Genomic DNA, 57,423 nt, shown 5'->3' on the forward strand with positions numbered 1-57,423 from the left:
TGCTGATATCGGCGACCGAAACCGATGCGACTGTTTCGAGCAAGGATCATGTCCAAACCACTATCGAGGGGAGCGAGAGCTCGCTCGGGACGTCTGGAGCCTGGGCGATTCTGGCCAACGGCGGCTCGGGCTTCCAGTTTGGGCAGGCTCGCTTGGGAACGTCGACGAGGCTCGGAAGCTCCACCGGCGCATCGGCGGATGCAACGGAAGAGAGCGATGGTGCGTCTGCCGCGTCGGCTCACGGATCATCCATCGAGCTTGCTCATGGCGCGACGGCCCCGGCAGCCGCAAATGTCACATCGAACAGTGGTCCGGCCAATACGGGCAACGGCGTTTCGTCGACTGCACCGAACGAGATCGGCCAACCCAATATCGTAATCGCCGACAATGCGGGGCACGGCAACTCGCAGCACGCTTCGGACCCATCGATTGAAGCTGGCTCCAAACCGGGCAACGGCGTCGGCAATGGCGCCGAGCATCACGATAAGGCCCCGGAGGCTCCGGGAGGGTCAGCGAAGAAGGCAGACCCAGACGGCGCGGAACACGGCAAAGCCGGGCACTCAAACGCTGCAAAAGCACCGGACGCAGCTGATACCGATCCCGACGTCGCAACGGCCGCCAACGCGGGTCACGGCAACTCAAAGCACGCTTCGGAGCCGGGGTCAGCAAAGGCGGCAGCCGACGAATCGACTGAAGCTGGCTCCAAACCGGCCAAGGGCGTCGGCAATGGCGCCGCGCATCACGATAAGGCCTCTGAGGCTCCGGGAGGGTCAGCGAAGAAGGCAGAACCAGCGGGCGAGGATCATGGTAAATCCGGGCACTCAACCGCACCGGACGCAGCCGAGATCGATCCAGGCGCCGCAACGGCTGCCGGCGCAGTCCACGGCAACTCGCAGCACGCTTCGAAACCAGAGTCTGCAAAGGCGGCAGCCGGCGAACCGACTGAAGCCGGCTCCAAACCGGGCAACGGCGGCGAGCACCACGCTTCGGCTTCTGATGCGGCGCACGGACCAGCGAAGACGGCAGAACCAGGGGCTGCGGAACACGGCAAATCCGGCCAATCAGCCGCTGCAAACGCATCGGACGCAACTGAGGCCGATCCGGCTGCCGCAACGGCCGCCAACGCGGGCCACGGCAACGCGCAACACGTTTCGGAGCCAGGGTCTGCAAAGGCGGCAAGCACGGAATCGACTGAAGCTGGAGGCAAACCGGCCAACGGCACGGGCGACGGCGAGCATCACGCTTCGGCTTCGCACGCTGCGGGGACAGTGAAGACGGCAGAACCAGCCACGGTGGACCGCGGCAACCCGAACAACGAGTTACACTCGACCTCATCAAACACATCGCAAGCAGCCGACATCACAGAGCCGAGCGTCGCAGCCGCCGGTAACGCCGGACGCGGCAACTCGCAGCACCCTGCGCAATCTGCTGCAATCGCATCGGAAGACGCGCACCCCGCCAAAGCTGCGTTGGGGATCGGCGGCCTGGACCAAGGACCGGTGTTCCGCTTCGATAGCGGCGCAACTCCTTCGACTCTCGTTGCGGTCGTTGAGCTGAAACAGCTTAATAATCCACTCGATCCGCACGTTCCGCATGGTCAAGCGGAGGACCTCGCCAAAATCGTCCCTCATGCACTGAACGGACACACGGACGATCACGGCAACAACGGCCCGCATCAAGCGATTGTACCTGCGCATCATGATTTGCTGATCTGAACTGCGATCGCGACGGCGGCGATGATCTCGCTCGCCCCGCCATATGCCTCGGCACCTATCATCGCTCGACTGCTCGATGGAACCAGCCGTCAAACGCGCGTTGGCAGACGTGGAGTCGCTAGGAACGATCGAAGGAAAGCCGGATTGGGCCCTAAACTTTTTGGAAAGGGCCTCTCATGCGTGCAATCGCGTTCAGCTCCTGCGTAGCAATTGTGCTATCCATTTCGTCCGCGGTTCATGCGCAATCCGCAACAGAGGATATCAAGTCCAAGGCCCAGCGGCTTGTCGCGCCTCTTGTCGAAAGTCGCGACAGCCGGCTGCAATCGGTCGCAACGTTTGAGCATCAGGTGACCGGCGTTACGGTCGCTCCGGACGGCCGCATCTTCGTGAACTTCCCGCGCTGGAGGGAGGATACGCCGGTTTCGGTGGCCGAACTCATGCCGGACGGATCGACCAAGCCATATCCCAGCGAGGAATGGAACGGCTGGCGCAACGCGCGAATGTCCGAGGTATCGCCCAAGGATCACTTCGTTTGCGTTCAAAGTGTTGTTGCGGACCGGCGCGGATCGCTTTGGGTCGTCGATCCCGCGGCTCCCAATGCCGAGAAGACCGTGAAGGGTGGACCAAAGATCGTCGAAGTCGATCTGAAGTCGAATACTGTGAAGCGGACCTTTCCGATCGGGCCCGACGTCGCTGGTCCGGCCAGCTATCTCAACGACATCCGTATCGCCCCCGACGGAAAATTCGCCTATCTGACCGATTCCGGTTCGCCCGGCGGCCTGGTTGTCCTCAACATCGAGTCCGGGCAGGCTTGGCGTGTGCTGAGCGATGATCCTTCGACCCAATTCGATCCGAGCGTCACCGTGATGACAGATGGCCAGCCCTTGCGGCGCCCGGACGGACGGCAGCCCTTGTTCAATGCCGATAGTCTGGCGCTCTCGAAGGACGGCAACACTCTCTATTGGCAGGCCCTGACCGGAAAGACTCTGTACCGGATCGCCACGTCCAGTATCCAGAGTGCGGACGCGGCGGCTCACGCTCGCCCGGAAACAGTAGCAACGACGGAGCCCGTCGATGGGCTCTGGACCGGCGAACATGACGAAATCTATCTGAGCTCGATCGCTAACAATGCCGTCAAGGTCCTCAACCCCAGCGATGGGACCGTGCGACAGCTGTTGACGGATTCGCGCCTGCGCTGGCCGGACACCTTCTCGCAAGGTCCTGATGGCGCAATCTATATCACCGCGTCTCATATCCAGGATTCACCCTGGTTCCACATGGCCTGGACGGACAAGAACTTCACGCTGTTCAAGTTCATGCCCGGCGACGCGAACACCGTCGGGTCAAGTCGCGAGCCGAGCCGGCAGTAAGCACACGGCTCGGGAGGCGGCTCAGGACGAGGAGGACAGATGGCCCATTGGGTTGAGCCTATAGCCGGCACGCTGCTGATGGCCCTGGTCCTTGCCGACGTATTCCTCACGGTTCTCTACGCACGCGCCGGCACCGGAATCACCAGCGACCGCCTGGCTAGACTGGTCTGGCTTGCACTGCGCCGGCTTTCGTCGGCCGGCAATGGCAATCATTTGCTTTCATTCTGCGGCCCGTTGATCGTGGTCGCCTTGCTGCTGACCTGGTCTAGTCTGCTCGCGATCGGGGCTGCACTGATCGTGCACCCACAGCTCGGGACCAGCATTACCAACAGCAATCAGGAAACCCCAACCGACTTCGTGACCGCGCTTTACGTCGCCGGAAGCAGCCTCTCGATCGTAGGCGGCAGCAATTTTGGTCCGCAAAGCGCCGGAGCGAAACTGCTGTTTCTTCTGAATTCGGTGATCGGGACCTCAGTCATATCGCTTACTATCACTTACCTGATGCAGATCTACGGCGCGCTCAGGAGCAGGAACACGCTTTGCCTCAAGATTCAAGCGCTTTGCGGTGAGACCGGCGATGCCGCGGACCTGCTCGCGCATCTGTTCGCAAATAACCAGCTGAGTGCGGGTTACAACAATTTGTCCGAGTTGGCCGCAGAGGTTACAGACACCAAAGAAGCGCACCACTTCTATCCCGTTCTGTTCTACTTCCGCTTCCCTGAACCGTTCTACTCCGTCTCCCGGTCGTCACTCATCGTCCTCGATGCCGTCTCGCTGATCAGAAGTGCGTTGCCGAAGGACGCCGATTGGCTCAAGCAATCCGGCGCAGTCACCCAATTATGGTCCTCCGCGCTGCTACTCCTTTCGACCCTTAATAATGTTTTCCTGCACGAGAAAGCGTCGGCTGAAGCCCACGATGGAGATCGGCAAGTCTGGCGGGTCCGGTTCGACAATGCACGACGGCGGCTCCGGCAAGCTGGCATCAGTGTCACCGACGATCTTCCGCATTCCTGCGAATCCTACATGGAACAGCGAAGAAGGTGGGACTCTCTGGTTTGCGTGCTTGGCAATTCCATGGCTTACCGGCCTTCGGACATCGATCCGGCGATACAAAGGGCGTAAACCCCTGGCCGATTCTCGCCGAGCGCGCCTGGTCTCGCGTCTCAGAAACGCGACGCCTTCGGCGGATCAGCCTCGTTGGGCAGAACTGTTTCAAGGCTGCAGCCGTGAGAGCAGACGTTGCCGATCCTGATCGCGACGTCGCTGCTCCATGCGCATCCGTTCGAGCTCGCCTTCCGCTTTGGCTGTGTCCTCGTTCTGGCGCTTCATTTCAATGATCAGCGCCTCCTGCTCCGCGAGCCGGCGTTCTCCTTCGACCACGTCGCGCTCGATCTGCCTCAGCTCATCATATATCGCCGTCGTGTACATCGCGATCCTCGCGCGGCCGTGCTGCAGAAGGCACGCCGGAGAGCAGTTTTCGCCTCTTCCAGGAGCTTGATCGGGCCGCTTGGTGCGGCCTTGACCGAAGCGCAAGGCGCATGACTTTCAACTCAATCAGCTTCTCGAACGTTCCGGCTGTTTCCGTTTTTTCCCGAGCTTGGATCGGTCGAACGAGCGGCCGTGTTGTAATCATTTTGGCGGAAGCGGCTCACCTAACACGCGACTGCCTGGAACGGACCTCCTCGCGGCGACAATGCACTCGGCTCAGGGCTGCGCCTCAGTCAAGTTGCAAACAAGCGGTCGGCACAATATCGTCGATCGTCCGCCCGCATGTCTGACGTCCGATCTTTCAGGAGCCAACACTATGAATGTGGTCTCAGTGCCCGGCGGGATCCATCGCCCTCCAGGGAAGGTCGATATCCCGTCTGCCTGGCGGGGCGCTGAGATGAAAGCCAATCCCGATCGATGGTTGATATCGCTTGCGGCCGGCGAGATCGCGGAACTTGAGGGCGCGGCTGAAACGTATCTGGGCAAAAACAAAAGAATTGCCGAGATCACGAAGGAAAGCTTTCCGCTTCCCCGCTTCGGCGCGCATCTGGAAGAGCTTAAGACAACGCTCCTGGCTGGCCTTGGCTTCGAAGTGATCCGCGGCCTGCCGGTGGCAAAATATAACCAGGAGCTCGCCGCGACGATATTTTGTGGGGTGGGCGCGCATCTTGGATCGGCGCGGTCTCAGAATGCAGCGGGTCACATTCTCGGTCACGTCCGTGACACCGGCGCCGATGCGAAGGATCCGAACACCCGCATTTATCAAACCTCGGAACGGCAGACATTCCACACGGATTCGTCCGACGTGGTTGGATTGTTATGCATTCGCGAGGCGATGGAGGGAGGGGATTCTCTCCTTGTCAGTACGACGACAATCTACAACGAGATGTTTGACAGGCGTCCCGACCTTGCCACCCTCTTGTTTGATCCGATCGCGACAGACCGGCGAGGCGAGGTGCCGGAGAACGAAAAGCCATATCTTGAAATCCCGGTGCTGAATTGGCATGCGGGGTTCCTGACCGGGTTCTATCAGCGCCAGTATATCGATAGTGCGCAGCGCTTCCCCGATGCGCCGAGACTGACTCCGGCTCACGTCGAGGCGCTCGATCTCTTCGACACGCTCGCAAATGATCCCGGGCTGCATTTCGGCATGCGGCTTCAGCCGGGTGACATGCAGTTCGTTTACAATCATGCCTTGTTGCATGACCGGACCGGATTCCGCGATTGGCCCGATGCAGGCCAGAAGCGTCATCTATTGCGGCTCTGGCTCAGCATGGAAGGCGACCGGCCGCTGCCCGATTGTTTCAAACAGCGCTATGGCTCGATTGAGATTGGCAACCGCGGCGGCATCATCACCAAAGGTACCAGTTTGAACGTCCCGTTGGATTGACGTTCCGGATGGTTTGAACCGGAAGCCCAGACCCAACTTGGCCTCGCAAGCTCTAGCCGCAGGAGCAGGCCGGACAATCCCTTCGACAGCGCCAAGCTGAAACTCTCAACGTGGCTCGACGCGACCAGGGCGAGTATCCATAAATGCCGCTTCTCGGCGTAAAGCGGACTTACGCATCACCCGAGCTACTTGAATGCCGCGGTCTCCGCCGGGGCGGGTGTACTTGGCCGCACGAATACAATGGTGGAGTTCACTGGAATTTCGGCGTTCTCGCGGGTGCCCTGGCCGATGAGAATGAGGCCTGCTCCACCATTGGCCACCGTCAGGATGACCGGTTCACCCGCCCATGTCCTGATCGGCTCCATCCCGATGATGAGAAACTCACCGATTGGCTGGTCCAAGTACTGAAGTCTCAGCTGCGGAGCGATTTCTGCGGGCGCAAGTCCGAAACCCAGCCGTTGCGCGCGCGCATAGATTTCGGTCAACGACGCTGTCTCGCCCTTGAAGCCGAGCTCCGCGGCCGAGACAGGGACGAGCCGCACGTCCGTTTTCTTGCCACTCAGAGTAAAAGCCGGCCGCGCAAGGACTTCAGCAGCGGCGCTTCCGACGTCGCAGCCCATTGCACTCATCGCCTTGCGAAGGGCGCGCATGTCCCTGAATGTCCCTATCGCAATCGTCTTCCACAGCCGAACATCGGCGGCCGAACTGACGGGAGTCTGCGATCGCTGCACCGGAGGAGCAGTCTTGAGGTCCAGGTGATTGCGCAGAACGTCCTGCGCGGTGCATTGAGCTTTGGCCTCGCTAGCGAAAGCGAGGATAAGCGCGCCACAGAGCAGCAGGGCAATAACGCCGACGTCGCGTTCTGTCGAACGATTCGGCCTCGCGATGTCTCGGTGCGAGGCGATGTAATCGATCTCGCCGCGCGTCGTGCCGATGTCCATGAGCTCCCTGTCGCTGAGGCCGCGCAGGGTCGCTTGTGCACGCCGGCGTCTACGGCGCTCCCGCCATGTGCTCAAGAATTGCTGGACGAGGCTGACAACGCGCTGCGTTGATCCGAAGGGCCGTCGCATCCATGCGGCGCCATAGATCGCGCTCATCGCAATCTCCTTTGGCTTGCTTCTCACCGAGGGCTAAGGTGCCAATGCTCGGTCCGGCACGCTTGACGAGGGGCTTACATTTTTCTCACCGGCGGCTTATTCTTTGCGTCCAAGGCGGTGCGGGGGCGTTTCCGTGCGGCTGACGTCGGCCGATCCCGCGACGCTGGGCAAGGCACACTTGATATTCGGCTTACATTTTTCCGTTCGAAGGCCTATCCTCGCCGGACAATCGCTGCGGCGCTCTCGGAAGTAGAGGGCAAGCCTGGGGAATGGTGCCATGCGCTATTTCTTCGAGGACTGTGTGCTGGATACCGACCGGCGCGAGTTGCGGCGCGGGGCCGATGCCGTGCCTACGACGCCACAGGTACTTGATCTGCTCGGCTATTTGATCCGCAGCAGGGATCGCGTCGTCAGCAAGGATGATCTCATAAACGCGATTTGGAATGGTCGGATCGTGTCCGACGCGGCGCTGACGACCCGATTGAACGCGGTCCGACGCGCGATCGGCGACTCAGGCGTGCAACAACGTCTTATCAAGACATTTCCACGAAAGGGCTTTCGTTTCGTGGGCGCTGTCCACGATGACGAGCGATGTCCCGAAACTGCGGTGACATCAGGCGCCCTCGCAGAACCGGCGAATCTTGCGCGCGCAGCCGCGGAGGCAGCGGTTTTGGTCCCGGAGTTCTCCGAAAAAGTAGCTTTCAAATGGCGGTCCAAGAACTGGGTGCGTCACATCAGAGGCCCTCTGAAGTTCGTCGGCGGGACGCTGGCGTCGGTTGCTGCCATCGGTGCAATTGCCGGCGGCCTTGTCGGTTATTGGAATGTTTGGAAGACGCTCCGTACCGACGCGGTTCAGGAAGCTCGAGAGCTTCACGGACAGCCGATAGTCAGGCCCGAGATCGCGCATCGTCTCTCTCTCATCGTGTTGCCCTTCGCCAACCTCAACAACGATCCAGAGCAGGATCACCTTGCCGATGCCATCACGACAGATTTGACGACCGATCTTGCGCGAGCGCCCGCCACTTTCGTCATCGGACGCGAGGCCGCCCGCACCTACAAGAATAAGTCGATCGATCTGAAGCAGCTTGGAACGGATATCGGCACCCGCTGGGCGGTGCGCGGCGCGGTGAAGCGCAGCGGAGATCAGGTGCGGATCAGCGTATCGCTGACTGATCTTCAGACTGCGCACGACGTATGGTCCGACCGGTTCGACGGCGATCGGACAGATCTAGCCATCTTGCAGAAGAATATCACGGTGCGGCTCCTCTGTGTTGCGCACCTGCAGCTCCGCCAATACGAAGAAGCCATCGAACCGTGTAGCCGATCGCTAAATATCGGCGCGGGCCTTCAGGCTTACACAAGCTGATCTCGGCCTACGGCCGACGGGACAAATGGGAGTTGCCGTGACAGTGCTGGCTGCACCACTTAGGCGAGATACGATAATTACAGGCAGGGCGTTCCGAGGATGGCCTTCTGCTTCCAGGAATTCAGATGCTGAAAGTATCCGCCGAGGGACTCGGCCAGCAAAGTGTAACGGCCGTCAGTCCCTTGGTGACCGACAGGCGGCTGTCCCATGATTGAATTCCCTGCCAGACGCCTGCGAGCCGTCGGTTGCGAGCGCGCTGCGTCTTTCGGAATGTCCTGCTCCATTGTCGCCTCCGCCTTTTCGGTTCTGACAAGAAGATGAATCCGGACAGCGCCTCGTCGGCCGTTCTGCGCCATGCAGCGATGTCCGCTATCGCGCCTTTTTGGCGGAGAAGCGGACATCACGCGCGCCGGAGCTGTGCGCTCCGACCAAACTAGGACGTGGCCTCAGCCGCGCTTACTCCTCGTCTTCGTCATCATCCTCGTCTTCGTCGTCGAGCTCTTCCAGTCGATCGAGCACCGCGAGCGGCAGCGTCTCGCGAAACAGATCGCCTTCTGCGCCCATCCAGAGACAGATCACGTCGTCGCCCTTCACGTCAGCGACGGTGAGCGGCTGCCCGCCTGATTTCAGCATGACGATATCGCCGGCTTTTAGTTCCATGGATGGTCCTTTCGGTTGATTGACGGAGAAGCTAGCAAACCGGCATGACATGCCGATCACGGGCTACTTGGTCAGTGGATGTGTTGCGGTAGCGCGCATGCGCCGGCCGGGCTGCTGAAATCGATCAGAGAGCTTTAGGCCGGAGCGATCCCATCACGAGAGGCAATGGCGCCTGTTCGATGGGTGGCGCAAGGGCTCTTCCGTCCCGTGCGTCGCGACCATGACACCATGCGCCTGTTTTGCCCGACGGAGCAAATGATTTTGTCAGATCCGCAGTTTGCGTTTACCGCAAGTCCTTGATTCTGCTGCGGCCGTCTACTGTGCATGGGGTTGTTTTCAATGTTTTGTTTGCGCACCCTGATTGCAGTCAGCCCGGCAGCAGTTCTGTCAGCGAGCGGATGATGCGGTCGGGCTTCACCGCCGAGCCTTCGGGCAGGCCGTCGCCATGCACGTCGATCCAGATCGCGTAGATGCCGAGACGCTGCGGCGTCACGACTTCCCATTCCAGATTGTCGCCGATCATCCATGTGTCTCTTGCGGTGACGCCGAGCGCGTCCATCGCGTGCAGATAGGCGCGCTCCTCGGGCTTGCCGAAGCCGTGCTCGCCCTCGATCTGGATGTGGTGAAAGCGATGCGCCAGCTCGAAGCGCTCGACCTTGGCGCGCTGGGTGTCGGCGGCGCCGTTGGTCACCAGCGCGAGCTTGATGCCGAGCGCCTTGAGCCTATCGATGGCGTCATGCGCGCCGGGGAACACGAACATCTCCTCCTCGCGATAGGCGGTGAAACGGTCGGCGAGACGAATGGCGAGGTCGTCGGGCAGGGCGCGATGACCGGCGGCCGCGAGCGCGGCGAAGCCGCCCTTGACGGTGAGATGGCGGGCCTCGGCGAGCTTCATCCGCCAGGAGGCGTCCGCATTGGCCCAGAAGTTTTTCGCGAACGCCAGGACGGTGCTTGCGACCAGTTGCGGCGGCAGCGGCGCGAGCTCCTCCGCGAACTCCGCTGTGATCGCGTTCCAGGCGATCTCGGGCCGGCCATAGGCCGACAGGATGGTGTCGTCCATGTCGATCAGCATGGCGCGCGGCAGCGGCCTCATTGCGGGCTTCATCGTCGTCATGGCCACTTCACCTCCGGCGGCAGCGACGACAGGATCGAATCCACATTGCCGCCGGTCTTGAGACCGAAGATCGTGCCGCGGTCGTAGAGCAGGTTGAACTCGACATAGCGGCCGCGCCGGATCAATTGCTCCTCGCGATCCTCCGCGGTCCAGCTTGTCGCGAAATTGCGCCGCACGATGTCGGGATAGATCTTCAGGAAGGCGCGGCCGACATCTTGCGTGAAGGCGAGGTCGGCGTCCCAGTCGCCGCTGTCATGCCAGTCGTAGAAGATGCCGCCGATGCCGCGCGCCTCTTTGCGATGCGGCAGGTGGAAATACTCGTCGCACCACTTCTTGTACTTGTCGTAATCGGCGATGCCGTTCGGCTGCGTGCAGGCCTGTTTCATTGCGGCGTGGAAGGCGATGCTGTCGGCATCGTCCTGCATGCGCCGGCGGTCGAGCACCGGCGTGAGATCGGCGCCGCCGCCGAACCAGGCTTTGGTGGTGACGACGAAGCGCGTGTTCATGTGCACCGCCGGCACGTGCGGGTTGCGCAGATGCGCGATCAGCGAGATGCCGGAGGCCCAGAATTTCGGGTCGTCCGCCGCACCGGGAATCTGCGCGCGAAACTCGGGCGCGAATTCGCCGTGCACGGTGGAGCAGTGCACGCCGACCTTCTCGAACAGGCGGCCTGACATCATCGACATCACGCCGCCGCCGCCGGCCGCGCCGGTATGATCGGTGCGCTGCCACGGCGTGCGTTTGAAGCGGCCGGGCTCGCCCGGATAGAGGCTTTGCGGGGCATCGTCCTCCAGCCGCTCGAAGCTCGCGCAGATGTCATCGCGTAGGGCTTCGAACCAGGCGCGTGCGCGGGTCTTGCGGTCTTCGATCAAGCTCGGGTCCAATGTGGATGTCATTCTCTCAACCCTTGCGGACCGTAATAGGTGCAGCTCTCGTTGCAACTGTCACGGTGGATGCTGACGCGGGTGAGCTTGCCGATAGGGGCTAGCCGCTCCCAGACGAAGCGCGAGAGGTTTTCCAGCGTCGGCGTGCCCAGCGCTTCGATCTTGTTGAGGTACTTGTGGTCCAGCGTCATGCGCACGTCCTCGATGGCGCGCTGGACCAGGCCGAGATCGACCACCATGCCGGTTTTGGGATCGGGCGTGCCGCGCAGCGTCACCTCGGCGCGAAAGGAGTGGCCGTGGATCTCTTCGCTATCAGCGCCGAACGTCGTTCCCGACAATGAGTGCGCCGCCTCGAAGCGAAACGATTTCGTCAATTCCCACATCTGTTGGAAAACCAATCCTATCTGATACCGAGCGACTTATGCGTCTGCACGCTGAGCCGCCATTGCGGATGATTGAGGCAATAGTCGATGGCGCCCGCGGTGTTTTGGGCGACCTCGGGCCCGTCCATCGGCTGCAGCGAGAAGCGCTCGAAGGCGAGATCCGCGAAGGCCTCCGGCATGGCGAGCGGCTGCGGATAGACCAGCTTCAGCTCGTGGCCGCGCCGGATCACCAGATCGCCGCCACCCTTCGGGCTGACGCAGATCCAGTCGAGCCCCTCGGGCGGGGCCATGGTGCCGTTGGTCTCGACCCCGATCTCGAAGCCGCGTGCATGGAGCGCGTCGACCAGCGCGGCATCGACCTGAAGCAGCGGCTCGCCGCCGGTGAGCACCACGTAACGGTTGTCGGTGGAGGCCGTCCATTGCGCCGCGATGGTGCCGGCGAGTTCCGCAGCCGAAGCATAGCGCCCGCCGAGCGTGCCGTCGGTGCCGACGAAATCGGTGTCGCAGAATTTGCAGGTGGCCTCGCTGCGGTCCGCCTCGCGCCCGCTCCAGAGATTGCAGCCGGCAAAACGGCAAAATACCGACGCGCGCCCGGCATGGGCGCCTTCGCCTTGCAGTGTCAGGAAGATTTCCTTGACCGCGTAACTCAACCGTCTCTCCTCAACATCTCAAACTTGCGGGTTCCGGAGCTGGCGCAGTGCTTCGCCTGCGGCCATCGCCACGGTCATGGCGACATTGAGCGACCGCAGCCCCGGAGCGATCGGGATCACCAGCCGCGCGTCCGCCGCCTCGACCACCGCCTCGGTGACGCCGGCGCTCTCGCGCCCGAATAGCAGGATGTCCGCCGTCTGGTAACGGAAATCGCGGTAGTCGGTCGCCCCTTTGGTGGTGAACAGCAGCAGGCGGGCGCCCTGCGCCGCGCGCCATTGCTCGAATTTCGACCAGGAGTCGTGCCTGACGATGCTGACCTGATCGAGGTAGTCCATTCCCGCCCGGCGGAAATGCCGGTCGGAGACGGGGAAGCCCGCCGGTTCAATGATATGGGCGGCCACGCCCAGACAGGCGCAGAGCCTGAGAATCGTGCCGGTGTTCTGGGGGATGTCGGGTTGGAAAAGCGCTATCTGCATGGGCTGTGCCGGGTTCGGTGCGGGCCGGAAATGTCTCAATAAAACATCGCTGGCCGCGGAATTCGTGCATTGCACGCTCCCGCGCCGATAGCGGGCTTGCGCTCGCCCGGCAAGGGTGCCAATAGAACGATTCTGGACTGCTGTTTTCGCCTTGTTTTGGTGGGGGCACGTGAAGTTCTGCCGCCGCGGGGGGCCGCGGGCGCCGGCAGCCTGTTCTGGGGACCTTGGGGGCTCCTGGAGCGGTTCCGCCGGCTGCATAAGAAGAAAGGGTTGGAATCGTGACGACAGCGTCTTCGGCGGACCATCCGACACGCCGTGATTTCTTATTCGTTGCAACGGGGGCAGCTGCAGCAGTAGGGGGCGCAGCCGCGCTCTGGCCCTTCATTTCCCAAATGAATCCTGATGCGTCGACCATCGCCGCCGGTGCGCCGATCGAGGTCGATCTCAGCCCGGTCGCCGAGGGGCAGGACATCAAGGTGTTCTGGCGCGGCAAGCCGATCTATATCAGCCACCGCACCAAGAAGCAGATCGACGAGGCGCGCGCCGTCAACGTGGCGAGCCTGCCCGATCCGCAGTCCGACGAGGCCCGGGTCAAGTCCGGCCACGAGCAGTGGCTGGTCGTGATCGGCATCTGCACCCATCTCGGCTGCATCCCGATCGCCCATGAAGGCAATTACGACGGGTTCTTCTGCCCCTGCCATGGTTCGCAGTACGATTCGTCCGGCCGCATCCGCCAGGGGCCCGCGCCCGCGAACCTGCCGGTGCCGCCGTACCAGTTCGTTTCCGACACCAAAATCCAGATCGGCTGAGCCTCGGGCCCTCGTCCGAAGCTTCGCGCCGTCTCGTCGTACTATTTCCTCAGGATCGCATCATGAGCGGACCATCCGACTACCAGCCGAGCAATCCGGCCCTGCAATGGATCGAGCGACGTCTGCCGATCCTCGGCCTCATGCACTCCTCCTTCGTGGTCTATCCCACCCCGCGCAACCTGAACTATTGGTGGACCTTCGGCGCCATCCTCTCGTTCATGCTGGGGATTCAGATCCTGACCGGCGTGATCCTGGCGATGCACTACACGCCGCATGCCGACCTCGCCTTCAAATCGGTCGAGCTGCTGGTCCGTGACGTCAATTACGGCTGGCTGCTGCGCAACATGCATGCCGTCGGCGCCTCGATGTTCTTCGTCGCCGTCTATGTCCACATGCTGCGCGGCCTCTATTACGGCTCCTACAAGGAGCCGCGCGAGGTGCTATGGATCCTCGGCGTCATCATCTACCTGCTGATGATGGCGACGGGCTTCATGGGCTACGTGCTCCCCTGGGGCCAGATGAGCTTCTGGGGCGCCACCGTCATCACCAATCTGTTCTCCGCCATTCCCTATGTCGGCGAGAGCATCGTGACGCTCTTGTGGGGCGGCTATTCGGTCGGCAACCCGACGCTGAACCGCTTCTTCTCGCTGCACTATCTGCTGCCGTTCCTGATCGCGGGCGTCGTCGTGCTCCACGTCTGGGCGCTGCATGTCTCCGGCCAGAACAACCCTGATGGCGTCGAGCCCAAGACGGAGAAGGACACGGTTCCGTTCACGCCGCATGCGACCATCAAGGACATGTTTGGCGTGTCCTGCTTCATGCTGCTCTACGCCTGGTTCATCTTCTACATGCCGAATTACCTCGGTGACGCCGACAATTACATTCCGGCGAATCCGGGCGTGACGCCGCCGCACATCGTGCCGGAATGGTATTACCTGCCGTTCTACGCGATCCTGCGTTCGATCCCGAACAAGCTCGCGGGCGTGATCGGGATGTTCTCGGCGATCATCATCCTGTGCTTCCTGCCCTGGCTTGATGCTGCCAAGACCAAATCGTCGAAGTACCGTCCGCTGGCCAAGCAGTTCTTCTGGATCTTCGTCGCGGTCTGCATCCTGCTCGGCTATCTCGGCGCGCAGCCGCCGGAAGGTATCTACGTGATCGCCGGCCGGGTCCTGACGTTCTGCTACTTCGCCTACTTCCTGATCGTGCTGCCGCTGCTCTCGCGCATCGAGAAGCCGCGGCCGGTGCCGAACTCGATCTCGGATGCCGTCCTGGCTAAAACCGGGAGCAGGTCGACGCCGATGGTGTCGAGTGCGATCGTGCTTGCGCTGGCGGGCGCGTTGTTTGCGGGCTCAGCCGACAGCGCGCGTGCCTCCGAAGGCAGCGACAAGCCGCCGGGCAACAAATGGTCGTTCGCCGGTCCGTTCGGCAAGTACGACCGCGGTGCGCTCCAGCGCGGCCTGAAGGTCTACAAGGAAGTCTGCGCCAACTGCCACGGCCTGTCCTACGTCGCCTTCCGCAACCTCGCGGAAGCTGGTGGTCCCGGCTATTCGGTCGCGCAGGCGGCAGCCTTCGCCTCCGACTACAAGGTCAAGGACGGCCCGAACGACGCGGGTGACATGTTCGAGCGCGCGGGCCGGCCGGCGGATTATTTCCCCTCGCCATTCCCGAACGAGCAGGCCGCGCGTGCGGCGAACGGCGGCGCGGCGCCGCCGGATCTGTCGCTGATCACCAAGGCGCGCTCCTACGGCCGCGGCTTCCCGATGTTCATCGTCGACTTCTTCACCCAGTATCAGGAGCAGGGCCCGGACTACGTCTCGGCGCTGCTCCAGGGCTTTGAGGACAAGGCGCCCGAAGGCGTGACCATCCCGGAGGGGTCCTACTACAACAAGTATTTCCCGGGCCACGCCATCAAGATGCCGAAGCCGCTCAGCGATGGCCAGGTCACCTACGACGACGGCTCGCCGACCACGATCGCGCAATATTCCAAGGACGTCACCACGTTCCTGATGTGGACCGCCGAACCGCACATGGAAGCGCGCAAGCGCCTCGGTTTCCAGGTGTTCATCTTCCTGATCATCTTCGCCGGCCTGATGTACTTCACCAAGAAGAAGGTCTGGGCCGACTCGCACTGAGCGGCCCGAGGCGAGAATGAAGAGGCCCCCGTAAGGGGGCTTTTTTGTTGGGCACGAGAGTGTGTTGTCAGGCGCGATTGCCTATCGCCCGCGCAGCCGCCAAAATACCAGCAATCGCTTCCCCAGAAACTCGTCGGAGGACACCATGGGAACCGCCATCACCTTCAAGCGCCCGGACGGCAAGGACGCATCGGGCTATCTCGCCAATGCCGCGCGCGGCAACGCGCCGGGCGTGGTGGTCATCCAGGAATGGTGGGGGCTGTCGGACCAAATCAAGGGCCTATGCGATCGCTTCGCGCTGGCCGGTTTCGATGCGCTGGCGCCCGATCTCTACAAGGGCAAGGTGGTGCCGTATCACGACACCGACGCCGCCGGCAAAGAAATGAACTCGCTCGATTTCATGGACGCCACCACGCAGACCGTGCGCGGTGCCACGCAATATCTGTCGCGCAACGGCGCCAAGGTCGGGCTGACAGGCTTCTGCCTCGGCGGTGCCGTCACCATCATCGGCGCGGTGCATGTGCCGGAGCTCGCGGCCGGCGTCGTGTTCTACGGCATTCCGCCGGAGCAGGCCGCCAAGCCCGCCGACGTCAAGATCCCGCTCCAGGCCCATTTCGCCAACAAGGACGATTGGTGCACGCCGGAACTGGTCAACGGCTTCGAAAACGCCATGAAGGCCGCCGGCAAGTCGCTGGAGCTGTTCCGCTATGACGCCGAGCACGCCTTCGTCAACGAGCAACGCCAGGCCGTCCACGACCGCGAAGCCGCCGAGCTCGCCTGGGGCAGGGCGACGGAGTTTTTTAGGAAGCATCTGGGGTAGGCTGGTCGCCGACGGACCGCGATCAGCACTACTGCCGCGCCACGATTGAAAATCAATCACCGCAATCATAGTGCAATCGCAGGGGTTTCCACCATGCGACTGCTGGAGAGCACGATGATTGTGGATGGCCGCTTGACCAAGATTGTGGTGCCGAGCAAAGCGCTGGAAGCGGCTCGGGACCCCGAGAAGGCCGGTTATCTAACGGGCGCTGTGGTCGATTATGTCAGCCAAATTCAGCACGTCGGCGTCTACACGAGAGGTGAGCTCCCGGCCGTGGCCATACAGGCCTATCATGCCGACTACTATCTCGCTCAGGTCTGCAACGGCGGTCACAGCCAGTTCATCGGCAACACAGGGCTCGCGATGCTCCCAACGACGTCCGGCGATGCACTCGCTGGATTGGAGGCGATGGGAGCGAGCTCGCACCACCAGATCTTGCAGGAGATGATCGCCTGGGTAGAGGCACATCCCGGCGAGGCTGCGCTGCAGACCGGATTCGAAAACCGCGCCGCGGCGCTCAGCGCGCTTGATAAGCGCTTCTATGCGGTAGAACGAGAGCAACCAATGACACCACTCGCGGCCCGATGGATCGCAAGCTGGCCCGAATTGCGCGCCCTCGCGCAGGAGCAGTATTCTTCTGAAATCGAGCGGCTTGCGCAGCTTAACCCACATCGGTCCCACCGGCGGATCTGGCAAAGCGTTCGCCACATCAGCTTCCAGATGACTGACGATTTGCAGATCACGGTCGCGGCGGCCTGCGGGGCGGTAAGGCCTGACCCAGAGCTCAAGGTTATGGTGCTTCCAGGATTCGACACCGATGTGGAGGGGCAGCAATGCACGGCGTTCGGCGTAAGGACCAACAAGGGCTCGCGGCTATGCGTCTTTGATGAGGCTGGTGGACGACTTTATCAACTTGCGACGCCCCCTACGATAGTGGGCGCGCGGCTGTCGACTGTGGGGACTGACACGATCCAGAATTTCTTGAGAATTGCCGAGCAAAACTTTGCGGCCGAAGCGATCGACCTGCTGTTGCGGAAGTTAAGTCTGGGTCCCACCGCGGCGATCACGGCCTTGAGCGTGAGCGACGATCGAGCCATTTGGTGTGCGGTCACAGGAGAGACCAGCGTTTTGATCGAAACCTTGGGCGACCGCGCCAAGGTCATCGGATCTGGTGGCGAGCTCGTGCTCAGGGTCATGCGAGACGAAATCGAGCGTCATGCCGCAGACGCGGCCGTGGGGCGCAACAGCCTGCAAGACCGGCATAACCCTCGTTGCGATTTGCGCCATTTTGCGGTCGAGCCAACCCCAGCCACCCTTGACGCCGTCACCGCGCCATGGTGAGTATCCGCCCATGAGCACCGCCGTCCGCCCATCCCGTCTTTGGTGGCGCACCTCCTAAGAGGTGGCCGGTGCGATTTATTCTCCCAAAATCGTCTGAGGTCGCCCACGCAGTGCGGCGGCCTGATCGTTTGTCCTGTGTGGCGTTCCCTCGACAAGTTTCGTAAGAGGACCCCATGAACAGGACCGTCTTTGCCCTTCCGGCTCGAAGCGACTACGTGACCCGCGCAGGGCTTGCGATCACGCGCGTGGCGGAACAGTTCTCCGGCGGCGCCAACCGGCTCGACGATCTCGTCAGCCTGCTCGACCGCCGCCGCGGCGTGGTGCTGTCGTCGGGCACGACCGTGCCCGGCCGCTACGAGAGTTTTGACCTCGGCTTCTCCGACCCGCCGCTCAAGCTCGAGACCACCGGCGTCAATTTCAAGCTGGAAGCACTGAACGCGCGCGGGGAGGTGCTGATCGCCTTCTTCGCTGACGTCTTGCGCGAACCCTGCGTCGTGATCTCAGAGACGACGCCCACGCGCCTTGCTGGTCATATCATTCGCGGCGAAGCCCCGATCGACGAAGACCAGCGCACGCGGCGCGCCAGCGTGATGTCGCTGGTGCGCGATCTCGTCGCCGCGTTCTCCGCCAATGACGACGGGGTGCTCGGCCTGTTCGGCGCCTTCGCCTACGACCTCGTGTTCCAGATCGAGGATCTCGTGCAGAAGCGGGCGCGCGAGAGCGACCAGCGCGACATCGTGCTCTACGTCCCCGACCGCCTGCTCGCCTATGACCGCGCCACCGGCCGCGGCGTCGTGCTCACTTACGATTTCGCGTGGAAAGGCAAGTCCACCGCGGGCCTCCCGCATGAGACCGCCGAGAGCCCCTACCTCAAGACACCGCGCCAGGGTTTTGCCGATCACGCGCCCGGCGAATATCAGGCCACAGTCGAGACCGCGCGCGCCGCCTTTGCGCGTGGTGATCTGTTCGAGGCGGTGCCGGGGCAGCTCTTCGCCGAGCCCTGCGACCGCTCGCCTGCCGAAGTGTTCCAGCGGCTCTGCGTCATCAACCCGTCGCCGTACGGTGCGCTGATGAATCTCGGCGAGGGCGAATTTCTCGTCTCGGCTTCTCCGGAAATGTTCGTGCGCTCGGACGGACGCCGGGTCGAGACCTGCCCGATCTCGGGGACGATCGCGCGCGGTACCGATGCGATCGGCGATGCCGAGCAGATCCGCCAGCTCCTGAACTCCGAGAAGGACGAGTTCGAGCTCAACATGTGCACCGACGTCGACCGCAACGACAAGGCACGCGTCTGCGTCCCCGGCACGATCAAGGTGCTGGCGCGCCGGCAGATCGAGACCTATTCAAAACTCTTCCACACCGTCGACCATGTCGAAGGCATGCTGCGTCCCGGCTTCGATGCGCTCGATGCGTTCCTCACGCATGCCTGGGCCGTCACCGTCACCGGCGCACCAAAACTCTGGGCGATGCAGTTCGTCGAGGATCACGAGCGCTCGCCGCGCCGCTGGTATGCCGGCGCGATCGGAGCGGTGAATTTCGACGGCAGCATCAACACCGGCCTCACCATCCGCACCATCCGGATGAAGGAGGGCCTCGCGGAAGTGCGCGTCGGCGCCACCTGTTTGTTCGACTCCGATCCCGCCGCCGAGGACCGCGAATGCCAGGTCAAGGCCGCGGCCCTGTTCCAGGCGCTGCGCGGCGATCCGCCAAAGCCGCTGTCGGCCTTCGCGCCCGATGCCACCGGAAGCGGCAAGCGGGTACTGCTGATCGACCATGACGACAGCTTTGTGCATATGCTGGCCGATTATTTTCGCCAGGTCGGCGCCGATGTCACCGTAGTTCGCCATGTGCATGCGCTCGACATGCTCAAGCAGAAGCGGTGGGATTTGCTCGTGCTGTCGCCCGGGCCCGGCAGGCCTGAGGATTTCGGCATCAAGAAGACCATCGACGCGGCACTGGAGAACAAGCTGCCGGTGTTCGGCGTCTGCCTCGGCGTCCAGGCGATCGGCGAGTATTTCGGCGGCGAGCTCGGGCAGCTCACGCATCCCGCCCACGGCCGGCCCTCGCGGGTGCAGGTGCGCGGCGGGCGGCTGATGCGCAATCTGCCGAACGAGATCGTGATCGGCCGCTATCACTCGCTCTATGTCGAGCGCGACAGCATGCCGGAGGTGCTATCCGTCACCGCCAGCACCGAGGACGGCGTCGCGATGGCGCTCGAGCACAAGACCCTGCCGGTCGCCGGTGTGCAATTCCATCCGGAATCGCTGATGTCGCTCAGCGGCGAGGTGGGCTTACGAATTGTCGAGAACGCGTTCCGTTTGGATGCGCGCGCTGATTGAGAGGCACCATGACTTTTGACCACGATCTGAAGGCGAGCGTCCGCACCATCCCGGACTACCCCAAACCCGGGATCTTGTTCCGCGACATCACCACCCTGCTCGCGGATGCGCGTGCGTTCCGCCGCGCGGTCGACGAACTCGTCAATCCCTGGGCCGGCAACAAGATCGACAAGGTCGCCGGCATGGAAGCGCGCGGCTTCATCATCGGCGGCGCGGTGGCGCACCAGGTTTCGGCCGGCTTCGTGCCGATCCGGAAAAAGGGCAAGCTGCCGCACACCACCGTGCGGATCGCTTACTCTCTCGAATACGGCATCGACGAGATGGAGATGCATGTCGACGCCATCCAGCCCGGCGAGCGCGTGATCCTGGTCGACGACCTCATCGCCACCGGCGGCACCGCGGAAGGCGCGGTGAAATTGCTGCGCCAGATCGGCGCCAATGTGGTCGCCGCCTGCTTCATCATCGACCTGCCGGATCTCGGCGGCGCCGCCAAGCTCCGAGCGATGGACGTGCCGGTGCGCACGCTGATGACGTTCGAGGGGCACTGAGCGGCAACCGCGCCGCTGGTGACGTTCAGATCGGCTCGGCCTTTAGCTCCGACAGCCAATGCAGCATGCGCTCTTTGAGCAGCGCATTCCTGACATAGGCAGTCTCCTCATCCTCCAGACGCTCACATTCACCAAACGTCAGGCCTGTCTCGCCATGGGCGTTCCACGCAGCCTGGAGGCGACGACAGGTGTGGCTACCCTGGCGCAGAGAGAACCAGATGCGGTTCTGGATGGTCTCGAGGTTCGGGGCTTGACTGACCCAAGCCTCGCCCGAGGCCGTGCAGCGGACGACGTAGATGCCCGCAACGGTCTTCCGGTCCTTGTAGGCAGCGATCGCTGCTTTCCGGTCTATGGTCACGGTGAAAGGGCCTTGCTGAGGAACGCTGGTACGTAAACTCCAGTAACCGAAGGGCCGCTCGACGTCAATATTATCCGGGTAAAATATTCAGGATCGTTGCAGGATCAGGCTGAGCTCGAGCTCGCGGAAGGCGAGATAATTGCGCCGGGTCCACTGGTGCAGCTCGGTCGAAGCATCCTTCTCATGGCGCAGGTAGCCGGTGAAGGAGAAGTTCAGGCGGCCGATATAGGTCTTCAGGAAGCCGGGCAACGCCGGCAGGCGCAGCAGCCGGCCGCCGGCCATCGCTTCCGGCAGCTCGCCGCGCACGATGTGCTCGTTGTCCACCGTGATCAGATTGATCCGCGGGATCTGTTCGCGCAGCATCTCGTGGGCGCGAGCCGAGACGCGGTCGGTGTCGGCGACGAACAGGATCATCGGCGCGACGTGGCGGCGCGCCGCCTCTTTCAAAAGGCCGATCTCCTCCGTCATCTTGAAGAACTCGTCAAAGGCGTGGAAGCCGAGGTCGATCACCTTGGCAACCCCGTCATCGACGATGACGCGATCCATCAGCTGCATCTTGCCATAGGTGTCGATCACGTCGGCGGTCTCCGTGATCTTCGGCAGATAGTCGAGCAGCGACGGCTCCTTCAGGTTGACGTCGAAGGCCACGACGTTGCCGTTCTTGAGCAGCAAAAATTCGCTCAAAAGCCGCGCCAGCAGGGTCTTGCCGACCTGCGGGCGGGGCGAACAAATGATGTAGAGGGGCGTCGCGGGCATCGATAGCTATATCAGTCGAACTTGGCGACCAATCCAGCCGTATCCGCCCGGCTTGCGCAACTATTTTTCGCTGTTGCGGCTCCCGGATTTCGTCGAGCCGACGATATCGGTCAGCCGGATCCGGTCGAATTCGCTCCAGACGTTCGCAAGCCAATGCCGGACATAGCCGCGCAGCACGAACGAATAGTTCGCTGCCTCGTCGTTGATGCCCTTGTTGGCGACGAATTTCAGGAACGGGACGGAGGACACCTCGACCTGCTCATAGGCCATTTCGTTGAGCTTGGGGATGGTCAGCTCGGTCGCGTCCTTGATGCGGTTGAAATACGACTGGTAAGTCGCCTGGTCCCACTGGAAGAACTGGGTATCGTTGATGAAGTTCTTGACTAGGAAATATTTCGCGCCCCCCATGAAGCCTGCGGTCTCGGCGATTTCGTCCAGAGAGGCGATCGAGGGTCCGAGGATGTGGAACACGGCAAAGGTGATCTGGCCGGCCTTGGCGGCGTCGAGGAAACCGATGTCGCGCAAGGAGGCGAGCGCCGGCGAGAGCAGGCCGGCGCGGACGTCGATCACGGTAACCGACGGGCTCGTCGCGTTGAGCGTATCGAAGATCTTCATCTGGTCCGACGTCGTCGTCATGTCGACGATCTCGGTGATGTCAGGGTGGAAGCGCTTCAGGGTTCCGCGCGGCGACTCGGTGTCGAAGGCGCGCGTCGGCACGTTGTTGGCGGAAAAATAATCGAGCAGGGTGCGCGACACGGTGGTCTTGCCGACCCCGCCCTTGTCTGCGCCCACCACAACCACTGCCGGCTTTGCCATTGCTGTCCCCTAACGCGCCCCCCGATCGCGAAGTCGCAATCGGCCGGGCCCCAAATCGATGTCGCAAAGATGTCCCAAGTCTGCTGTTGGGCGCGAACATGGCAGAAACAAGGGAGAATTCAATTCCGCAGACCCCAGTTACGGCAATTCCCGAGGTTTTTCCCAATCGCGACGAAACCCGCCGCGCATGGCGTCAAATCGCGCTCAATGGCGGCCCCAAGGACCCAAGGGATTACTCAAGGGATTGCGCACGGGATTGCCTCTTGGGTTGCTACTGGCGGTTCCGGCTGAGCTGGGTGCGGGCACCGGCGGCGGATTGGCCGCGCCATCAGCGTCATTCCAGGGACCCTGCCGCAGCGCCGGTGGGGCGTCCGGCCGGTCGGCCTGCGTGTCCGGCTCCTCGGTCCCGTCGGCGGGAGGCGGCAGCGGGCCGGGATCATGGCCGCCGGCGAACTTGACCAGCGCATCGACCCGGGACTGCACCGAAGGGTGGGTCGCGAACAAATCGGCAAACCCCTCGCGCGGATTGTCGACGCAGAGCTCCATCACTGCCGAGGTTGCGCCCGGTAGTTCGCCGCGGTTCTCGATCTTGCGCAGTGCCGAGATCATGGCGTCCGGGTTTTTCGTCAGCTCGACGGAGCCCGCGTCCGCGAGATATTCCCGCGAGCGCGACAGCGCGAGCTTCACCACCTGCGACAACAGCCAGGCCACCACGATCAGCACGACCGCGATGATGATGACGATCACCGCGCCGCCCCCCGAACTCTTGCTGTCGCTCGACGACGAGGACGATCGTGACGACGAGGAGGAGCCCGACGACCACGAGCCGCCGGAGCCCCAGCTGAAATTCGTGAACAGGCGGAAGAACAGTTCGCCGAAGAACCCGACCACACCCGCGATGATGACGGCGACCACCATGAGCTGCACGTCGCCGTTCTTGATGTGGGTCAGCTCATGGCCCAGCACCGCCTCGATCTCCTTGTCATCAAGCGCATTGAGAAGACCGGTGGTGACGGTGACCGAATATTGCCGTGGATTGAGGCCGGTCGCGAACGCGTTAAGCGCCGGGCTCTCCATGATCTTCAGCTTCGGCATTGTGATGCCGCGCGAGATGCAGAGGTTTTCGAGCAGATTATAGAGCCGAGGCTCTTGCTGCCGGGTGACGTCGTGGCCGCCGGTCACCGCATCGATCATCGACTGGTGGAAAAAATAGGCGATCACGATCCAGGCCGCTGCCACGACGGTCGCAACCGGTGCGGCGGCTTTCAGATCATAGAAGGCGCGTCTCAGATAATGGACGACGGTCTCGTCGCCGTTGATGACGACTTCGGCGATCAGCGCGCCGGCATAGACCAGCACATAGACCAGCGCGAACAGGCCGGCGAGCAGCAGCATCGAACGAAACTTGTTCGAGGCGATGTGCGTGTAGAGACCATACGCGGCCATGACGCGATGCCCTGCCGGCCTATCGGCTCAACTCAGAACTTCACCTGCGGCGTGGCCTCGACCTCGGTGCGGCTGGCGCCGAGATCGAAGAAGTCCTTTTTGGTGAAGCCGAACATGCCGGCGAACAGAGCGGCGGGCATCTGCTGGATGCCGGTGTTGTATTCCTGGACCGCGTTGTTGAAGAAGCGGCGGCTGGCCGCGATCTTGTTCTCGAGGTCGGACAGCTCGCTGGCGAGCTGCTGGAAATTGGCATTGGCCTTGAGGTCGGGATAGGCCTCCGACAGCGCGATCAGCCGGCCGAGCGCGCCGGAGAGCTGGGTCTCGGCCGCGGACACCTGCGCCGGTCCCTGCGCCGACATCGCCGAATTGCGCGCCTTGATGACGTCGTCGAGCGTGCCGCGCTCATGCGAGGCATACCCCTTCACCGTCTCGACCAGGTTCGGGATCAGATCGTGACGCTGCTTGAGCTGCACGTCGACGTCGGCAAAGGCCTGGCCGACGCGTTGGCCCAGCGCCACCAGCCGGTTGTAGGCGGCGAAGGCAAAGAACACGAGGACGACGATAACGCCGAGGACGATCCAGCCGGTCGACATGGAGAACTCCTGAAGGGGGAAGAAGGCGGGCGCTAGGGTAGACCAAATTGGCGCGGAGCGAGAGCCCGGCGCAGAGGGAAGGTAGGATTTGGTCGGATGAGAGGCTATCCGAGTTCAAGGTGAAAGAGCCGGAGGAGGTTAACTTTCGGACAGGTCGCCATCGCCCCAGCGCCAGCGCCGAGCGCTCGCATAGGCGGCCTTGTCACGGCGCGGCGCTTTCGTGATCGCGAGGCCTTTCCCGGTGCAGAGCTTTGCCGTGATCTCGGCCTTGCCGATATCCGGCGGCGCCAGCACGCGTGCGGCGCGGGTTGCGGGCGGCGTGCGGATCAGCGCCACGTAGATGAATCGCTCGTCCTCGAACGGCACCTCGGCGCCCTTGATCTGGCGGTGAGCCTGCGAGCGCGGCAAGCGCTGGGAGAAATGGCACCAGTCCGGCGCCGCCAGCGGACACGGCTTTTCATGTGGACAGGGTGCGGCGACGTAGGCGCCCGCCGCGATCAGTTGCTGGCGCAAAGCGAGGATGCGCGCGTAGCCGGCGGGCGTGCCGGGCTCGATTACGACCAGCGCGTGGCGCGCTTTCGCCCACATCGCTTCCGCGAGCTTGCGTTGATCGCTCTCGCTGAGCTCGCCGATGACATAACTCGCGACGACGAGATCGGCTTGCGAGACCTCGGCGAGGTTCGCGCCGGCATCGCCCGGCAGATAGCGGCAATCCGCCAAACGCGTGCTGTCGCGCGCCAGTTCGAGCGCGAGACGGCTGAGCGTGGCGTTGGCGTCGAGCAGGGTGAAATCCTGCAGCGAGGAGAAAGCCTCCGCCGCGGCCCAGCTCGCGGTGCCCGGACCTGCGCCGACGTCGAGCAGTGTTTCCGGAGCGAGGTCCGGTACGATCTCGGTCAGCGCATTCAGACTGGCCGCCACCGCCGCGTAAGTCGCCGGCATGCGCGCGAGCGCATAGGCGAGCGCATCGGCCTCCGACTTGATCGTGCCGGAGCCACCGCCTGCGCGGTAGGTGGTGGAGATCTTCTGCGATCGCTGCGCAGCGTCGGTGCGGGAAAAGCCCTGCAGCTTGCCGTCGAGCGCCGCTTTCAGTTCGGCGGGGAGAGTCGGAGAGATCATGTTTGATCATCCGCTTTCGCGGATGACGACGTCAATGGGTGTGGAACGACCGGAAGCTCACGCCACGTTCTGGTCGAGAATATCCACCGCCTCTTGCAGGTTCACCGACACCAGCTGCGAGACCCCGCGTTCGGCCATGGTGACGCCGAACAGGCGGTTCATCCGCGCCATCGTGATCGGGTTGTGGGTGATGATGATGAAGCGCGTGTCGGTCGAGGCGGTCATCTCGTGCAACAGGTTGCAATAGCGCTCGACGTTGTGGTCGTCGAGCGGCGCGTCGACTTCGTCCAGCACGCAGATCGGCGAAGGATTGGTGAGGAACACCGCGAAGATCAGCGCCATCGCGGTCAACGCCTGCTCACCGCCGGAGAGCAGCGACAGCGTCTGCGGCTTCTTGCCCGGCGGCTTGGCGATGATTTCGAGACCGGCTTCAAGAGGGTCATCGCTCTCGATCAAATGCAGCGCGGCTTCGCCGCCGCCGAACAGCTCGACGAACAGGCGCTTGAAGTGGTTGTTGACGACCTCGAACGAGGTCAGGAGCCGCTCGCGCGCCTCCTTGTTGAGGCTCTGGATGCCCTGGCGCAACCGCTTGATGGCCTCGACGAGGTCGTCGCGCTCGGTGACCAGACCGTTGTGCTGGGTCTCGACCTCGCGCAGCTCTTCCTCGGCGCGCAAATTGACCGCCCCCAGGCGCTCGCGGTCGCGGCGCATTTTTTCGAGGTCTTCCTCGATGTCGTGCAGCGGCGGCAGCTCGGCGCCGGGTTCGATCTCGGCGAGGCCGGCAACGGCCTGCGGCTCGACTTCCAGCATGTCGCGGATCTCGCGCTCGATGTCCTCGAGCCGGCGCCGTGCGCCTTCCATGCGCTCCTCGGCGCGGGCGGTGGCCTCGCGCGAGCTCGACAGCGCCTCCAGCGTCAGCTTGGCGACGCGATCGGTTTCGGCCATCGCGGTTTCCGCGCTGGCGAGCGCATCGGCAGCCATGCGGCGGTCGTTTTCGGCGTATTCGATCTCGGTGATTAGCGCGCTGCGCTTCTCTGCGAACACGGCCGGCGCGTTCTCCAGGTCGCTTCGCTCGATCGAGACTTCGGCGATGCGCGCCTGGATAGTGTCGATGTGGGAGGCGGCGCTCTCCTTGCGGTTCTGCCACTCGGTGCGTTCGGCGAGGATCGCCTGCACGCGGCGGTCGGCCAGCTCGGCTTCGCGCGCCAGCGCCTGTGCCTCGGCGCGGACCTGAGCGGCCATGCGGCGATGACCTTCGATGTCGCTGCGGACGGCGGCGAGACGGGTTTCGGTGTCCTCGCTCGACGGCAGCTCGGAGATCCCGGCTTCGGCGGATTCGTAGGCGGCTTCGGCCTCGGCGCGGTCGGCGGCCAGGCGGCTGTGCGCTTCCGACAGCGTCGCCTTGCGCGCGGCGTGGCGGCTGATTTCGCGCTCGACAGTGGCATGACGCTCGCGCGCGACGTTGAGCTCGCGCTGCGCGGCGCGCCAGGCTTCGCGGCTCGCACCTTCGGTGCTGGCCGCCATCTGCAGCTCGGCCTCGGCGTTCTCCAGCGCCTGACGCTTGATCTGCGCGTCGATGCGGGCCTGCTCCAGCTCGTTCTCGATGTCGATCAGGCGGGCGCGCTCGGCAAGCCGCCGTGCTGCGCCGGTCGGCGCGTGGGCGGCTGCGACAAAACCGTCCCAGCGCCAGACGTCACCTTCGGGCGACACCAGCCGCTGGCCGGTCTTGAGCTGCGAGACCAGCTCGGCGCCGCGCTCGCGCGGCACCACGCCGATCTGCGCTAGGCGGCGGGTCAGCTCGGCCGGGGCCTGCACGTGGCTGGCGAGCGGCACGACGCCTTCGGGCAGTTCCGGATCGCCGTCGGTGACGCCGGCATTGGTCCAGCGCATCGGCGCGGACGGATCGACCGGCGCGTCGAGATCGTCGCCAAGCGCCGCGCCGATCGCCTTTTCAAATCCCTTGTCGACGGTGATGCCGTCGATGATCGGCGGCCACAGATTCTTGGTCTCGCCGTTGAGGATCTTGGAGATCGTGCGCGCCTCGGTATCGAGCCGTTGCACGCGCTTGTCGGCTTCGACGAGCGGCGAGCGCGAGGATTCCAGCGTCTGCCGCGCCGCGACGTGCGCGGCTTCGCTGGCTTGAGCCGCGGCTTCCGAGGCCGCCAGTGTCTGCTCGGCGTTCTCGACCGTCGCGGTCAGCTCGTCGAGATCGCCGAAGCCGCCGGTCGCCTCGGTGAGCTTCTGCTCTTCCGCCGCGACGTTCGAAATCTCCTGGTCCAGCCGGGCGAGCTTGTCGCGGTGGGTTCGAACGTTGGCTTCGAGTTGATTGCGCTTGGCTGTGAGATCGGCGAGCGCGGTGGTGAGCTCGGCGAACTGCTGCTCGGTCTCGGTCAGCACCGCCTCGGCTTCGGCAACACGCTCATCGACGCCGGAGCGCTTCTCGACGCGCGACTTGATCTCTTCCTTCAGCTCGGCATCTTCGGCGTCGAGGCGCTGCAGCGCGACATCGGCGTCCATGGTCTGCTGCTGGGCACGCGAGATGTCGCCTTCGAACTGTGCGAGGCGCCGCTCGAGCTCAGCGACGCGCTCCTTGGCGCGCTCTTCCTCGCGATCGAGCAGCTCGCGGGCGTTGGTGAGGCGCTGCAGCCCCGCTGCGGCGCGGGCTTCGGCATCGCGCAGCGCCGGCATTTCGGCAGCGCGAATCGCCTGGATGCGGGCGGCCTCGGCCTGGTGCTGGGTCCGCTCGGCCATCTCGCGGACCGCGAGATCGTGGGTCTGGCCAGACTCGTTGACGTCGGCATGGGCGCCGATCCAGCGCAGGTGGAACAGGGTGGCTTCCGCCTTGCGGACCTTGGCCGCGACCTCGCGATAGCGCACGGCCTGGCGGGCCTGCTTCTTGAGGCCTTCCATTTGCCCGGCGAGCTGGCCGATCACGTCCTCGACGCGGGTGAGATTGGTCTCGGCCGCCTTGAGCCGCAGCTCGGCTTCGTGGCGGCGGGCGTGCAGGCCGGCGACGCCGGCGGCGTCTTCCAGCACGCGGCGGCGCTGCTCGGGCTTGGCCTGAATGATCTCGCCGATCTTGCCCTGGTGGACCAGGGCCGGCGAGCGCGCGCCCGTGGCGGCGTCGGCGAACAGAATCTGCACGTCGCGGGCGCGCACGTCGCGGCCGTTGATGCGGTAGACCGAGCCGGCTTCGCGCTCGATGCGGCGGGAAATTTCCAGCAGCTGGCTGTCGTTCATCGCCGCCGGCGCGGTGCGATCGGAATTGTCGATCGTCATCGTCACTTCGGCGTGGTTGCGTGCCGGACGATTGCCGGAGCCGGCGAAGATCACCGCGTCCATGTCGGCGGCGCGCAGCGACTTGTAGGAGGTCTCGCCCATCGCCCAGCGCAGCGCCTCGACGAGATTCGACTTGCCGCAGCCGTTGGGGCCGACCACGCCGGTCAGGCCGGGCTCGATGACGAAGTCGGTGGCCTCAACGAAGGACTTGAAGCCGTGAAGGCGCAGGCGGGTGATTTTCATAAGCACGCATCTCTGTTGGCAGGCGCGAATCCCCCTGCCGGGACAATACCATGGAAGGCAATGTCGGTATCCGGGCGAGTCGCGCGAGGCGCCTCATGCGGTCGGACAATGGCCGCGGTGCGCCGCGAGGGCAACCGGCGAAAACCGCTTTTCCCAAGGGATTTATGCCGGGAAAGATACGGCTATCGAGATGCGAATCAGAATCTTGACGAGCGAATCAGCTCTTGAGCAGCGGATTGATCTTCTTGGCGAATTCCTCGAATGAGGTCTCGCCCTTGATCTTCTCGCCGTTGACGAAGAACGTTGGCGTCGAATCGACCTTCAGAACGTCGCTGGCATATTTCTGGTCGGCGGCGATCTTGTCGAGCAGCGCCTGGTCCTTCAGGCAGGCCTCGACCTGCTGCTGGGTCAGACCGGCCTGCTTGCCGATCCGGGTCAGGGTCTCCGTGGTGTTCTTCACCACCCAGTCGTTCTGCTGGCGGAACAGCATGTCGGTGACGGCAAAGTATTTCGGCGCATCGCCATTGGCGATGCAGCGCGACAGCATCGACCCGGCGGCGGCTTTGATGTCGAGCGGGAACTCGCGGAAGACGTAACGCACCTTGCCGGTGTCGATGTATTCCGACTTGATCTTGGGAAACACTTGCTCATTGAAGGCCGCGCAATGCGGGCAGGTCATCGAAGCATATTCGGTGATGGTGACGGCGGCGTCCTTCGGGCCCAGCGCCATGTCGGGCAGCGACACCGGCTTGGCGACGTCGCCGGCCGCCGCCTGCGCCATGGCTTCAGGGATCATGGCATCGGAGATGAATCGCAGCGGCGAGAACCCAGCGAGCGCGGCAAGCCCGGTCAGCGACAGCATCGAGGTGAAGGCGCGGCGGGTGATGATCAAGGTCGGCTCCCGGATTGGCGTGGTCTCGCCCGAAATTCCCATTCAGACGGCCTGTCGCTAGCTTGAAACGTCGCTTGAGGCAATGGCGAGCGGCAAGGAGAGGTCCAGTTTGGCCGCAGAATAAGGCTCAATTTCGCTTGATGGCGGCCCCGAGGCGCGCCAGCGCCGACTTCAATTGTTCATCTTCGATGTCGCCCAGGCGCTCAGCCACCTCGGCCACCGACTTGGCGTCCGGCGGGGCGGGCCGGGTCTGCCGGCGGGCGCGCGACAGCGGAGCCTGGCGGAAGGCCAGCTTGCCGACCGCGCTCCAGCCGAAGAAGCGGTTGACCCGCTGCAGGATCACATCGGCGGAGTGCTGGATCTCCAGCGCCATCGGCCCCTCGACCCGCAGCACCAGCGTGGCCGGCTCCTGCGGCTGACCCTCGACCGGCTGCGGCCATTGCATCTTGAGCGGCTCGGCATGGGCCGCGATCTCCGGTCCGGCAATCTGCGCCCACCGCGTCACCAGTTCGCGCGCGGCAAAACCCTGCTTGGCATAGGCCTCGGCGAAGACGTCGTTGAGCAGAAGCGACAACGGCTTGGCGCTGATAGGACCGGGTTTCATGGGGCGAAGCTTGGACATGGGACCTTATAGCACTCCGGCGCGTCGGCCACAGGCTCTTCGCCGCGAAGAAAAACGTGGATGCCCGCGACAAGCGTGGGCACGACGTGGAGAGATCGGTGCATTGCCGCTACAGTGTGAACATGAGCCCCAAATCCGCCCTCAAGGCGAAATCGGAACCAGTTCCGCCGGAGACCTCGTCGCGCCCGCTCGCGCTGCTCCAATGGTACGACCGCCACCGCCGCCGCTTGCCCTGGCGCGCTGCGCCCGGCGAGGCATCCGACCCTTACCGCGTCTGGCTGTCCGAGATCATGCTGCAGCAGACCACGGTGAAGGCGGTCGGGCCCTATTTCGAAAAATTCGTCGCGCGCTGGCCTGATGTCACCGCGCTCGGACGGACCTCGCAAGACGACGTGCTGCGGATGTGGGCCGGGCTCGGCTATTATTCTCGCGCCCGTAATCTCCATGCCTGCGCGGTCGCGGTGACGCGCGAGCACGGCGGCGCCTTTCCCGACACCGAAGTGGGCCTGCGTGCGCTGCCGGGCATCGGGCCCTATACGGCGGCAGCGATCGCGGCGATCGCGTTCGACCGCCGCACCATGCCCGTCGACGGCAATATCGAACGCGTGGTCTCGCGGCTCTTTGCAGTTGAAGAAGAGCTCCCGCAGGCCAAGCCGCTGATTCAGGAGTTGGCTGCGACGCTGCTTGCCGATTCTCGCGCCGGTGATAGCGCCCAGGCGCTGATGGATCTAGGGGCCTCGATCTGCACGCCGAAAAGGCCGGCCTGCTCGTTATGCCCGCTGAACGAGGACTGCACGGCGCGCGCGCTCGGAACGCAAGACACGTTCCCGCGCAAGGCGCCGAAGAAGAGCGGCGCGCTACGGCGCGGCGCCGCCTTCGTTGTCACGCGCGGCGACGAGCTGCTCGTCCGCAGCCGTCCCGAGAAGGGTCTGCTCGGCGGCATGACCGAGGTACCGGGATCGCATTGGCTGGCCGGGCAAGAAGATGCCAAGGCAAAACAGCAGGCACCCGAGCTGAAGGGGCTCTCGCGCTGGCAGCGCAAGATCGGCGTGGTCACCCACGTCTTCACGCATTTCCCGCTGGAACTGGTGGTCTACACGGCGAAGGTGGTAATGCGCACGCGGGCACCGGCAGGCATGCGCTGGGTGCCCATCGCCACGCTCGCCGACGAAGCATTGCCCAACGTCATGCGTAAGGTGATTGCGCATGGATTGGACCCCTAACAGCCCATCCTGCTGACAACATGCTGGCAGCAGGCCTGCGTTAGCTGTGGTCGGCAACGGAGGCTCGCATGATCAAGACCGCGCTCGACAACTTTCCCAGGCCGCCCTGTGCCGAGCTATTGGGGTGGCGCCTGCTCGATGCCCGTCCCGGGGAAGGCTGGATCAAGCTCGCCTTCGACGGCAAGCCGGAGTTCTGTAATCCGGCCGGCTTCATCCAGGGCGGCATGCTCTCGGCCATGCTCGACGACACGATGGGCCCCGCCGTGCTGGTGATGAGCGAGGGCCGGCTCTACACCACCACCATCAGCATGACCGTGAATTTCCTGGCGCCCGCAAAGCCCGGACCGATCATCGGTGAAGCCAAGGTGACGCAGCTCGGCAGGACGATTGCGTTCGTCGAGGCAAAGCTGATGGCGGAGGACGGCACGCTGCTGGCGACGGCAAGCGCGAGCGAGCGGCTGCTCGAAGCGGCGAGGGTGGTGCGCTAGCTTTCCGGTCTCGCTGCGCACTCCACTTCCCTTCTCCCCTTGCGGGAGAAGGTGGCGCGAAGCGCCGGATGAGGGGTTTGTCTCGGCGAGTTCAAATGAGAGTTAGACTCGCGGAGACAGACCCCTCACCTGAGTGAGTCCGCGTCTACCGGCGTCACTGCCCTCTCCCGCAAGGGGCGAGGGCGCATCAACGTGCGTCTCGCTTCGTGCGAATACTCATTTCGTCGCGCGCGCACCCGCGCTCACGATCGGCGGCTTCGCATTCAGCGCTTCGACCTGGAAGCCCGCGACGCGCTTGTAGTTGGCGGCAACATCCTCCAACTCCTGTTGCGACAGCACGTCAGTGACGACCTTGTAGCCATCCGGCGCGCGCTCCTCGACGAGCTGCATCACCTGCTCCGGGCCATTCTTGCGGTTGAGCAGGACGAGACTGGTGGTTGCAGGCCGCCGCTCCGCCTCATAGGCGAGCAGGGCCGCTTGCGTCGGGCCGTGCGCCAGGATCTCGCGGGTGATGGTGCGGGCATCGAGGATCGCCTGCGAGGCGCCGTTGGAGCCGATTGGGTACATCGGATGTGCGGCGTCGCCCATCAGCGTGACGCGGCCGAAGTTCCATTGTGACACCGGATCGCGATCGACCAGTGGATATTCATAGGCGTGCGGGCAGTTCTTGATCAGGCCCGGCACGTCGAGCCAGTCGAACTGCCAGCTCTCGAACCAGGGCAAGAACTCTTCCAGGCGCGCGGTGCGGTTATAGTCCTCGCGCCGCCATTGATAGGTCGGCGGCATGTGGCGCTCGGCAACCCAGTTGATCAGATGGTTGCCCGCCGCGTCCGGCTCTTTCGAAATGGGATAGCAGACGAATTTCAGGATCTCGTGGCCGGCCATGATCATGGTGCGGCCGCTGAGGAAGGCTTTTGCAGGCGTGACGCCGCGCCAGAGGATGCGGCCGTTCCAGATCGGCGGGCCTTCGTCGGGATAGAGTTTTTCTCGCGCGGCGGAATGGATGCCGTCGGCGGCGATCAGGATCGTGCCGTCGTAAGTCGCTGCGGCCTTGCCGGTGGCCTTGTCGATGAAATCGGCGCGCACGCCGTCGGCGGTTTCGCTCCAGCCGGTCAGATGATGGCTGGTGAGGATGTTGTCGCGGCCGAGGCGCTCGATCGCGGTGTCGAGCAGCAATTGCTGGAGCGTGCCGCGATGGATCGAAAACTGCGGCCATTTATAGCCGGCCTCCAGCCCGCGCGGCTCGCTCCAGATCGGCTTGCCGTGCTTGGAGAAATAGGCAAGCTCGCGGGTGCGCACGCCGCTGGCATTGAGCTTGTCCATCAGGCCGAGCTCGATCAGCTCGCGCACCGCATGCGGCAGCACGTTGATGCCGACGCCGAGCGGCCGCAGTTCGGCGACGCTCTCGAACACTTTTACGGGAATGCCGATTCCGTGCAGGCTGAGCGCAAGCGTCAACCCGCCGATGCCGCCACCGGCGATGAGTACGGTCATGGGAAAGCCCCTCCAACTTGGGGCGTCTTGGCACAGCCGGGCGCCGGTGGGCAACTGCGAAGAGAAGTTCGTGCTATGGACCTCGGGGCCCGCAGCCGTTACCTTCCGGCTTTCCCATGAGGTCCGACATGCTCAAGCTCTACTACGCCACCGGCACCTGCGCGCTCGCCACCTACATCACCCTGGAAGAAGCCGGCGCCGACTACGCGGCCGAGCGGCTGAGCTTCAAGACCAACCAGCAGAACAGCGCGGAGTATCTCGCGATCAACCCGAAAGGCCGCGTGCCCGCGCTGGTGACCGATCGCGGCGTCCTGACCGAGACCCCGGCGATGCTGGCCTATCTCGCGCAGACCTTCCCCAAGGCGAAGCTCGCGCCGCTCGACGATCCCTTCGACTTCGCGCAGGTGCAGTCGTTCAACTCCTACCTCTGCTCGACCGTGCACATCAATCATGCCCACAAGATGCGCGGCGCGCGCTGGGCGAGCGAAGAGAGCTCGTTCGCCGATATGAAGGCGATGATTCCGAAGACCATGGGCGCCTGCTTCGCCCTGATCGAGCAGAAGATGTACAAGGGGCCCTGGGTGATGGGCGAGCAGTTCACGATCTGCGATCCTTATCTCTACACCCTGTCGACCTGGCTCGAAGGCGATAGCGTCGACATCAACGCGACGCCGAAGATCGCCGATCATTTCAAGCGCATGTCCGACCGCCCCGCCGTGCGCAAGGTGATGGACGCGCAGAAGGCGTAGCAGCGCGGAACATATTTCCTTGTCGTCCCGGGCCAGCGTAAGCGCAGACCCGGGACGACACCATTTGCTTTGAAGTTGCGTCTTACCCAGCGCGCCCTTTCTTCTCCAATTCGCGTCCCGTCTCCAACATCAGCCGCCTGAGCCAGATCGAGCCGGGATCCATCTGTGCGCGGGTCGGGTAGAACATGAACTGCTCGTCGATGCCGGGGTCGAGCGGCGGCGTCACCGTGGCGAGGCCGAGCTTCTTGGACAGCGCCCCGATCAGCCGGCGCGGCACGAAGGCGACGAGGTCGGTGCGGGCAGCGACGTGCAGCGCTTCGAGATAGCCCGGGACGACCAATGAAATGTGCCGGTCGATGCCCTTGGTGCGCAGCCAGGTGTCGATCAGGTCCTCCGGCTGGCCGCGGATAATTACGCCGACATGGCGCGCGGCCAGGAACATCTCGCGCCGTTTCAGCTTCGCAGCCACGGGATGGCCGCGCCGCACCGCCAGCGCGTCGCTGTCGGTGTAGAGCAGCTGGCGGTGAAAGCCCTTGAAGGCGTTGCCGATCGAGATCACGAGATCGATGGTGCGGGCGAACTCGGCGTGGAAAATCGCCGGTCCCCGCCACGGCACCACGTCGATTCGGACATTGGGGGCGGCCTGCGTCACCTTTTCCATCAAGAGCGGCATCAACAGCTCTACCGCGAGATCCGGCATCATCAGTCGGAATTGCCGCTCGCTGCGCGCCGCGTCAAATTCGTCCGATAGGAACAGCCCGCGCACCTGGTCGAGCGCCTGCGCCAGCGGCGCGCGCAAGGCTTGCGCCCGCGGCGTCAGCTCCATGCGCGCGCCTGTGCGGACCAGGAGCGGATCGCGAAAGATGTCGCGCAGACGCTGGAGCGCATGACTGGCCGCCGGCTGCGACAGCCCGATCCGCAAGGCGGCGCGGCCGACGTTGGCCTCGCGCAGCAGCGCGTCGAGCGCGGTCAGGAGATTGAGGTCGAGCGAATTCAAATTCATGAGGCGAATAGATATCATATCCACTATCGATTTGAAGAATTTAGAGGCGGCGGCGATGATCTCGATGTTCTCACCAAGGGAGATGCCGCCATGAGCGCGAGCGCCAACAAGAAGCTGATGCAGGATATCTTTGCCGCCGCCGCCAGCCGCGATCCGGCTGCGCGCGACCGCGCCTTGTTCACCGAAAGCCTTGCCGACGACGCCAAATGGATCGTGACCGGCCAGTACTCCTGGTCGCGCACCTTTTCGGGCAAACAAGCGATCCTCAACGACCTGCACGCCTATGTGCGGACCCGTCTTGTCGACCGGACGCGGACGGTCGCCCACCGCTTCACCGCCGACGGCGATGTCGTCGTCGTCGAAGCCAAGGGCGACAACGTCACGCCCGAAGGCGTGCGCTACGACAACGACTATTGCCTCGTGTTTCGTCTCGAGGACGGCAAGATCAAGGAGATCCGGGAATATTGCGACTCGATGCTGACCGAGAAGGCCCTCGGCCCGTTTCCGCAAACGCTCGTGGGGGCCGCGAGCTGAGCGGATCGAGCGGCGTCGCGTCCGTCGACCGGTGCCATCCGCCGCGGTCGGCGAGGGGCGTGTCGGTCTGGCGCAGGCCGAACAGCTGCAGCGCCCTGCATGGCGCTGCGGGCCTCTCGCCAAAACCTTGCTCACCTGCCGATAAAATCAGCAGATCTTGTGCCGTCTGACGCATGCGCGCGCGAAAAATTTGAAGGTTCAATTAACGAGTGTCCCCCATTGTGTCGCGGTGCAGCGTGGGTCGCGAACAACGCGATCCGCGGCTGCCGGGGTGGCCCGATAAATCGCCGGAGTTGTTCGTCCGCCCGAATTGACATGCTTCTGAGTGGACAGTGGGAATGCCGAGTTTTCGTTTGCGGATCAGGGGACGCCTGTACGCAGGTTTCATGGCCTTGGTGGCGGTTGGTCTTGTGATGGCGGTGGTCGCCATCTGGAATTTGCGGTCCGTTCAGGATCAGGTCGAAAAACTCTCCAAATTGTCGGACAGCACGGCGCGCGTCCTGGAGATATCGACCCATTTTCAGGCCATCCAGCGGGCCAATCTGCGCTACATTTACGACGCCAACGAGCCTGCGATGCGGGAGGCTGCCGAGCGAGAGACCGCGGCGACGGGGCTATTACAGCTCGGAGCAAAGGGCACCCTCTCGGAGGAGCGGCGGAAGCTCTACAACGATCTGATCGCCGACATCGCCAAAATGAAAAGCCTGCGTGATAGTCTCGGCGACGCCGTCAACGAGGCGCGGACCGGCAAGGCGACGCTGTTGCCGAGCGGCGAAGAGCTGACGGTGAAGATGGCCAAGCTGGTCGATGTGGCCCGCGCCGCCGCCGACGACGACACGGTGTCGCTCGTCGCGGACCTCGAATCCCGGGTCCTGCTGGTTCGAATCGCGAACTGGCGCTTCCTCGCTCTGCGCGACACCAACGGGCCCACCGCCTTCAGAACCAATGTCGACAGGGCGGTGCAGCGGCTCGCAGCCGTCGAAAGGAGCCCGCAGGCGGCCGACCTTCGCTCGTCTCTGACGCCCGTGAAGACCGCCCTCGGTATCTACAAATCCGCGTTCGAAACGACCTCCGCCGCGATGCTGCGGTCCGACGAGATCTACCACAAGGATCTCGCACCGCTCATCTCCGCGAGCATCGCCAAGCTCAAGGTCACGGAAACGGCCTTGAAGACGGATTACAAGGATTCGCGCACCGCGGCCGATGCTGTGATCGACGGCACGACCTCGCTCCAGGCGATCGCGGGCGGCCTCGCCGTCCTGTTCGGACTGATCGTCGCCTTCCTGACCGCCCGCAGCATCGTGGGGCCGCTGACCTCGATGACGCGCGCAATGGGGCTGCTTGCCGGGGGCAATCTCGCCGTCGAGATCCCTTCGCGCGGCAAGGCCGACGAGATCGGCGACATGGCCAAGGCGATCGACGTCTTCAAGACCAACATGATCGAGACCGAAAGGCTGCGCCATGAGCAGACCGCAACCGAGGCCCGGCAGGCCGAGAGCCGCAAGGCCGACATGGCCCGGCTCGCCAGCCAGTTCGAGCAGGCGGTGGGCGAGATCGTCGATACCGTATCCTCGGCATCGCACGAACTCGAGGGCTCGGCCGGCACCCTGACCGCGACCGCGAGGCGCGCTCAGGATCTCTCCACCGAAGTGCAATCCGCCTCCCAGGAAGCCTCAGCCAATGTGCAGGCGGTCGCCTCCGCGACCGAGGAGTTGTCCTCCTCGGTGACGGAGATCGCGCGCCAGGTGCAGGAATCGGCGCGCATTGCGGGCGAAGCCGTCGGTCAGGTGAGCAAGACCAACGCGCGCGTCAGCGAGCTCTCCAAGGCTGCAGCCCGCATCGGCGACGTGGTCGAGCTGATCAGCACCATCGCCGGCCAGACCAACCTCCTGGCGCTGAACGCCACCATCGAGGCGGCGCGCGCGGGTGAAGCCGGCCGTGGCTTTGCCGTGGTCGCCTCGGAGGTCAAGGCGCTTGCCGAGCAGACCGCGAGGGCCACCGGTGAGATCGCCCAGCAGGTTTCGGGCATCCAGGCCGCGACGGAGGAGTCGGTCGGCTCGATCAGGGAGATCAGCGGCACCATCGAGCGACTGTCGGAGATCTCGTCGACGGTTGCCGCCGCCGTGGAGGAGCAGGGTGCGGCGACGCAGGAGATCTCCCGCAACGTGCAGCAGGCGGCCCAGGGCACGCAGCTCGTGTCGTCCAACATCGGCGACGTGCAGCGTGGGGCTTCCGAGACCGGCTCGGCCTCCTCGCAGGTGCTCTCGGCGGCCCGCTCGCTGTCGGCCGACAGCAATCGCTTGAAGCAGGAAGTCGCCAACTTCCTGAGCTCGGTCCACGCCGCCTGAGCCTCAAAAGCAAAAGGCCACGCGCGTGCGCGTGGCCTCGCATTGTGACCGGACGCGATCAGGCGACTTTCGTCGTCATGTGCTTGAACATGTTGCTGCGGGCCTCGTCGTCCATCTCCGCCTTGAAGGTGAACTTGTCCTTCAGAGCGATCGCGCGCGTCGCCGCAGGCCGCGCCGTGACCTCGTCCACCAGCCGCTTGACGTTGGGGTATCGCGCGAAGGCATCGTCGCCGAGCTTGAACGGCAACATCCGTGCCCAACCCCACAGCGCCATGTCGACGATCGAATAGCTGTCGCCGACCATGTAGCGGCGGCCTTCGAGGTGACCGTCGAGAATCTTGTAGTGACGATCGGTCTCGAACTGATAGCGGTTATGCGCGTAGTCGTGGTTCTGGTCCTTCGGCGCGAAATGCTTGAAGTGCACGGCCTGGCCCGAATACGGGCCGACGCCGGTGGCGACGAACATCAGCCATGACAGCATCTCGCCGCGAAAATTGGCGGCCGGCAGGAATTTTCCGGTCTTCTCGGCCAGATAGAGCAGGATGGCGTTGGAATCGAACACGATGGTGCCGTTGTCGTCGATCGCCGGCACCTTGCAGTTCGGATTGATCTTCAGATAGTCCGGCGTGAACTGCTCGCCCTTGCGGGTGTCGATCTTCACCGGCTCAAAGGCCAGGCCCGACTCTTCGAGATAAAGCGCGACCTTGGTCGGGTTCGGCGAGCCATTGAAATAGAATTTGAGCATCGGGCATCTCCCCTGTGTTTGTTGGCTGAGAGTGGAGGCAGCAACATGTCCGCAAGCGCCCTTGTCTTGCCTGAACCTTATCGGGGAGGGCAACCGGCGAGTTTGCCGGGCGGTATCTGCGCGCCACGCAGATCAGCCGGCGTAACAAAGGCCGATCGCCGCCGTAATGACCATGGCCGCGCCCACGACCTCCAGGCGCAGCCCGAGCCGGGTAGCGATATGCATGTCGGAAGCTCGCGCCTTGCGCTCCGATCCGCGCGCGTAGCCGTGAACGATGACGTCGTGATTGAAGCTGTCATGGGCCTCGTTGCTGCTGGCGAGCCCGACACAGACCACGAGCACGCCGAACAAGGCGAGGCCGAAAAATCCCAGCAGCGCGATCAGGAACATCGGAAACATGCCGAGCAGAAAGATCGGCAGCAGCGGCACCAGCAGCAATGTCTCGGACTGTCGTCGCATGGGAGGACCGGTCGGGACGGGGCGCAGGCGGTCAATCTAGTCCCGCCGGCCGCTGTGTTCAACCAGTCTCGTGATTCCAGGGCCGCGCCAAGAGGCGCGCTCCGGGATGACGAAAGGAAGGCTACCCCGCCGCCATGCCGGCGCGGATTTCGGCGCGGAGTTCGTCGATCAGCTTGAGACCCTTCTTGGTCTCGATGTGCCAGAAGGTCCAGCCGTTGCAGGCTTGCGCGCCTTGCGCCACTGCGCCCATGCGGTGGATGGAGCCGACCTTGTCGCCGAACATGATGGCCCCGTCGGCGCGGACCAGTGCGCCGAGCTTCTTTTTGGCGTCGAACAGCTTGGTGCCGGGCATGATCATGCCACGCTCGATCAGCTCGGAGAACGCAACCCGCGGCGCTTCGCGCGCCGTCATGAACGGGGCGAGGCTTGCCTCCGGCAGCGGCTCGACCGCGGCGATGCGCGCTTGTGCGGCTTTCGCATAAGTCTTGTCGCGCTCGAAGCCGATATAAGAGCGGCCGAGGCGCTTTGCGACCGCGCCGGTGGTGCCGGTGCCGTTGAAGGGATCGATCACGAGATCGCCGGGCTTGGAGGACGACAGCAGCACGCGCGCGAGCAGGCCTTCCGGCTTCTGCGTCGGGTGCACTTTCTTGCCGTCGGCGCCCTTGAGGCGCTCCTCGCCGGTGCAGAGCGGGATCAGCCAGTCGGACCGTGCCTGCACGTCCTCGTTGGCGGCTTTCAAGGCTTCGTAGTTGAAGGTGTAGCCCTTGGCCTTTTCGTCGCGCGCGGCCCAGATCATGGTCTCGTGCGCGTTGGTGAAGCGACGGCCGCGGAAATTCGGCATCGGGTTGGTCTTGCGCCAGACGATGTCGTTCAGGAGCCAGAAGCCGAGGTCCTGCATGATCGCGCCGACGCGGAAGATGTTGTGATAGGAGCCGATCACCCAGATCGTCGCCGACGGCTTCATCGCGCGGCGGGCGGCAAGCAGCCAGGCGCGGGTGAAATCGTCATAGGCGGAGAACGAATCGAACTTGTCCCAGTCGTCGTCGACCGCATCGACATGGGATTCGTCGGGGCGCTTGAGATCGCCCTTGAGCTGGAGATTGTAGGGTGGATCGGCGAACACCAGGTCGACCGAACCAGCCTGAAGCTTCGACATCTCTGCGACGCAATCGCCGAGGACGATGCTGTGCGAAGGAGACTCAAAATTTGTGCGGGGCGCCCTTGCAGACGCCCCGCGACGCGACTCTACCATGACTCAAGAACTCTGACTCAGGCGACGCTGTCGGCGACGCGGGACCAAACAACCGACTGACCGTTACATTGAAGCGGCAAAGTAAAAATCGACTTAACCCGCCGCTTTCGTGAATAGCTCTCACATCGCGCCTTGCACGCGGTTCGCTCCGCGCATTCGCCGTGTTTTGCAGTGTATTTCGTGTTTCTTCGCGTTGCGGCTGTGATCGGAGCGCAAAAAGACTCAAAATTCCTCTCGGAAAAAATTGCTCGATGCCCGGAAAAAATTGCTGGCATTGCCATGCGGTCGCACTAGGCAATAATTGCCGAGCGGGATATTGATTAACGCAATGGAAATTTTACGTGCATGGTGCGTTGAGCTTTGCCGCCTTTGCGCCCAATGATGCCAGCCAGGACCGAGGGAAGCCGCCATGCGCTACGATGATTTCCGCCGCAGCGACGACATCGAGGATCGTCGCGACGATGGTGGCGGCGGCGGTGGAGGAGGCGGGTTCGGCCTCCCCATGGGCGGCGGCGGGCTCGGCATCGGCACCATCATCGTGCTCGGCCTGGTCGGCTACGCCTTCGGCATCGATCCGCGCATCCTGATCGGCGGTGCCGAGATCCTCACCGGCGGCGGCCAGGCGCCGTCCTACCAGACCGATCGCCAGTCCACCTCGGCCAAGCGCGGCGCGCCGACCGACGAGATGGGCAGCATGATCTCCGGCATCCTCGGCGAGATCGACGACCGCTGGAGCGAGATCTTCCAGGCCTCGGGCCAGTCCTTTACCGGTCCGAAGGTCGTGCTGTTCCGCAACGTCACCAATGGCGGGCGCTGCGGCCGGGCGGAGTCGGCGATGGGACCATTCTATTGTCCGCCCGACAGGACCATCTTCCTCGACACCGGTTTCTTCCGCGAGGTCGAGACGCGTTTTCGCGGGTGCTCCGGCAAGTCCGCCTGTAACTTCACCACCGCCTACATCATCGCCCATGAGGCCGGCCATCACATCCAGAACCTGCTCGGCATCATTCCGCGCGTGACGCGCCTGCAGCAGCAGGCCGGCAGCAAGGCGGAGTCGAATGCGCTCCAGGTGAAGGTCGAATTGCAGGCCGACTGCTTGTCCGGTGTCTGGGTCAATCGCGAGGCGAAGAAGCGGCCGAACTTCCTGGAGCCGGGCGACATCGACGCCGCACTCACCACGGCGAGCGCGATCGGCGACGACACGCTGCAGCGCCAGTCCACAGGCCGCGTCGTGCCCGATTCCTTCACCCACGGCTCGGCCGCGCAACGCAAACAGTGGTTCATGACCGGCTACCAGCAGGGCACCGTCCAGGCCTGCAACACGTTTGGTGGCGGACAGTAGGGGTTATCCGTCATCCTGAGGTGCTCGCCAATTGGCGAGCCTCGAAGGATGGCGAGCCCGTGGCCCATCCTTCGAGGCGCGCAACAGCGCGCACCTCAGGATGACGTCAGTGGTCTGTGAAGAAGGTGCGTTGCAATGACCTCCATCGACGAAGCAAAACAGTTCGTCCCGCTCAACATCGCGGTGCTCACCATGTCCGACACGCGCGCGCTCGCGGATGATAAATCCGGCCAGACCCTGGCCGACCGTCTCCTTGCGGCCGGCCATCATCTCGCCGCGCGCGAGATCGTCACCGACGACGTCGAGACGATCCGCGCCGTCATTCGCCGCTGGATTGCGGAGGCAGGCGTCGACGTCGTCATCACCACCGGCGGCACCGGCTTCACCGGGCGCGACGTCACGCCGGAGGCGATCGAGCCCTTGTTCGAGAAGCGCATGGACGGTTTCTCGATCGCATTCCACATGCTGAGCCACGCCAAGATCGGCACGTCGACGATCCAGAGCCGCGCCACGGCCGGCGTCGCGGGCGCAACGTACATCTTCTGCCTCCCAGGTTCGCCCGGTGCCTGCCGCGACGGCTGGGACGGCATCCTCAAAGCCCAGCTCGACTACCGCACGCGTCCCTGCAATTTCGTCGAGATCATGCCGCGGCTGGACGAGCACCTGCGCCGGACGAAGGCGCGGGGCGCGACGGTGTAGTTGGACATTCCTTCTCCCCTCATGTCCGCCGAAGCTTTAGCGAAGGCGGATGTGGGGGAAGGTGGCATAGGCGGCCTTCGGCCGCCGTTCTTAAGGAACGCCGAAGCGAAGCTTCGGCTATGGTGCCGGATGAGGGGTCTCTGTCCATTTGCACAGATGCTTGCGGAGACAACCCCTCACCCAACTGAGCTTGTGTTTACCAGCGTCGCTGCCCTCCCCCGCAAGGGGCGAGAGCACATATTATGCGCATCTCGCCCGCTGTTGAAGCGTCAGAGATCCCGCTCCCACGTTTCCCCAATCAGATCCTGCCCGAAGCTGTGATGCGGCTCGGTCTTCACGAGGTTGAAGGCTGCACTTTGATAGATGCCCCGCGCGGCGACCAGGATGCTTTGCGTCCACAGCGTCATCTTGCTGTAGCCCCTCTCGCGTGCGCCCTGGATGCATTGCTCGACCAGCGCGCGGCCGACACCGAGTCCCCGCGCTTTCTTCTCCACCTGCAACAGGCGCAGCTTGGCAATCTCGTCCGTGGCCTTGACCAGAAAGATCGAGCCGATCGGCTCGCCATCCACTTCCGCAATCCAGCAGTGCTCGCGCGCGGCGTCATAGTTCTTGATGAACTGTGCGCAGATCTCGGCGACCAGGGCCTCGTAGCTGATATCCCAGTTGTAGTCGGCCGCATAGGCGGCGGCCTGTCGGGAGATGACCCAGCCCATGTCGCCGACGCGATGGCTGCGCAGCATGAAAGCCGCGGGCTGGCTTCGATGCTCCAGCACAGCTTCGATGGTCGCCATAGCCTGCGTGAGCCGCGTTGCATCGCTGGCCGAAAGCTGAGCCAGCATTGCGGCGACTTCGTTTTGCGAGCCCAGGTTCAGCTTGGCAAAGCTCTGGCGCCCCTTGGCAGTGAGGCTGAGCTGGTATTGCCTGCGATCCGCGGGCAGGGGCCTGCGGGTGATCAGCCCCTTTTCGTCGAAGCTCTGCACGATACGGCTGAGATAGCCGGGGTCGAGGCCAAGCTCGTTGCCGATCTCCTTTGCGGCAAGGTCGTCCCGTTGTGCGAGCTCGTAGAGCACGCGGGCCTCGCTGAGCGAGAACGGGCTCTTGCCAAGGTGCTGGTCGAGCACGCCAAGCTTGCGGGTGTAGAAGCGGTTGAAGGCGCGAACCGCTGCGACGTGGTCATCGGTACCGTTAATTGACATGGCTCACCTCGATACTTGCCATTGTCAAATAATTATTTGACTTTGGCAAGTATTGAAGTGCTTCAGCCGACCATGACGATCCGGCTGCGCAGCATGATCCGCGACGAGCGGCCGAGCCGCCGGAGCAACCGCGCCTCGGAGCGGCGGGCTTGGGGCGGGTAGCCACCGATGCGGTCGTAGTGATCACGCGCGATCAAAAGTCCCTGATCGCCGAAGGGACCGACGAGCTTGCGCATCAGGGCCCAGAGGATATCGCGGAAGCCGGCATCAGCGTAGGGTGAGCGGGCATAGCGGAAGACAGCTGCACGATCCCGGCCGCTGGTCGAGACGGACTGGATAAACTGAGCGGTTTCCTCGATCCAGCCGGTTTCCAGCACGGCGCCGGCGGGGAGGAACATCAGCCAGGACGAACGGGCCTGGAGTGCGCCGGCGGCAAGCGCGGCGCCCTGCGTCGATCCTTCGAAGCCGATGAAACGGCAGCCCGCGACGTCGGCAACGCGCTCGATGACCCCATTGCGGGTGCCATCGACGAGGAGCACTTCCCGGACGATGCCTGCGGCGGCACCGGGTACCAGCGCGGCCAGAGTTGCGACCGCCGTCTGCTCGACGCCTTCGGTCGGAATGATGACGCTCAGCATGATTGAGGCTTCAGTGTCCACACTTCGGGAGAAGCGTAGCTCATTATCAGGGCGTCATAAAACATGTGGCGCTGCCGAGTGCAACTTTCCGGCCACGCTTCGGTATACGATGGTAAACCGCCGCGGCTGTCGCATCCAAATTTGTCCCGTACGGGCCACGATATCGCCAATGTGTCGGCCCCAGCCTATCCTCTCCGTATTAATCCGGAGGTTAGCCGTAATATTGCGCGGCGGGCCGGCCGTTCGCAATCCCGCAAGAGGAAGGACGCGATAGCGGACGAGCGCGAGAGCGGGAAAAACGTGCAATCACGCTGCTGACGAGGGCTTCGAATGAACGCCGGTCAACCTGCTGTTCGTAGCACCGCCGCACAATGTCGTGCGATCATCAGTTCCTCATTCGTTGGAATGACGAAGACATCGGCTGCGCTATCGTCACCGCTAATGCGCTCGCGCGCCGCATCATTCGCAGCCGCATCGATGCGCACACCGAGCCAGTCGAGACGCTCACCGATCGCTCTGCGGATTTCCCTGGCATGCTCGCCGATGCCGCCGGTGAAGACCAGGCAGTCCAGCCCGGCAAGCGTCGTCGCCATCGCCGCCACCTCCTGCGCGGCGCGGAAGGTGAAGAGCTCGACCGCCTCCCGTGCCGCAGCTTCGCTGCTCGCAAGCAGCGTCCGCATATCCGACGCGATGCAGGAGACGCCGAGCAGGCCCGATTCGTGGTAGAGCAGGTGCTGGACATCGTCGACCGACATCTTCTCGTGCTGTTGCAGATAGAGCAGCACGCCCGGGTCGATCCTGCCGCACCGCGTGCCCATCACCAGCCCGTCGAGCGGCGTCAGTCCCATCGTGGTGTCGATGCTGCGGCCGTCGCGCAAGCCGCACAGGCTCGCGCCATTGCCGAGATGCGCGATCACGGTGCGCTTGGCCACGAGCTGCGGCGCGATTCGGGCGAGCCGTCCCGCGACATATTCGAACGAGAGGCCATGAAATCCGTAGCGCCGGACTCCGCGCTCCTCATAACGTCGCGGAATGGCGAAGCGGCTGGCGGGCGGCGCAATGCCGTGGTGGAAAGCGGTGTCGAAGCAGGCAATCTGCGTCAGGTCGGGCCTGATCGCCCTGATGGCGCGGACCGGCGCCAGACACCGCGGCTGGTGCAGCGGCGCCAGCGGTGTCAACGCCTCCAGCTTTGCGGTGACATCGTCTGTCAGCTCGACCGGAGCGGAATAGTCCGGACCGCCATGGACGACGCGATGGCCGACGGCGCGCAAGCGATGGTCGCCGAAACGATCCTCGATGAAGCCGAGCATGTCGGCGAACAGATGATCGCTATCCGCATCCGATGATTCCCTCCCTTGCTGGAACAGGTCTTCGCCCGCGGGGCTCTTCACGACGAGCCGCGGCTTCGTCTCGTGCTCGTCGAGCAGGCCCTTGCAGAGCGGGGTGGGCTCGGCCGCCGAGATCTCGAACAGGCCGAATTTGATACTCGACGATCCCGAATTGAGAACGAGAACGGTGTTCAACATGGCTGCTGTCAGTCGCCTGCCTCCGCCGGCGTGTTGCCGCCGGCGCTGTTCTGCCAGACCCATTCCTGGATTTCCGGCATGTCCTCGCCGTATTCGCGCACATAGCGCGAATGCTCGATCAGCTTGTCGCGGAATTGCTGCTTCACCTGCGCCGCTTTGGTCGCGAGCCCCGGCACGCGCTCGATCGCCTCGATCGCGAGGTGATAGCGGTCGAGCTCGTTGAGCACGACCATGTCGAACGGCGTCGTCGTGGTGCCTTCCTCGGCAAAGCCGCGGACGTGCATGCCCGCGTGGTTGGTCCGATTATAGGTCAGCCGGTGGATCAGATAGGGATAGCCGTGATAGGCGAAGATCACCGGCTTGTCGCGCGTGAACAGGCCGTCGAAGTCGCGGTCGGACAAGCCGTGCGGGTGCTGCTCCCTGGGTTGCAGCGTCATGAGGTCGACGACGTTGACGACGCGGATCTTCAGCTCGGGCAGCGCCTTGCGCAGCAGGTCGACGGCGGCGAGCGTTTCCAGTGTCGGCACGTCGCCGGCGCAGGCCATCACGACATCGGGCTCGCCATTCGCGTCTTCCGTCCCGGCCCAGCTCCAGATGCCAATGCCGGCATCGCAGTGCGTGGCTGCCTCCTGCATCGACAGCCATTGCGGCGCCGGCTGCTTGCCGGCCACGATGACGTTGATGCGGTCATAGGTGCGCAGGCAGTGATCGGCGATCCACAGCAGCGTGTTGGCGTCCGGTGGGAAGTAAATGCGGACGATATCGGCCTTCTTGTTGGCGACGAGATCGACGAATCCGGGGTCCTGATGGCTGAAGCCGTTGTGGTCCTGGCGCCAGACATGCGATGTCAGCAGATAGTTGAGCGAGGCGATCGGGCGTCGCCACGGCAGATGCCGCGTCACTTTCAGCCATTTGGCATGCTGGTTGAACATGGAATCCACGATGTGGATGAACGCCTCGTAGCAGGAGAAGAAGCCGTGCCGGCCCGTGAGCAGGTAGCCCTCTAACCAGCCCTGGCAGAGATGTTCGCTCAGGACTTCCATCACGCGTCCGTTCTGGGCGAGATGCACGTCGTAAGGTTTTGTCGGTTCCATCCAGACGCGTTCGGTGGCCTCGAACACCGCATCGAGCCGGTTTGAGGCGGTTTCGTCCGGGCCCATGATGCGGAAGTTGCGGGCCTCGGCGTTGAGGCGGATGACGTCGCGCAGGAATTTGCCGAGCTCGCGGGTTGCCTCCGCCACGACGCCGCCCGGCTGAGGGACCTTGACGGCGAAGCTGCGGAAGTCCGGCAGCTTCAGCTCCTTCTTCAGAAGGCCGCCATTGGCGTGCGGATTGGCGCCCATGCGGCGATTGCCTTCGGGCGCGAGCGCCTGGAGCTCGGCAACGACCGCGCCGTTCGCGTCGAATAGCTTTTCCGGCTCGTAGCTGCGCATCCAGTCTTCGAGAATCTTCAGATGCGCCGGGTTGTCGCGGCAGTTCGCAACCGGCACCTGATGTGCACGCCAAAAACCCTCGACTTTCTTGCCGTCGACTTCCTTGGGGCCGGTCCAGCCCTTCGGGCTGCGTAGCACGATCATCGGCCAGCGCGGGCGTTCGACGCTCTTGCGGCCGTCGCGGGCGTGCTGCTGGATCGACCGGATGCTGGCGAACGCGACGTCGAGCGCGTCCGCCATGGCCTGGTGCATCAATTTCGGATCGTCGCCCTCGACGAATAGCGGCTCGTGGCCGAGCCCGCGGAAGAGATCGCGGATCTCGTCGTCGCGCATCCGGCCGAGCACGGTTGGGTTGGCAATCTTGTAACCGTTGAGATGCAGGATCGGCAGCACCGCGCCGTCATGGGCAGGATTGAGGAACTTGTTGGAGTGCCAGGACGCCGCGAGCGGGCCAGTCTCGGCCTCGCCGTCTCCGACGACACAGGCGACGATCAGGTCGGGATTGTCGAATGCCGCGCCATAGGCATGCACCAGCGCGTAACCGAGCTCACCGCCTTCGTGAATCGAGCCCGGCGTCTCCGGCGCCGCGTGACTCGGGATGCCGCCGGGGAAGGAGAATTGCCTGAACAGTTTGCGCAACCCGTCGGTATCGCGCGCGATATCGGGATAGATCTCGCTGTAGCTGCCTTCGAGATAGGTGTTGGCGACCATGCCGGGGCCGCCGTGGCCGGGACCGCACACATAGATCACGCTCAGGTCCAGCGCGCGGATGACGCGGTTGAGATGGGCATAAATGAAGTTCAAACCGGGCGTCGTGCCCCAATGGCCGAGCAAACGCGGCTTGATGTGCTCGGGCCGTAACGGCTCGCGCAGCAGCGGATTGTCCAGCAGGTAAATCTGCCCGACGGAGAGATAGTTCGCGGCGCGCCAATAGCGGTCGAGCAGATCGAGGTCGCTGCTCGCTGCGGCCAATTGTTGTTGATTTGTCATGTTCCTGCCGACCTTCACCCGGGATCGTCACCAACCGAGTTCCGGCGAGATCGATCCTTCGGCAGCATCAAACGAGATCGCCGTGACGCCACTGTTGCGTGAGGTCAAAAGCGGGCGCGCGAAGTTTGGGCAGCTCTACTGTGCATGGGGTTGTTTTCACGTTTTTGGTTTGTGTTCTTGATTTGTTCCTTCGACGTGCTATCTTGGCTTCATGAGTCCAGCATCCTCTCATGCTCTCAAGCACCCGCCGGTCACGGCGCCCTCCGAGCCGGCGGGTGCGCCTTCTGACTTCCCTGAGCTGGCGGTCGCCATCGACCGCCAGCGCAGGCGAGGCCGGGGCGCGCAGTCCAACGCCAGCGGCCGCTTTGAGGCCGAGGCGCGCGTCGCATTCGACGATGGCTGGCAGAGCCTTGAAGAACTGCCTCCGTTCAAGACCACGGTCGGGATCGACACCTCGCGCAAGGTGATCACCCGCAACGAATCTCCCGACATCGGCTTCGACCGTTCGATCAATCCCTACCGCGGCTGCGAGCACGGCTGCGTCTATTGCTTCGCGCGGCCGACGCATGCCTATCTCGGCCTGTCGCCGGGGCTCGACTTCGAGTCGAAGCTGTTCGTGAAGCCCGAGGCGCCGGCGCTGCTCGAGAAGGAGCTTGCGGCGCCGGGCTACGAGCCGCGGATGATCGCGATCGGCACCAACACCGATCCCTATCAGCCGATCGAGCGCGAGCGCAAAATCATGCGCGGCATTCTGGAGGTGCTGGAGCGCGCCGGCCATCCCGTCGGGATCGTCACCAAGTCGGCGCTGGTGACCCGCGACATCGACATTCTCGCGCGCATGGCCAAACGTAACCTCGCCAAGGTCGGCATCTCCGTGACCTCGCTCGATCCGAAGCTGGCGCGCACCATGGAGCCGCGGGCGTCCACGCCGCCGAAGCGGCTGGAGGCGCTGAAGCAGCTTTCCGAGGCCGGCATTCCGACCACCGTCATGGTCGCGCCCGTGATTCCCGCGCTGAACGATTCCGAGATCGAACGCATCCTGGATGCTGCCGCCCATGCCGGCGTCAAGGAAGCCTCCTACGTGCTGCTGCGGTTGCCACTCGAGGTGCGCGATCTCTTTCGTGAATGGCTGATGGCGAACTATCCGGACCGCTATCGCCACGTCTTCACGCTGATCCGCGACATGCGCGGCGGCCGCGACTACGACGCGAAATGGGGCGAGCGCATGAAGGGCACCGGCCCGATAGCCTGGACCATCGGTCGCCGCTTCGAGATCGCCTGCGACAGGCTGGGGCTGAACAAGCGGCGCTCCAAGCTGACGACGGATCATTTTGCCAAGCCGAAGCGGAACGGCGATCAGCTCAGCCTGTTCTGAGGGACGAAGTGGGAGAGGCGTCGCATGAGTAAGGAACTGCCAGCCCCGATCCCGCGGCTCACCGTCATCACGCTGGGCGTGAGCGACATCCGCGCCAGTATTGCCTTTTACGACGCGCTTGGTTTCTCGCGCCGGCTCAAGGTGACCGGCGAGGCCGTGGCGTTCTATGACACCGGCGGTCCGGTGCTGGCGCTATTTCCCTGGGATCAGCTCGCGGTCGACGCCAAATTGCCGGATCATCCGAGGCCATCGACGTTTCGCGGCATGACGCTCGCATGGAACTGCCGCGTGCCTGAGGAGGTGGACGCGGTGCTGGCCTTCGCCGTCAGCAAGGGCGCCGCGCTGCTGAAGGCCGCGCATGAGACCGACTACGGCGGTTATTCCGGCTATTTCGCCGATCCTGACGGCCATCCCTGGGAAGTCGTGGCCGCGCCCGGCGTCGAAGTCGGCGCGGACCGACGGGTGCATCTGGCGGAATAGGGCGGCTGACTTGAATAACGGGAATTGTCCGAGGTTCCCGGTTGCGCAGGTCATGCCGCTTGCGCACGATCCCGGCCATGATTCGGGATCAATCCGCCAAGAAGCCGGCCAAAGGCGCGCCCAAGAAGGCTGCGCCTGAGAACAAGAAGGCAGCGCCTAAGAACGAGAAGGCTGCGCCCAAAAAAATCGCCAAGGCGCTGGCCGGCAGCAAGAGCGCCATCATCGTCGCCCCAAGCTTCCGCCGCGAGCGCGCGCTGATCAAGCGCGGCGTCTGGCCGGTGGCGGGCTGCGATGAGGCCGGCCGCGGGCCGCTGGCCGGTCCGGTGGTGGCGGCGGCGGTGATTCTCGATCCCGACCGCATTCCGCGCGGCATCGACGATTCCAAGCGCCTGACCGCCGAGGAGCGCGAAAGGCTGTTCGACAAGATCTGCGCCACCGCCCAGGTCTCGGTGGCCGTCGCCTCGCGCGCCCGCATCGACCGCGACAACATCCTGCGTGCCTCGCTGTGGGCGCTGAAGCGCGCCGTCGTGGCGTTGCCCCAGCAGCCCCGGCACGTCTTCGTCGACGGCCGCGACCGGCTCGACACGGCATGCGATTGCGAGGCCGTGATCGGCGGCGACGGCATCGTCCTGTCGATCGCAGCGGCCTCGATCGTCGCCAAGGTGACGCGGGACCGCCTGATGTGCGCGCTGGCTCAGGACTGCCCCGGGTACGGTTTCGAGCAGCATAAGGGCTACGCCGTGCCCGAGCACCTCGATGCACTCAACCGCCTCGGCCCCACCGTCCACCACCGCAGCTTCTTCGCCCCCGTCGCCGCCGCACGCGCCAAGCACATGCCCTGGACGGTCGAGCCGGCGCAGGATCTGTTTGCGGTGACCGAGATCGAGCTGCAGGTGGACACGAGCTCGGAAATCGACGTGTCGGCAAATCTCTAGACGAGACTCGGTTGCCACGACGCGTCGCGCCCTCTATCAAAATAGTCGTGAGCGAATAGGGCCGGCTTCACGGGTTGGCTGCATCTTTCGGACGTTGCATGCGGTTTACCTCCCTGGTCATCGAGCTCATTCGCGCGCGGCCGCGGCTGATCGTCTGGATCGCCGTGCTGCTCCAGGCCGCGATGTGGCTGTTCGTGGCGCTGGTGTTTTATCGCAACCCGCCCGGCAGCCTCGCGACTCTGCTGGCCTTCGGCCGCGAATACCAGGTCGGCACTGATTTGGGCCCGCCCTTGCCGGTCTGGCTCGCCGACATCGCCTATCGCGCTGCCGGCGGCCACGTGTTCGGCGTCTACGTCCTGGCGGAGCTCTGTGGGGTCGCGACCTTCATCGCGCTCTATCATCTGTCCCGCGCGGTGGTCGGCGCCCAGCAGGCAGTGCTGGCCGTGCTGCTGACCATGACGCTGCTGGCCTTCTCCTCGCCCGTACTCGACTTCGGCCCGCTGGTGCTCGCGCGGCCGCTCTGGGCACTGCTGCTGCTGCATTCCTGGCAGATCATCGGGCAGCGCCGCGGCAACGCCTGGTTTGCGTGGTCGATCGAGGCGGGCCTCCTGCTGCTGACGACGCCGGCTGCGATCTTCCTGCTGCTGCTGATCGTCGTCTTCGCGCTCGCAACCGCGGACGGCCGCCCCACGCTGCGCGCATTCGACCCGCTGTTTGCGCTTGTGGTGGTCGCCGTGCTGGCATTGCCCTATGCCGTCTGGCTGATGCGCGCCGAGGCGTTTGTCCTGCCGGCCTTGCCTGCGGTCAGCGAGCTCAATGCCCGCGCACTTCACGCGGCCTGGCTGCTCGGGGGGCTCCTGCTCGGTGCGGCGGCGATCCCGGCGCTGACCGTGCTCAACACCGGCCTGTTCGTTCCCAAGAACGAGGAGGCGCCGATTATCTACCGCCCGCCGGTCGAGCCGCTCGCGCGCAATTTCGTCTATTTCTTCGCGCTGGCGCCGGCGCTCGGCGCGGTGCTGATCTCGGGCCTGCTGGGCCTCGACGCCGTCGTCGGCGGCGCCGGCGTCGTGCTGGTGTTGTCGGGGCTCGCCGTGGTCGTGGGGGCCGGCGATCTCATCGCGATGCGCCGCGCGAGGATGCTGCGGATGGTCTGGGCGGCCGCCGTCATTGCGCCCGCAATCGGCGTCGCGCTCGCCGTCCTGTTGCTGCCGTGGACCGGTGCCAACGAGATCGCGACCTCGATGCCGGCGCGCGCGATTTCGGACTTCTTCGACGAGAGCTTTGCCCGCCGCACCAATCATCGCCTGCGCGCGGTGGCCGGCGAGACCCAGCTTGCGAGCCTGATCACGCTGCATTCCGGCCGGCCGCATCTGTTCATCGATGCCCAGCCTTCACGCACGCCGTGGATCAATCAGGCCAAATTCAACGAGACCGGCGGCGTCGTGGTCTGGCGTGCCTCCGACACCGCGGGCACCCCGCCGCCGGACATTCTCGCGCGCTTCCCGGGTATCGTGCCGGAAGTGCCGCGCGCCTTCGAATGGCTGGTGACCGGCCGTCAGCAACTGCTGCGCATCGGCTGGGCCATCGTGCGGCCGAAGGGGACTTAGTCGCTCGCTCTTTCCGTCGTCATTGCGAGGAGCCCTTGCGACGAAGCAAGCCAGAGTCCCTCCGCGGAAAGATTCTGGATTGCTTCGCTGCGCTCGCAATGACGGGGAGAGGTCGTACGCCTCCTCACGCGCCCGCCAGCACCTTCGCGATCGCGCGCAGATCCTGCCAGGCGAGCCGCTTGTACGACGGCGAGCGCAACAGATAGGCGGGGTGGAAGGTCGGCAGCGCGCGAATGGTGCGCCCGCCCGTCTCGTAATCGAACCAGCGGCCGCGGGTACGCATGATGCCTTCGCGGGTCGACAGCAGCGTCTGCGTCGAGGGATTGCCGAGCGTCACCAGCACATCCGGATTCACCAGCTCGATCTGGCGCTGGATGAAGGGCAGGCAGATTTGCGTCTCCTGCGGCGTCGGCGTGCGGTTGCCGGGCGGCCGCCAGGGAATCACGTTGGCGATGTAGGCGGTGGTGCGGTTGAGGCCTATGGCTCCGATCATCAAGTCGAGCAGCTTGCCGCTGCGCCCGACGAAGGGCAGCCCCTCGATGTCCTCGTCGCGGCCCGGTGCCTCGCCGACGAACATGATGCGCGCCTGCGGATTACCGTCGGCGAAAACCAACCGCGTCGCCGTGTGCTTCAGCGCGCAGCCGTCAAAGCTTTGCATCAACTCGCGCAGCGCCTCCAAGGTCGGCGCGGTGCGTGCGGCCTCGCGCGCCGAGGCGATCGCGATGTCGGGCGCGGGGGCCGCCTCGCCGCGCAACACTGCCGGCGCGGCGGCCGGCCGTGGGGCCTCGACCGGAGGTGGCGCGCGCGGGGCCGGAGGTGGAACATCCAATTCCGCCAGGCGGTCGATCGGTTCCTCCGCGAGCGTGCAATCGACTCCTGCCTCCAGATAGAAGGCGAGAAGCTCTCGGACCGTGGGTGCGGGTTCTGGGATCATCGGAAAGTCTGACTATTAGTCCAGTTTGGGGCGCCTTGCACCCCGGCGAAACGCATTTCCGAGGTTGTCCTACCCGGAAAAATCGGAAACAAGAGGGCGCAATCGACCAAGGACCGTCTCAAGGGCTGAGATCAGATGAGCACCGAAGAACTTCCCGCGCGCGAATCCATGGAATTCGACGTCGTCATCGTCGGCGCAGGCCCCTCGGGCCTGGCTGCGGCGATCCGGCTGAAGCAGATCAATGCCGATCTCAACGTCGTCGTGGTGGAGAAGGGCTCCGAGGTCGGTGCGCATATTCTCTCCGGCGCCGTGATCGACCCGGCCGGGCTCGACAAGCTGATGCCGGACTGGCGCGAGGATTCCGATTGTCCTCTGAAGACCCAGGTGAAGGACGACCGCTTCTACTGGATGACGGGCGGCGGCGCGATTAGGCTGCCTAACTTCATCATGCCGCCGCTGATGGACAATCATCACTGCTATATCGGCTCGCTTGGCAATGTCTGCCGCTGGCTGGCGCGCAAAGCGGAAGCGCTAGGCGTCGAGATCTATCCGGGCTTTGCCGCCGCCGAAGTGCTCTATGACGAGCAGGGCGCGGTGAAGGGCATCGCCACCGGCGACATGGGCATCGGCCGGGACGGTAAGCCCAAGGACTCCTTTACCCGTGGCATGGAATTGCTCGGCATGTACACGCTGTTCGCGGAAGGCGCGCGCGGCAGCCTGACCAAACAGCTCATCGCGAAGTTCGCGCTGGATACCAAGAGCGAGCCGGCGAAATTCGGCATCGGGCTCAAGGAAGTCTGGCAGATCGATCCCGCCAAGCACCAGAAGGGCATGATCCAGCATTCGTTTGGCTGGCCGCTCGATCTGAAGACCGGCGGTGGCTCGTTCCTCTATCACTACGACGACAACCTCGTTGCCGTCGGCTTCGTCGTGCATCTCAACTACGACGACCCGTATCTGTCACCGTTCGACGAGTTCCAGCGTTTCAAGACCCATCCGTCAATCCGCTCCACCTTCGAAGGTGCCAAGCGGCTCGCCTATGGCGCGCGCGCCATCACCGAGGGCGGCTATCAGTCGGTCCCGAAACTCAGCTTCCCCGGCGGCGCCCTGATCGGCTGCGCGGCCGGCTTCGTCAACGTTCCCCGGATCAAGGGCGTGCACAACGCGATGGGCACGGGCATGCTCGCCGCCGAGCACGTTGCGTCCGCCATTGCCGCCGATCGCGCCAATGACGAGATCGTCGACTACGAGAACGCTTGGCGCTCCTCCTCGGTCGGCAAGGATTTGTTCCTGGTCCGCAACGTCAAGCCGTTGTGGTCGAAGTTCGGCACGGTGCTCGGCGTTGCGCTCGGCGGCTTCGACATGTGGTGCAACACGCTCTTCGGCGGCTCACTGTTCGGCACCCAGTCGCACGCGAAGCCCGATCGCGCGACGCTCGATCCGGCCAAGACCCACGCGCCGAGAACCTACCCGAAGCCGGACGGCAAGATTTCCTTCGACAAGCTCTCGTCGGTGTTCCTGTCCAATACCAATCATGAGGAGGACCAGCCGGTCCATCTCAAGGTCACGGACATGAACCTCCAAAAGACCTCCGAGCATGACGTGTTTGCAGGTCCGTCGAATCGCTATTGCCCGGCCGGCGTCTATGAGTGGATCGAGGAAGGATCGGGTCCGCGCTTCCAGATCAACGCCCAGAACTGCGTCCACTGCAAAACCTGCGACGTGAAGGACCCCAACGGCAATATCACCTGGGTTCCCCCGGAGGGCGGCGGCGGTCCGAACTACGAGGCGATGTAGGCGGGGTCAGCAAGCCGCAATCCAGGTTACCAAGGCCCAAGGCGACCAATATTGCGTGACCTTGGCCCTGCGACGCACGTTCGCGTGAGAACCCGGCCGCGGTCCCGCTCCGTGGTCACGATAAGGCCATACTGGCGGCGTCTTGGGGCGCTCTTGACCGGTCACTTGGCCGATTTGGGGCGTGCGGAGGGGATCGCCCGGCCCGAATCCTTGCGGTGAAGCGCCAAAAGCGGCATTGTTGGCCCGACGGTTCCGGGTCCCCATGCCACCGGCCGCGTTCGCATGCGATACGGCCTTCTTCAGACCCAGGCACTACCAACTCAAGGCGAGCCCTGATGTTTTCAAATCGTTTCAACCGCTGGACTGTTGCCGCCATCGCCCTCATGGGCACAGCGATCGCGACGGTCCCCGGCAGGGTCCTGGCGCAGACGCCGGATCATCCGTCCGACACGGCGGCGCAGTTTCCGACCCGAAACGATCTGAAGGCGCTGACCACTTCCGGCAGCTATCTCGCCGCCCGCCACGCCAGCGTCGAGCGCGATGCGGCCTCCGCCGCCGCGTTCTATCGCTCGGCCCTGCGCACCGATCCCAAGAACAACGAGCTGCTCGACCGGGCCTTCATCTCCTCGGTTGCCGACGGTGACATCGACGAGGCCGTCAAGCTCGCCGAGCGCATCCTGACCATCGACAAGACCAACCGCGTTGCGCGCCTCGTCGTCGGGGTGCACGATCTCAAGTTCAAGAAGTATGCGACGGCGCAGACCAACATCAACCAGTCGATCCGCGGTCCGATCACCGATCTTGTCGCCACGCTGCTGTCGGGCTGGGCCGCCTATGGTGCGGGCGATGCCAAGGGCGGTGTCGCCACCATCGACAAGCTGGCCGGTCCGGAATGGTATCCGCTGTTCAAGGATCTCCATGCCGGCATGATCCTCGAGCTCGCCGGCAAGGAGAAGGACGCTGGCACTCGGTTCGAGCGTGCCTACAAGCTCGACGATTCCATGTTGCGTGTCACCGAGGCCTATGCGCGCTGGCTGTCGCGTAACAAGGACTCGGCCGCCGCGACCACGGTCTACCAGGCTTTCGATAAGAAGCTCGCCCGCCATCCGCTGATCGTGGAAGGATTGCGCGACACCAAGGCCGGCAAGAAGATGCCGCCGCTGGTCGATAGCGCGCAAGCCGGCGCCGCCGAAGCGCTCTACGGCATCGGCGCCACACTGACCCGCCGCGGCGGCGAGGATCTGGCGCTGGTCTATCTCCAGCTCTCACTCTACCTCCAGCCCACCCATCCCCTGGCGCTGCTCTCGCTCGCCGATCTCTATGAATCGGTGAAGCGGCCGCAGATGGCGATCAAGGTCTACGAGCGCGTGCCGGCGTCCTCGCCGCTCAAGCGCAACGCCCAGATTCAGCTCGCCATCGATCTGGATTCCGCCGACCGCACCGACGAGGCGATCAAGATCCTCAAGGGC

The 57,423-nt window shown here is 64.1% G+C and carries 52 protein-coding genes (2 of these 52 only partly in view); 25 read left to right on the forward strand and 27 right to left on the reverse strand.

What is annotated here, in order from left to right:
- The 3 genes from N551_RS0121125 to N551_RS0121135 all read left to right on the forward strand — a co-directional run.
- A protein-coding gene (locus tag N551_RS0121125; protein WP_027568568.1) for a response regulator transcription factor crosses the window boundary here: on the forward strand, positions 1–1,715 show its 3' portion. The gene continues 1,837 nt to the left of window position 1, outside the view; 1,715 of the gene's 3,552 nt are visible here — the last part of the coding sequence; its start codon lies beyond the left edge, outside the window; the stop codon is at positions 1,713–1,715.
- 347 nt (positions 1,716–2,062) lie between these two features.
- Entirely contained in the window at positions 2,063–3,085 is a 1,023-nt protein-coding gene (locus tag N551_RS36130) for a major royal jelly family protein (RefSeq protein WP_245287835.1), read from the forward strand.
- A gap of 39 nt (positions 3,086–3,124) precedes the next feature.
- Positions 3,125–4,207, forward strand: coding sequence for a hypothetical protein (locus N551_RS0121135; protein ID WP_027568569.1), 1,083 nt, complete (start codon positions 3,125–3,127; stop codon positions 4,205–4,207).
- 90 nt (positions 4,208–4,297) lie between these two features.
- Here the strand turns inward: N551_RS0121135 and N551_RS0121140 are convergent, their stop codons facing one another.
- Positions 4,298–4,513 carry a hypothetical protein gene (locus tag N551_RS0121140; protein WP_007595064.1) on the reverse strand — a complete coding sequence of 72 codons (216 nt, stop codon included), beginning with the start codon at positions 4,511–4,513 and terminating at the stop codon, positions 4,298–4,300.
- 376 nt (positions 4,514–4,889) lie between these two features.
- Between N551_RS0121140 and N551_RS0121145 the strand changes: the two genes are divergently transcribed.
- Positions 4,890–5,963 (forward strand): TauD/TfdA family dioxygenase, encoded by a 1,074-nt coding sequence (locus N551_RS0121145; RefSeq protein ID WP_027568570.1) that lies wholly within the window; start codon positions 4,890–4,892, stop codon positions 5,961–5,963.
- Positions 5,964–6,148: 185 nt separating this feature from the next.
- On the opposite strand, the gene N551_RS36135 is transcribed toward N551_RS0121145, so the two are convergent.
- A complete protein-coding gene (locus N551_RS36135) occupies positions 6,149–7,060 on the reverse strand; it encodes a DUF1127 domain-containing protein (RefSeq protein WP_081747929.1) in 912 nt (303 codons plus the stop codon).
- A 277-nt stretch (positions 7,061–7,337) separates the two neighbouring features.
- Here N551_RS36135 and N551_RS36140 point away from each other — a divergent pair, with 277 nt between their 5' ends.
- Positions 7,338–8,426, forward strand: a complete 1,089-nt coding sequence (locus N551_RS36140; protein ID WP_051462886.1) for a winged helix-turn-helix domain-containing protein — start codon at positions 7,338–7,340, stop codon at positions 8,424–8,426.
- A 456-nt stretch (positions 8,427–8,882) separates the two neighbouring features.
- Here the strand turns inward: N551_RS36140 and N551_RS0121165 are convergent, their stop codons facing one another.
- From N551_RS0121165 to N551_RS0121190, 6 genes are all read right to left on the reverse strand, one after another.
- A complete protein-coding gene (locus N551_RS0121165; RefSeq protein WP_027516401.1) occupies positions 8,883–9,086 on the reverse strand; it encodes a YodC family protein in 204 nt (67 codons plus the stop codon).
- A gap of 367 nt (positions 9,087–9,453) precedes the next feature.
- Positions 9,454–10,200 (reverse strand): HAD family hydrolase, encoded by a 747-nt coding sequence (locus tag N551_RS0121170; protein WP_035961721.1) that lies wholly within the window; start codon positions 10,198–10,200, stop codon positions 9,454–9,456.
- Positions 10,197–11,096: an oxygen-dependent coproporphyrinogen oxidase gene (hemF, locus tag N551_RS0121175; RefSeq protein ID WP_027568573.1), complete on the reverse strand. Its 900-nt coding sequence runs from the start codon at positions 11,094–11,096 to the stop codon at positions 10,197–10,199. The genes N551_RS0121170 and hemF overlap by 4 nt, the downstream gene beginning before the upstream one ends.
- Positions 11,093–11,467: a 6-carboxytetrahydropterin synthase gene (locus N551_RS0121180; RefSeq protein WP_027568574.1), complete on the reverse strand. Its 375-nt coding sequence runs from the start codon at positions 11,465–11,467 to the stop codon at positions 11,093–11,095. Before N551_RS0121180 ends, hemF begins: the two co-directional genes overlap by 4 nt.
- A gap of 17 nt (positions 11,468–11,484) precedes the next feature.
- Positions 11,485–12,117, reverse strand: coding sequence for a 7-carboxy-7-deazaguanine synthase (queE, locus tag N551_RS0121185; protein ID WP_027568575.1), 633 nt, complete (start codon positions 12,115–12,117; stop codon positions 11,485–11,487).
- Positions 12,118–12,135: 18 nt separating this feature from the next.
- Positions 12,136–12,594, reverse strand: a complete 459-nt coding sequence (locus N551_RS0121190) for a tRNA (cytidine(34)-2'-O)-methyltransferase (protein ID WP_027568576.1) — start codon at positions 12,592–12,594, stop codon at positions 12,136–12,138.
- A gap of 278 nt (positions 12,595–12,872) precedes the next feature.
- On the opposite strand from N551_RS0121190, the gene petA reads away from it, so the two are divergent.
- From petA to N551_RS0121220, 6 genes are all read left to right on the forward strand, one after another.
- Positions 12,873–13,403, forward strand: a complete 531-nt coding sequence (gene petA, locus N551_RS0121195; RefSeq protein ID WP_026232845.1) for a ubiquinol-cytochrome c reductase iron-sulfur subunit — start codon at positions 12,873–12,875, stop codon at positions 13,401–13,403.
- 62 nt (positions 13,404–13,465) lie between these two features.
- Positions 13,466–15,538 carry a cytochrome b/c1 gene (gene fbcH, locus N551_RS0121200; RefSeq protein WP_027568577.1) on the forward strand — a complete coding sequence of 691 codons (2,073 nt, stop codon included), beginning with the start codon at positions 13,466–13,468 and terminating at the stop codon, positions 15,536–15,538.
- A gap of 145 nt (positions 15,539–15,683) precedes the next feature.
- A complete protein-coding gene (locus N551_RS0121205) occupies positions 15,684–16,358 on the forward strand; it encodes a dienelactone hydrolase family protein (RefSeq protein WP_027568578.1) in 675 nt (224 codons plus the stop codon).
- A 93-nt stretch (positions 16,359–16,451) separates the two neighbouring features.
- Positions 16,452–17,699: a DUF4375 domain-containing protein gene (locus N551_RS36145; protein ID WP_245287837.1), complete on the forward strand. Its 1,248-nt coding sequence runs from the start codon at positions 16,452–16,454 to the stop codon at positions 17,697–17,699.
- A 173-nt stretch (positions 17,700–17,872) separates the two neighbouring features.
- The gene (locus tag N551_RS0121215; protein WP_027568579.1) at positions 17,873–20,038 is read left to right on the forward strand and encodes an anthranilate synthase component I; all 2,166 of its coding nucleotides are present in this window, start codon (positions 17,873–17,875) and stop codon (positions 20,036–20,038) included.
- Positions 20,039–20,046: 8 nt separating this feature from the next.
- Positions 20,047–20,586, forward strand: a complete 540-nt coding sequence (locus N551_RS0121220) for an adenine phosphoribosyltransferase (protein WP_007595035.1) — start codon at positions 20,047–20,049, stop codon at positions 20,584–20,586.
- A 25-nt stretch (positions 20,587–20,611) separates the two neighbouring features.
- Here the strand turns inward: N551_RS0121220 and N551_RS0121225 are convergent, their stop codons facing one another.
- From N551_RS0121225 to N551_RS0121265, 9 genes are all read right to left on the reverse strand, one after another.
- On the reverse strand, positions 20,612–20,944 hold the full coding sequence (locus N551_RS0121225) for a GIY-YIG nuclease family protein (protein ID WP_027568580.1): 333 nt from the start codon (positions 20,942–20,944) through the stop codon (positions 20,612–20,614).
- An 87-nt stretch (positions 20,945–21,031) separates the two neighbouring features.
- Positions 21,032–21,700: a hypothetical protein gene (locus tag N551_RS0121230; RefSeq protein WP_027568581.1), complete on the reverse strand. Its 669-nt coding sequence runs from the start codon at positions 21,698–21,700 to the stop codon at positions 21,032–21,034.
- Between the two features lie 60 nt (positions 21,701–21,760).
- Positions 21,761–22,516, reverse strand: coding sequence for a hypothetical protein (locus N551_RS0121235; protein ID WP_027516412.1), 756 nt, complete (start codon positions 22,514–22,516; stop codon positions 21,761–21,763).
- Between the two features lie 204 nt (positions 22,517–22,720).
- Entirely contained in the window at positions 22,721–23,962 is a 1,242-nt protein-coding gene (locus tag N551_RS0121240; protein ID WP_027568582.1) for a M48 family metallopeptidase, read from the reverse strand.
- 32 nt (positions 23,963–23,994) lie between these two features.
- Complete coding sequence (locus N551_RS0121245) at positions 23,995–24,555, reverse strand: LemA family protein (protein ID WP_027516414.1); 561 nt, start codon at positions 24,553–24,555, stop codon at positions 23,995–23,997.
- 138 nt (positions 24,556–24,693) lie between these two features.
- On the reverse strand, positions 24,694–25,671 hold the full coding sequence (locus tag N551_RS0121250) for a small ribosomal subunit Rsm22 family protein (RefSeq protein ID WP_027568583.1): 978 nt from the start codon (positions 25,669–25,671) through the stop codon (positions 24,694–24,696).
- 57 nt (positions 25,672–25,728) lie between these two features.
- Complete coding sequence (gene smc / locus N551_RS0121255) at positions 25,729–29,193, reverse strand: chromosome segregation protein SMC (protein ID WP_027568584.1); 3,465 nt, start codon at positions 29,191–29,193, stop codon at positions 25,729–25,731.
- Positions 29,194–29,410: 217 nt separating this feature from the next.
- Entirely contained in the window at positions 29,411–30,085 is a 675-nt protein-coding gene (locus tag N551_RS0121260) for a DsbA family protein (protein WP_018454930.1), read from the reverse strand.
- A gap of 127 nt (positions 30,086–30,212) precedes the next feature.
- A complete protein-coding gene (locus N551_RS0121265; protein ID WP_027568585.1) occupies positions 30,213–30,707 on the reverse strand; it encodes a DUF721 domain-containing protein in 495 nt (164 codons plus the stop codon).
- Between the two features lie 122 nt (positions 30,708–30,829).
- Between N551_RS0121265 and mutY the strand changes: the two genes are divergently transcribed.
- Positions 30,830–31,930, forward strand: a complete 1,101-nt coding sequence (gene mutY / locus N551_RS0121270; protein ID WP_027568586.1) for an A/G-specific adenine glycosylase — start codon at positions 30,830–30,832, stop codon at positions 31,928–31,930.
- A gap of 68 nt (positions 31,931–31,998) precedes the next feature.
- Positions 31,999–32,418 (forward strand): PaaI family thioesterase, encoded by a 420-nt coding sequence (locus N551_RS0121275; RefSeq protein WP_027568587.1) that lies wholly within the window; start codon positions 31,999–32,001, stop codon positions 32,416–32,418.
- 216 nt (positions 32,419–32,634) lie between these two features.
- Here the strand turns inward: N551_RS0121275 and N551_RS0121280 are convergent, their stop codons facing one another.
- Positions 32,635–33,912 (reverse strand): flavin-dependent oxidoreductase, encoded by a 1,278-nt coding sequence (locus tag N551_RS0121280; RefSeq protein WP_027568588.1) that lies wholly within the window; start codon positions 33,910–33,912, stop codon positions 32,635–32,637.
- Positions 33,913–34,040: 128 nt separating this feature from the next.
- On the opposite strand from N551_RS0121280, the gene N551_RS0121285 reads away from it, so the two are divergent.
- Positions 34,041–34,661 (forward strand): glutathione S-transferase family protein, encoded by a 621-nt coding sequence (locus tag N551_RS0121285; protein WP_027568589.1) that lies wholly within the window; start codon positions 34,041–34,043, stop codon positions 34,659–34,661.
- A gap of 82 nt (positions 34,662–34,743) precedes the next feature.
- Here N551_RS0121285 and N551_RS0121290 read toward each other — a convergent pair whose 3' ends face one another.
- Positions 34,744–35,664, reverse strand: coding sequence for a LysR family transcriptional regulator (locus N551_RS0121290; RefSeq protein ID WP_027568590.1), 921 nt, complete (start codon positions 35,662–35,664; stop codon positions 34,744–34,746).
- A gap of 90 nt (positions 35,665–35,754) precedes the next feature.
- On the opposite strand from N551_RS0121290, the gene N551_RS0121300 reads away from it, so the two are divergent.
- Entirely contained in the window at positions 35,755–36,198 is a 444-nt protein-coding gene (locus tag N551_RS0121300; RefSeq protein ID WP_027568591.1) for a nuclear transport factor 2 family protein, read from the forward strand.
- Between the two features lie 338 nt (positions 36,199–36,536).
- A complete protein-coding gene (locus tag N551_RS0121305) occupies positions 36,537–38,546 on the forward strand; it encodes a methyl-accepting chemotaxis protein (protein WP_027568592.1) in 2,010 nt (669 codons plus the stop codon).
- A 58-nt stretch (positions 38,547–38,604) separates the two neighbouring features.
- Here the strand turns inward: N551_RS0121305 and N551_RS0121310 are convergent, their stop codons facing one another.
- From N551_RS0121310 to N551_RS0121320, 3 genes are all read right to left on the reverse strand, one after another.
- Positions 38,605–39,291 carry a glutathione S-transferase family protein gene (locus tag N551_RS0121310; protein ID WP_027568593.1) on the reverse strand — a complete coding sequence of 229 codons (687 nt, stop codon included), beginning with the start codon at positions 39,289–39,291 and terminating at the stop codon, positions 38,605–38,607.
- Positions 39,292–39,423: 132 nt separating this feature from the next.
- Positions 39,424–39,750 carry a hypothetical protein gene (locus tag N551_RS0121315; RefSeq protein ID WP_027568594.1) on the reverse strand — a complete coding sequence of 109 codons (327 nt, stop codon included), beginning with the start codon at positions 39,748–39,750 and terminating at the stop codon, positions 39,424–39,426.
- A 121-nt stretch (positions 39,751–39,871) separates the two neighbouring features.
- The gene (locus tag N551_RS0121320) at positions 39,872–41,002 is read right to left on the reverse strand and encodes a site-specific DNA-methyltransferase (RefSeq protein WP_007607106.1); all 1,131 of its coding nucleotides are present in this window, start codon (positions 41,000–41,002) and stop codon (positions 39,872–39,874) included.
- A 409-nt stretch (positions 41,003–41,411) separates the two neighbouring features.
- Between N551_RS0121320 and N551_RS0121325 the strand changes: the two genes are divergently transcribed.
- Positions 41,412–42,344 (forward strand): neutral zinc metallopeptidase, encoded by a 933-nt coding sequence (locus tag N551_RS0121325; RefSeq protein ID WP_027568595.1) that lies wholly within the window; start codon positions 41,412–41,414, stop codon positions 42,342–42,344.
- Between the two features lie 135 nt (positions 42,345–42,479).
- Positions 42,480–43,043, forward strand: coding sequence for a molybdenum cofactor biosynthesis protein B (gene moaB, locus N551_RS0121330; protein WP_027568596.1), 564 nt, complete (start codon positions 42,480–42,482; stop codon positions 43,041–43,043).
- Between the two features lie 269 nt (positions 43,044–43,312).
- On the opposite strand, the gene N551_RS0121335 is transcribed toward moaB, so the two are convergent.
- The 4 genes from N551_RS0121335 to N551_RS0121350 all read right to left on the reverse strand — a co-directional run bounded on the left by N551_RS0121335 (position 43,313) and on the right by N551_RS0121350 (position 48,826).
- Entirely contained in the window at positions 43,313–44,239 is a 927-nt protein-coding gene (locus N551_RS0121335) for a helix-turn-helix domain-containing GNAT family N-acetyltransferase (protein WP_027568597.1), read from the reverse strand.
- A 62-nt stretch (positions 44,240–44,301) separates the two neighbouring features.
- The gene (locus N551_RS0121340) at positions 44,302–44,877 is read right to left on the reverse strand and encodes a glycosyl transferase (protein ID WP_027568598.1); all 576 of its coding nucleotides are present in this window, start codon (positions 44,875–44,877) and stop codon (positions 44,302–44,304) included.
- 341 nt (positions 44,878–45,218) lie between these two features.
- Positions 45,219–46,403 (reverse strand): acetate/propionate family kinase, encoded by a 1,185-nt coding sequence (locus tag N551_RS0121345; protein WP_027568599.1) that lies wholly within the window; start codon positions 46,401–46,403, stop codon positions 45,219–45,221.
- A gap of 8 nt (positions 46,404–46,411) precedes the next feature.
- Positions 46,412–48,826 (reverse strand): phosphoketolase, encoded by a 2,415-nt coding sequence (locus tag N551_RS0121350; RefSeq protein ID WP_035962985.1) that lies wholly within the window; start codon positions 48,824–48,826, stop codon positions 46,412–46,414.
- Between N551_RS0121350 and N551_RS38955 the strand changes: the two genes are divergently transcribed.
- From N551_RS38955 to N551_RS0121370, 5 genes are all read left to right on the forward strand, one after another.
- Positions 48,825–49,007, forward strand: coding sequence for a hypothetical protein (locus N551_RS38955; protein WP_197031178.1), 183 nt, complete (start codon positions 48,825–48,827; stop codon positions 49,005–49,007). The genes N551_RS0121350 and N551_RS38955 overlap by 2 nt on opposite strands.
- Before the next feature lie 30 nt (positions 49,008–49,037).
- Positions 49,038–50,201, forward strand: a complete 1,164-nt coding sequence (locus N551_RS0121355; protein ID WP_027568601.1) for a PA0069 family radical SAM protein — start codon at positions 49,038–49,040, stop codon at positions 50,199–50,201.
- A 24-nt stretch (positions 50,202–50,225) separates the two neighbouring features.
- Entirely contained in the window at positions 50,226–50,681 is a 456-nt protein-coding gene (locus N551_RS0121360) for a VOC family protein (protein WP_027568602.1), read from the forward strand.
- Positions 50,682–50,758: 77 nt separating this feature from the next.
- The gene (locus N551_RS0121365) at positions 50,759–51,616 is read left to right on the forward strand and encodes a ribonuclease HII (protein ID WP_027568603.1); all 858 of its coding nucleotides are present in this window, start codon (positions 50,759–50,761) and stop codon (positions 51,614–51,616) included.
- A 98-nt stretch (positions 51,617–51,714) separates the two neighbouring features.
- Complete coding sequence (locus N551_RS0121370) at positions 51,715–53,223, forward strand: glycosyltransferase family 39 protein (protein WP_027568604.1); 1,509 nt, start codon at positions 51,715–51,717, stop codon at positions 53,221–53,223.
- Between the two features lie 124 nt (positions 53,224–53,347).
- On the opposite strand, the gene N551_RS0121375 is transcribed toward N551_RS0121370, so the two are convergent.
- Positions 53,348–54,157, reverse strand: a complete 810-nt coding sequence (locus N551_RS0121375) for a uracil-DNA glycosylase family protein (RefSeq protein WP_027568605.1) — start codon at positions 54,155–54,157, stop codon at positions 53,348–53,350.
- A gap of 135 nt (positions 54,158–54,292) precedes the next feature.
- Between N551_RS0121375 and N551_RS0121380 the strand changes: the two genes are divergently transcribed.
- Both N551_RS0121380 and N551_RS0121385 read left to right on the forward strand, forming a co-directional pair.
- Complete coding sequence (locus N551_RS0121380; RefSeq protein ID WP_027568606.1) at positions 54,293–55,954, forward strand: electron transfer flavoprotein-ubiquinone oxidoreductase; 1,662 nt, start codon at positions 54,293–54,295, stop codon at positions 55,952–55,954.
- Between the two features lie 335 nt (positions 55,955–56,289).
- Positions 56,290–57,423, forward strand: partial view of a tetratricopeptide repeat protein gene (locus tag N551_RS0121385; RefSeq protein WP_027568607.1) — the 5' portion only. Its footprint extends 669 nt past the window's final position; only the first 1,134 of its 1,803 coding nucleotides appear in the window; the start codon lies at positions 56,290–56,292; the stop codon falls past the right edge of the window.

The sequence above is a fragment of the Bradyrhizobium sp. URHA0013 genome (assembly GCF_000518345.1).
Classification (GTDB): Bacteria; Pseudomonadota; Alphaproteobacteria; order Rhizobiales; family Xanthobacteraceae; genus Bradyrhizobium.

Coding starts and splice junctions, on each gene's coding strand:
- N551_RS0121135 (WP_027568569.1), top strand. CDS start 3,125: ATGGCCCATTGGGTTGAGCCTATAGCCGGCACGCTGCTGATGGCCCTG.
- N551_RS0121140 (WP_007595064.1), bottom strand. CDS start 4,513: ATGTACACGACGGCGATATATGATGAGCTGAGGCAGATCGAGCGCGAC.
- N551_RS0121145 (WP_027568570.1), top strand. CDS start 4,890: ATGAATGTGGTCTCAGTGCCCGGCGGGATCCATCGCCCTCCAGGGAAG.
- N551_RS36135 (WP_081747929.1), bottom strand. CDS start 7,060: ATGAGCGCGATCTATGGCGCCGCATGGATGCGACGGCCCTTCGGATCA.
- N551_RS36140 (WP_051462886.1), top strand. CDS start 7,338: ATGCGCTATTTCTTCGAGGACTGTGTGCTGGATACCGACCGGCGCGAG.
- N551_RS0121165 (WP_027516401.1), bottom strand. CDS start 9,086: ATGGAACTAAAAGCCGGCGATATCGTCATGCTGAAATCAGGCGGGCAG.
- N551_RS0121170 (WP_035961721.1), bottom strand. CDS start 10,200: ATGACGACGATGAAGCCCGCAATGAGGCCGCTGCCGCGCGCCATGCTG.
- hemF (WP_027568573.1), bottom strand. CDS start 11,096: ATGACATCCACATTGGACCCGAGCTTGATCGAAGACCGCAAGACCCGC.
- N551_RS0121180 (WP_027568574.1), bottom strand. CDS start 11,467: ATGTGGGAATTGACGAAATCGTTTCGCTTCGAGGCGGCGCACTCATTG.
- N551_RS0121190 (WP_027568576.1), bottom strand. CDS start 12,594: ATGCAGATAGCGCTTTTCCAACCCGACATCCCCCAGAACACCGGCACG.
- fbcH (WP_027568577.1), top strand. CDS start 13,466: ATGAGCGGACCATCCGACTACCAGCCGAGCAATCCGGCCCTGCAATGG.
- N551_RS0121205 (WP_027568578.1), top strand. CDS start 15,684: ATGGGAACCGCCATCACCTTCAAGCGCCCGGACGGCAAGGACGCATCG.
- N551_RS36145 (WP_245287837.1), top strand. CDS start 16,452: ATGCGACTGCTGGAGAGCACGATGATTGTGGATGGCCGCTTGACCAAG.
- N551_RS0121215 (WP_027568579.1), top strand. CDS start 17,873: ATGAACAGGACCGTCTTTGCCCTTCCGGCTCGAAGCGACTACGTGACC.
- N551_RS0121220 (WP_007595035.1), top strand. CDS start 20,047: ATGACTTTTGACCACGATCTGAAGGCGAGCGTCCGCACCATCCCGGAC.
- N551_RS0121230 (WP_027568581.1), bottom strand. CDS start 21,700: ATGCCCGCGACGCCCCTCTACATCATTTGTTCGCCCCGCCCGCAGGTC.
- N551_RS0121235 (WP_027516412.1), bottom strand. CDS start 22,516: ATGGCAAAGCCGGCAGTGGTTGTGGTGGGCGCAGACAAGGGCGGGGTC.
- N551_RS0121240 (WP_027568582.1), bottom strand. CDS start 23,962: ATGGCCGCGTATGGTCTCTACACGCACATCGCCTCGAACAAGTTTCGT.
- N551_RS0121245 (WP_027516414.1), bottom strand. CDS start 24,555: ATGTCGACCGGCTGGATCGTCCTCGGCGTTATCGTCGTCCTCGTGTTC.
- N551_RS0121250 (WP_027568583.1), bottom strand. CDS start 25,671: ATGATCTCTCCGACTCTCCCCGCCGAACTGAAAGCGGCGCTCGACGGC.
- smc (WP_027568584.1), bottom strand. CDS start 29,193: ATGAAAATCACCCGCCTGCGCCTTCACGGCTTCAAGTCCTTCGTTGAG.
- N551_RS0121265 (WP_027568585.1), bottom strand. CDS start 30,707: ATGTCCAAGCTTCGCCCCATGAAACCCGGTCCTATCAGCGCCAAGCCG.
- mutY (WP_027568586.1), top strand. CDS start 30,830: ATGAGCCCCAAATCCGCCCTCAAGGCGAAATCGGAACCAGTTCCGCCG.
- N551_RS0121275 (WP_027568587.1), top strand. CDS start 31,999: ATGATCAAGACCGCGCTCGACAACTTTCCCAGGCCGCCCTGTGCCGAG.
- N551_RS0121280 (WP_027568588.1), bottom strand. CDS start 33,912: ATGACCGTACTCATCGCCGGTGGCGGCATCGGCGGGTTGACGCTTGCG.
- N551_RS0121285 (WP_027568589.1), top strand. CDS start 34,041: ATGCTCAAGCTCTACTACGCCACCGGCACCTGCGCGCTCGCCACCTAC.
- N551_RS0121290 (WP_027568590.1), bottom strand. CDS start 35,664: ATGAATTTGAATTCGCTCGACCTCAATCTCCTGACCGCGCTCGACGCG.
- N551_RS0121300 (WP_027568591.1), top strand. CDS start 35,755: ATGAGCGCGAGCGCCAACAAGAAGCTGATGCAGGATATCTTTGCCGCC.
- N551_RS0121305 (WP_027568592.1), top strand. CDS start 36,537: ATGCCGAGTTTTCGTTTGCGGATCAGGGGACGCCTGTACGCAGGTTTC.
- N551_RS0121310 (WP_027568593.1), bottom strand. CDS start 39,291: ATGCTCAAATTCTATTTCAATGGCTCGCCGAACCCGACCAAGGTCGCG.
- N551_RS0121315 (WP_027568594.1), bottom strand. CDS start 39,750: ATGCGACGACAGTCCGAGACATTGCTGCTGGTGCCGCTGCTGCCGATC.
- N551_RS0121320 (WP_007607106.1), bottom strand. CDS start 41,002: ATGGTAGAGTCGCGTCGCGGGGCGTCTGCAAGGGCGCCCCGCACAAAT.
- N551_RS0121325 (WP_027568595.1), top strand. CDS start 41,412: ATGCGCTACGATGATTTCCGCCGCAGCGACGACATCGAGGATCGTCGC.
- moaB (WP_027568596.1), top strand. CDS start 42,480: ATGACCTCCATCGACGAAGCAAAACAGTTCGTCCCGCTCAACATCGCG.
- N551_RS0121335 (WP_027568597.1), bottom strand. CDS start 44,239: ATGTCAATTAACGGTACCGATGACCACGTCGCAGCGGTTCGCGCCTTC.
- N551_RS0121340 (WP_027568598.1), bottom strand. CDS start 44,877: ATGCTGAGCGTCATCATTCCGACCGAAGGCGTCGAGCAGACGGCGGTC.
- N551_RS0121345 (WP_027568599.1), bottom strand. CDS start 46,403: ATGTTGAACACCGTTCTCGTTCTCAATTCGGGATCGTCGAGTATCAAA.
- N551_RS38955 (WP_197031178.1), top strand. CDS start 48,825: ATGTTCCTGCCGACCTTCACCCGGGATCGTCACCAACCGAGTTCCGGC.
- N551_RS0121350 (WP_035962985.1), bottom strand. CDS start 48,826: ATGACAAATCAACAACAATTGGCCGCAGCGAGCAGCGACCTCGATCTG.
- N551_RS0121355 (WP_027568601.1), top strand. CDS start 49,038: ATGAGTCCAGCATCCTCTCATGCTCTCAAGCACCCGCCGGTCACGGCG.
- N551_RS0121360 (WP_027568602.1), top strand. CDS start 50,226: ATGAGTAAGGAACTGCCAGCCCCGATCCCGCGGCTCACCGTCATCACG.
- N551_RS0121365 (WP_027568603.1), top strand. CDS start 50,759: ATGATTCGGGATCAATCCGCCAAGAAGCCGGCCAAAGGCGCGCCCAAG.
- N551_RS0121370 (WP_027568604.1), top strand. CDS start 51,715: ATGCGGTTTACCTCCCTGGTCATCGAGCTCATTCGCGCGCGGCCGCGG.
- N551_RS0121375 (WP_027568605.1), bottom strand. CDS start 54,157: ATGATCCCAGAACCCGCACCCACGGTCCGAGAGCTTCTCGCCTTCTAT.
- N551_RS0121380 (WP_027568606.1), top strand. CDS start 54,293: ATGAGCACCGAAGAACTTCCCGCGCGCGAATCCATGGAATTCGACGTC.